Source organism: Streptomyces sp. NPDC048606, from assembly GCF_040650855.1.
GTDB lineage: Bacteria > Actinomycetota > Actinomycetes > Streptomycetales > Streptomycetaceae > Streptomyces.
The window spans coordinates 1-56,899 of the sequence record NZ_JBEZIB010000009.1; the positions used below are offsets into that span (position 1 = coordinate 1).

Annotated in this window: 46 protein-coding genes (1 of these 46 cut by a window edge); 19 read left to right on the top strand and 27 right to left on the bottom strand. The window is 72.9% G+C overall.

The window, feature by feature from the left end; translation table 11 throughout:
- On the top strand, positions 1 to 250 hold a 250-nt coding region (locus AB0D01_RS11820), incomplete at its 5' end, for a hypothetical protein (protein ID WP_363054971.1).
- Positions 251 to 428: 178 nt separating this feature from the next.
- Here AB0D01_RS11820 and AB0D01_RS11825 read toward each other — a convergent pair.
- Positions 429 to 1,436 carry a stage II sporulation protein M gene (locus AB0D01_RS11825; RefSeq protein ID WP_363054972.1) on the bottom strand — a complete coding sequence of 336 codons (1,008 nt, stop codon included), beginning with the start codon at positions 1,434 to 1,436 and terminating at the stop codon, positions 429 to 431.
- 124 nt (positions 1,437 to 1,560) lie between these two features.
- Between AB0D01_RS11825 and AB0D01_RS11830 the strand changes: the two genes are divergently transcribed.
- Complete coding sequence (locus AB0D01_RS11830; RefSeq protein ID WP_363054973.1) at positions 1,561 to 2,481, top strand: RDD family protein; 921 nt, start codon at positions 1,561 to 1,563, stop codon at positions 2,479 to 2,481.
- On the opposite strand, the gene AB0D01_RS11835 is transcribed toward AB0D01_RS11830, so the two are convergent.
- Positions 2,478 to 3,140, bottom strand: a complete 663-nt coding sequence (locus tag AB0D01_RS11835; RefSeq protein ID WP_363054974.1) for a hypothetical protein — start codon at positions 3,138 to 3,140, stop codon at positions 2,478 to 2,480. The genes AB0D01_RS11830 and AB0D01_RS11835 overlap by 4 nt on opposite strands.
- 92 nt (positions 3,141 to 3,232) lie before the next feature.
- Positions 3,233 to 4,669 (bottom strand): adenosylhomocysteinase, encoded by a 1,437-nt coding sequence (gene ahcY, locus AB0D01_RS11840; RefSeq protein ID WP_363054975.1) that lies wholly within the window; start codon positions 4,667 to 4,669, stop codon positions 3,233 to 3,235.
- A gap of 354 nt (positions 4,670 to 5,023) precedes the next feature.
- On the opposite strand from ahcY, the gene AB0D01_RS11845 reads away from it, so the two are divergent.
- Entirely contained in the window at positions 5,024 to 7,102 is a 2,079-nt protein-coding gene (locus AB0D01_RS11845) for a PTS fructose transporter subunit IIABC (protein WP_363054976.1), read from the top strand.
- Between the two features lie 184 nt (positions 7,103 to 7,286).
- Positions 7,287 to 8,123, top strand: coding sequence for a signal peptidase I (gene lepB / locus AB0D01_RS11850; RefSeq protein WP_363054977.1), 837 nt, complete (start codon positions 7,287 to 7,289; stop codon positions 8,121 to 8,123).
- A gap of 63 nt (positions 8,124 to 8,186) precedes the next feature.
- Here the strand turns inward: lepB and AB0D01_RS11855 are convergent, their stop codons facing one another.
- The 6 genes from AB0D01_RS11855 to AB0D01_RS11880 form a co-directional block, all read right to left on the bottom strand.
- Positions 8,187 to 9,131, bottom strand: coding sequence for a cation diffusion facilitator family transporter (locus AB0D01_RS11855; RefSeq protein ID WP_363054978.1), 945 nt, complete (start codon positions 9,129 to 9,131; stop codon positions 8,187 to 8,189).
- A gap of 73 nt (positions 9,132 to 9,204) precedes the next feature.
- Complete coding sequence (gene manA, locus AB0D01_RS11860) at positions 9,205 to 10,362, bottom strand: mannose-6-phosphate isomerase, class I (RefSeq protein WP_363054979.1); 1,158 nt, start codon at positions 10,360 to 10,362, stop codon at positions 9,205 to 9,207.
- A gap of 66 nt (positions 10,363 to 10,428) precedes the next feature.
- Entirely contained in the window at positions 10,429 to 11,562 is a 1,134-nt protein-coding gene (locus AB0D01_RS11865; protein ID WP_363054980.1) for an SIS domain-containing protein, read from the bottom strand.
- A gap of 85 nt (positions 11,563 to 11,647) precedes the next feature.
- Entirely contained in the window at positions 11,648 to 11,833 is a 186-nt protein-coding gene (locus tag AB0D01_RS11870) for a Trm112 family protein (RefSeq protein WP_363054981.1), read from the bottom strand.
- Between the two features lie 301 nt (positions 11,834 to 12,134).
- On the bottom strand, positions 12,135 to 13,505 hold the full coding sequence (locus AB0D01_RS11875) for a phosphomannomutase/phosphoglucomutase (protein ID WP_363054982.1): 1,371 nt from the start codon (positions 13,503 to 13,505) through the stop codon (positions 12,135 to 12,137).
- Between the two features lie 78 nt (positions 13,506 to 13,583).
- Entirely contained in the window at positions 13,584 to 14,033 is a 450-nt protein-coding gene (locus AB0D01_RS11880; RefSeq protein WP_363054983.1) for a DUF3499 domain-containing protein, read from the bottom strand.
- 243 nt (positions 14,034 to 14,276) lie between these two features.
- Between AB0D01_RS11880 and AB0D01_RS11885 the strand changes: the two genes are divergently transcribed.
- Positions 14,277 to 14,660, top strand: coding sequence for a metallopeptidase family protein (locus AB0D01_RS11885; protein ID WP_363055157.1), 384 nt, complete (start codon positions 14,277 to 14,279; stop codon positions 14,658 to 14,660).
- Between the two features lie 54 nt (positions 14,661 to 14,714).
- Here the strand turns inward: AB0D01_RS11885 and AB0D01_RS11890 are convergent, their stop codons facing one another.
- The 3 genes from AB0D01_RS11890 to AB0D01_RS11900 all read right to left on the bottom strand — a co-directional run bounded on the left by AB0D01_RS11890 (position 14,715) and on the right by AB0D01_RS11900 (position 20,447).
- A complete protein-coding gene (locus tag AB0D01_RS11890) occupies positions 14,715 to 16,226 on the bottom strand; it encodes a DUF5719 family protein (RefSeq protein ID WP_363054984.1) in 1,512 nt (503 codons plus the stop codon).
- Positions 16,223 to 19,789: a glycosyltransferase family 2 protein gene (locus AB0D01_RS11895; RefSeq protein ID WP_363054985.1), complete on the bottom strand. Its 3,567-nt coding sequence runs from the start codon at positions 19,787 to 19,789 to the stop codon at positions 16,223 to 16,225. Before AB0D01_RS11895 ends, AB0D01_RS11890 begins: the two co-directional genes overlap by 4 nt.
- A gap of 394 nt (positions 19,790 to 20,183) precedes the next feature.
- Entirely contained in the window at positions 20,184 to 20,447 is a 264-nt protein-coding gene (locus AB0D01_RS11900; RefSeq protein ID WP_003983763.1) for a WhiB family transcriptional regulator, read from the bottom strand.
- A 641-nt stretch (positions 20,448 to 21,088) separates the two neighbouring features.
- On the opposite strand from AB0D01_RS11900, the gene AB0D01_RS11905 reads away from it, so the two are divergent.
- Genes AB0D01_RS11905 through AB0D01_RS11915 form a run of 3 tightly spaced genes read left to right on the top strand, consistent with a single transcriptional unit; the run spans position 21,089 to position 23,915 of the window.
- Positions 21,089 to 21,616: a cysteine dioxygenase family protein gene (locus AB0D01_RS11905; RefSeq protein ID WP_363054986.1), complete on the top strand. Its 528-nt coding sequence runs from the start codon at positions 21,089 to 21,091 to the stop codon at positions 21,614 to 21,616.
- Between the two features lie 47 nt (positions 21,617 to 21,663).
- Positions 21,664 to 22,623 carry a 2-phospho-L-lactate transferase gene (gene cofD / locus AB0D01_RS11910; protein ID WP_363054987.1) on the top strand — a complete coding sequence of 320 codons (960 nt, stop codon included), beginning with the start codon at positions 21,664 to 21,666 and terminating at the stop codon, positions 22,621 to 22,623.
- A complete protein-coding gene (locus tag AB0D01_RS11915; RefSeq protein ID WP_363054988.1) occupies positions 22,620 to 23,915 on the top strand; it encodes a coenzyme F420-0:L-glutamate ligase in 1,296 nt (431 codons plus the stop codon). The genes cofD and AB0D01_RS11915 overlap by 4 nt, the downstream gene beginning before the upstream one ends.
- Before the next feature lie 45 nt (positions 23,916 to 23,960).
- Here the strand turns inward: AB0D01_RS11915 and AB0D01_RS11920 are convergent, their stop codons facing one another.
- The 3 genes from AB0D01_RS11920 to AB0D01_RS11930 all read right to left on the bottom strand — a co-directional run bounded on the left by AB0D01_RS11920 (position 23,961) and on the right by AB0D01_RS11930 (position 27,426).
- Positions 23,961 to 24,377: a helix-turn-helix transcriptional regulator gene (locus tag AB0D01_RS11920; RefSeq protein WP_363054989.1), complete on the bottom strand. Its 417-nt coding sequence runs from the start codon at positions 24,375 to 24,377 to the stop codon at positions 23,961 to 23,963.
- A 113-nt stretch (positions 24,378 to 24,490) separates the two neighbouring features.
- A complete protein-coding gene (locus AB0D01_RS11925) occupies positions 24,491 to 25,507 on the bottom strand; it encodes a DNA-3-methyladenine glycosylase 2 family protein (protein WP_363054990.1) in 1,017 nt (338 codons plus the stop codon).
- A 419-nt stretch (positions 25,508 to 25,926) separates the two neighbouring features.
- Positions 25,927 to 27,426 carry a peptidoglycan recognition protein gene (locus AB0D01_RS11930; RefSeq protein ID WP_363054991.1) on the bottom strand — a complete coding sequence of 500 codons (1,500 nt, stop codon included), beginning with the start codon at positions 27,424 to 27,426 and terminating at the stop codon, positions 25,927 to 25,929.
- 140 nt (positions 27,427 to 27,566) lie between these two features.
- On the opposite strand from AB0D01_RS11930, the gene AB0D01_RS11935 reads away from it, so the two are divergent.
- The 5 genes from AB0D01_RS11935 to AB0D01_RS11955 all read left to right on the top strand — a co-directional run bounded on the left by AB0D01_RS11935 (position 27,567) and on the right by AB0D01_RS11955 (position 35,407).
- Positions 27,567 to 28,316: a TIGR03089 family protein gene (locus tag AB0D01_RS11935; protein WP_363054992.1), complete on the top strand. Its 750-nt coding sequence runs from the start codon at positions 27,567 to 27,569 to the stop codon at positions 28,314 to 28,316.
- A gap of 246 nt (positions 28,317 to 28,562) precedes the next feature.
- On the top strand, positions 28,563 to 29,783 hold the full coding sequence (locus AB0D01_RS11940; protein WP_363054993.1) for an LCP family protein: 1,221 nt from the start codon (positions 28,563 to 28,565) through the stop codon (positions 29,781 to 29,783).
- A gap of 222 nt (positions 29,784 to 30,005) precedes the next feature.
- A complete protein-coding gene (locus AB0D01_RS11945) occupies positions 30,006 to 31,748 on the top strand; it encodes an LCP family protein (RefSeq protein WP_363054994.1) in 1,743 nt (580 codons plus the stop codon).
- Positions 31,749 to 32,033: 285 nt separating this feature from the next.
- Positions 32,034 to 33,620, top strand: a complete 1,587-nt coding sequence (locus tag AB0D01_RS11950; RefSeq protein ID WP_363055158.1) for an LCP family protein — start codon at positions 32,034 to 32,036, stop codon at positions 33,618 to 33,620.
- Between the two features lie 395 nt (positions 33,621 to 34,015).
- Positions 34,016 to 35,407: an LCP family protein gene (locus tag AB0D01_RS11955; RefSeq protein WP_363055159.1), complete on the top strand. Its 1,392-nt coding sequence runs from the start codon at positions 34,016 to 34,018 to the stop codon at positions 35,405 to 35,407.
- Between the two features lie 54 nt (positions 35,408 to 35,461).
- Here the strand turns inward: AB0D01_RS11955 and AB0D01_RS11960 are convergent, their stop codons facing one another.
- On the bottom strand, positions 35,462 to 36,955 hold the full coding sequence (locus AB0D01_RS11960) for a glycosyltransferase family 39 protein (protein ID WP_363054995.1): 1,494 nt from the start codon (positions 36,953 to 36,955) through the stop codon (positions 35,462 to 35,464).
- Positions 36,956 to 37,273: 318 nt separating this feature from the next.
- The gene (locus tag AB0D01_RS11965) at positions 37,274 to 37,810 is read right to left on the bottom strand and encodes an acyl-CoA thioesterase (RefSeq protein ID WP_363054996.1); all 537 of its coding nucleotides are present in this window, start codon (positions 37,808 to 37,810) and stop codon (positions 37,274 to 37,276) included.
- Between the two features lie 106 nt (positions 37,811 to 37,916).
- On the opposite strand from AB0D01_RS11965, the gene AB0D01_RS11970 reads away from it, so the two are divergent.
- Positions 37,917 to 39,302, top strand: coding sequence for an LCP family protein (locus tag AB0D01_RS11970; RefSeq protein ID WP_363054997.1), 1,386 nt, complete (start codon positions 37,917 to 37,919; stop codon positions 39,300 to 39,302).
- Between the two features lie 187 nt (positions 39,303 to 39,489).
- On the top strand, positions 39,490 to 40,704 hold the full coding sequence (locus AB0D01_RS11975; RefSeq protein WP_363054998.1) for an acyltransferase: 1,215 nt from the start codon (positions 39,490 to 39,492) through the stop codon (positions 40,702 to 40,704).
- A gap of 99 nt (positions 40,705 to 40,803) precedes the next feature.
- Here AB0D01_RS11975 and AB0D01_RS11980 read toward each other — a convergent pair whose 3' ends face one another.
- From AB0D01_RS11980 to AB0D01_RS11990, 3 genes are all read right to left on the bottom strand, one after another.
- On the bottom strand, positions 40,804 to 41,520 hold the full coding sequence (locus AB0D01_RS11980; RefSeq protein WP_363055160.1) for a polyprenol monophosphomannose synthase: 717 nt from the start codon (positions 41,518 to 41,520) through the stop codon (positions 40,804 to 40,806).
- Between the two features lie 113 nt (positions 41,521 to 41,633).
- Positions 41,634 to 42,716, bottom strand: coding sequence for an NDP-sugar synthase (locus AB0D01_RS11985; RefSeq protein ID WP_363054999.1), 1,083 nt, complete (start codon positions 42,714 to 42,716; stop codon positions 41,634 to 41,636).
- Between the two features lie 459 nt (positions 42,717 to 43,175).
- On the bottom strand, positions 43,176 to 44,333 hold the full coding sequence (locus AB0D01_RS11990) for an acyl-CoA dehydrogenase family protein (protein WP_363055000.1): 1,158 nt from the start codon (positions 44,331 to 44,333) through the stop codon (positions 43,176 to 43,178).
- A 184-nt stretch (positions 44,334 to 44,517) separates the two neighbouring features.
- Between AB0D01_RS11990 and AB0D01_RS11995 the strand changes: the two genes are divergently transcribed.
- Together AB0D01_RS11995 and AB0D01_RS12000 are read left to right on the top strand one after the other, a co-directional pair.
- Positions 44,518 to 45,861: a UDP-glucose/GDP-mannose dehydrogenase family protein gene (locus AB0D01_RS11995; protein WP_363055001.1), complete on the top strand. Its 1,344-nt coding sequence runs from the start codon at positions 44,518 to 44,520 to the stop codon at positions 45,859 to 45,861.
- Between the two features lie 169 nt (positions 45,862 to 46,030).
- Complete coding sequence (locus AB0D01_RS12000) at positions 46,031 to 47,329, top strand: glycosyltransferase family 87 protein (protein WP_363055002.1); 1,299 nt, start codon at positions 46,031 to 46,033, stop codon at positions 47,327 to 47,329.
- On the opposite strand, the gene AB0D01_RS12005 is transcribed toward AB0D01_RS12000, so the two are convergent.
- The 4 genes from AB0D01_RS12005 to AB0D01_RS12020 form a co-directional block, all read right to left on the bottom strand.
- Positions 47,326 to 48,381, bottom strand: coding sequence for a membrane dipeptidase (locus AB0D01_RS12005; RefSeq protein ID WP_363055003.1), 1,056 nt, complete (start codon positions 48,379 to 48,381; stop codon positions 47,326 to 47,328). The two genes, AB0D01_RS12000 and AB0D01_RS12005, sit on opposite strands and share 4 nt — an antisense overlap.
- Positions 48,382 to 48,602: 221 nt before the next feature.
- Positions 48,603 to 49,781: a dipeptidase gene (locus AB0D01_RS12010; RefSeq protein ID WP_363055004.1), complete on the bottom strand. Its 1,179-nt coding sequence runs from the start codon at positions 49,779 to 49,781 to the stop codon at positions 48,603 to 48,605.
- Positions 49,778 to 50,320, bottom strand: a complete 543-nt coding sequence (gene purE / locus AB0D01_RS12015) for a 5-(carboxyamino)imidazole ribonucleotide mutase (protein ID WP_363055005.1) — start codon at positions 50,318 to 50,320, stop codon at positions 49,778 to 49,780. The genes AB0D01_RS12010 and purE overlap by 4 nt, the downstream gene beginning before the upstream one ends.
- Positions 50,317 to 51,456 (bottom strand): 5-(carboxyamino)imidazole ribonucleotide synthase, encoded by a 1,140-nt coding sequence (locus AB0D01_RS12020; protein WP_363055006.1) that lies wholly within the window; start codon positions 51,454 to 51,456, stop codon positions 50,317 to 50,319. The genes purE and AB0D01_RS12020 overlap by 4 nt, the downstream gene beginning before the upstream one ends.
- A 201-nt stretch (positions 51,457 to 51,657) precedes the next feature.
- Here AB0D01_RS12020 and AB0D01_RS12025 point away from each other — a divergent pair, with 201 nt between their 5' ends.
- Positions 51,658 to 52,188: a GtrA family protein gene (locus AB0D01_RS12025; protein ID WP_363055007.1), complete on the top strand. Its 531-nt coding sequence runs from the start codon at positions 51,658 to 51,660 to the stop codon at positions 52,186 to 52,188.
- Positions 52,189 to 52,215: 27 nt separating this feature from the next.
- Here AB0D01_RS12025 and AB0D01_RS12030 read toward each other — a convergent pair whose 3' ends face one another.
- Together AB0D01_RS12030 and AB0D01_RS12035 are read right to left on the bottom strand one after the other, a co-directional pair.
- On the bottom strand, positions 52,216 to 53,481 hold the full coding sequence (locus tag AB0D01_RS12030; RefSeq protein ID WP_363055008.1) for an ATP-binding protein: 1,266 nt from the start codon (positions 53,479 to 53,481) through the stop codon (positions 52,216 to 52,218).
- 15 nt (positions 53,482 to 53,496) lie between these two features.
- On the bottom strand, positions 53,497 to 54,174 hold the full coding sequence (locus AB0D01_RS12035) for a response regulator transcription factor (RefSeq protein WP_363055009.1): 678 nt from the start codon (positions 54,172 to 54,174) through the stop codon (positions 53,497 to 53,499).
- A 472-nt stretch (positions 54,175 to 54,646) separates the two neighbouring features.
- Between AB0D01_RS12035 and AB0D01_RS12040 the strand changes: the two genes are divergently transcribed.
- Complete coding sequence (locus tag AB0D01_RS12040; RefSeq protein ID WP_363055010.1) at positions 54,647 to 56,164, top strand: oligopeptide:H+ symporter; 1,518 nt, start codon at positions 54,647 to 54,649, stop codon at positions 56,162 to 56,164.
- A 73-nt stretch (positions 56,165 to 56,237) separates the two neighbouring features.
- Here the strand turns inward: AB0D01_RS12040 and AB0D01_RS12045 are convergent, their stop codons facing one another.
- Positions 56,238 to 56,899: the 3' end of a hypothetical protein gene (locus tag AB0D01_RS12045; protein ID WP_363055011.1), read on the bottom strand. Its footprint extends 697 nt past the window's final position; the window shows 662 of its 1,359 coding nt (coding positions 698-1,359); its start codon lies beyond the right edge, outside the window; the stop codon is at positions 56,238 to 56,240.

Consider the following 56,899-nt stretch of genomic DNA (forward strand, 5'->3'; position numbering starts at 1 on the left):
TCAACTTCTGGCGTTGATTTTTGGCACGCTGTTGAGTTCTCAAGGAACGGACGCTTCCTTTGTACTCACCCTATCGGGCTTTCCTCCGGGCTTTCGTTCTGTGTTCTTGCGTTTCCGACTCTATCAGACTCTTTCGGGCCCGATTTCCTCGGTGCTTTCGAGGTTCTGCGCTTTCGCGCTTTCCCTTTCCGGCGGTTCCGACTCTATCAGAAGTTTTCCACCGGATTTCCCGGCTTCGTGTCCTGAATGAGGAGTCGAGTGTGCCCTCTCGGAATTCAATTCCTGGGGGCGAGATGAGACTTTAAACCATCGCTGCCGAACTTGTCCAGTTCGAGGCAACCGTTCGAATCTACCTCCCCGCTCCGACCGTGTCAACAGCCTTTGCGGGACGACGAGGAGACTAGCAGCTCAGCGGGCTCGTCCGCACATCACGCCGCGGTGGGCAGGGCCGCCGTCCGGTCCGCTTCCTCCACGTCGCCCACCTCGCCCGCGCGGGCGGCGCGGCCGCCGAGGACGTACACGTAGACGAGGAAGAGCGCCTCCGCCACGACGCCGATGGTGATGCGTGCCCAGGTGGGGAGGCCGGAGGGGGTGACGAAGCCTTCGATCAGGCCGGAGACGAACAGGACCAGGGCCAGGCCGATGGCCATGCCGAGGGCGGCGCGGCCTTGCTCTGCGAGGGCCGCGCGGCGGGTGCGGGGGCCCGGATCGATGACCGTCCACCCCAGGCGCAGGCCCGTGCCCGCCGCGACGAACACGGCGGTCAGTTCGAGCAGGCCGTGCGGGAGGATCAGGCCGAGGAAGACGTCGAGACGGCCGGCCGAGGCCATCAGGCCGATGCCGACGCCCAGGTTCGCCATGTTCAGGAAGAGGATCCACAGCACCGGCAGGCCCAGGAAGGCCCCCATGACCAGGCAGATCGCCGCGGCCTGCGCGTTGTTCGTCCAGACCTGGGCGGCGAACGAGGCCGCCGGATGGCTGGAGTAGTACGTCTCGTACTCACCCCCCGGCTCGGTCAGTGCCTTCAGCTGCTCGGGGGCGGCGATGGAGCCCTGCACCTCGGGGTGCGTGGCTATCCACCAGCCGATGAGCACGCCCAGGGCCGTGGACAGCAGGGCGGTGGGTATCCACCAGCGGCGGCTGCGGTAGACCGCCGCGGGGAAGCCGGCGGTGAAGAAGCGGGCCGCGTCGCGCCAGCTCGCCCGACGGGTGCCGGTGACGGTTGCCCTGGCGCGGGCGACGAGCTGCGTGAGGCGGCCCGTCAGCATCGGGTCGGGGTGGCTCGACTGGATCAGGGACAGATGGGTGGAGGTGCGCTGGTAGAGCGCGACGAGCTCGTCGGCCTCCGCCCCCGTGAGCCGTCGGCCGCGGCCGAGGAGCTGCTCCAGGCGCGCCCACTGCGCCTGGTGGGTCGCCACGAAGACGTCGAGATCCATCCGGCTACCGCTCCCCTGCCCCGGGCCGTACGGGAGGCCACCCGATTCGGCTTACTTCTCCTGTGGTCAGCTTGGCAGACTGGAACGCACAGGGGCGGGTCAGGTCGGTGAAAGGGTGCGTTCGGTGAGCGATCTGGTGACGGGCGACGCGGTCGTCCTGGGTCTGCGGCCTGCGAGGCTGCCGAGTCGGGCGCTGGCGATCCTGCTCGACCTCGTCGTGTACGTCGTCGGATACCTGCTCGTCGCCCTCGGCCTGGTCTTCGCGACCGCCTCGCTGGACCCGGCCGCGCGGGCGGCGGTGTCGGTGGCGACCTTCGTGCTCGTGCTCGTCGGGGTGCCGATCGCGGTGGAGACGCTGACGCACGGGCGCTCGCTGGGGAAGCTGGCCTGCGGACTGCGCGTGGTGCGGGAGGACGGCGGCCCGATCCGGTTCCGTCACGCGCTGGTGCGCGGGGCGCTGGGGGTCGTGGAGTTGCTCCTGACCTTCGGGGCCGTGGCCTGCATCGCCTCGCTGGTCTCGGAGCGGGGGCGGCGGCTCGGGGACGTGTTCGCGGGGACGCTGGTGATCCGGGAGCGGGTGCCGGGTGCGCGGGTGATGCCGGTGCCACCGCCGCCGCCGTGGCTCGCGGGACGGTTCGCGGGGTTGGACCTCTCGGCGGTGCCGGAGGGGCTGTGGCTGGCGGTACGCCAGTACCTGACGCGCATGGACCAGCTCGACCCGCACACGAGCGCGGTGATGGCGGCCCGGCTCGCCGACGACCTGGTGGCCCGGACCGGGGCGCCGGCGCCGGCCGGGGTGCCGGCCGCCGCGTTCCTGATGGCGGTGGTGCACGAACGGCAGTCCCGGGACGCCGCCCGTGCCTACGCGGCGATGGCGGCCGCGCCGGCGGCCCCGACCGTGCCGGTCCCCGCGGCGCCGGCCCCGATGCCATCGCCGTCGCCGATGCCGATGCCGATGCCCGCGGCGGCGCCGGTCGTTCCCGTGGCTCCCGTTGCTCCCGTCGCCGCTCCCGTGCGCGGGACCGGGTTCGCGCCGCCTTCCTAGAAGTCCCCGAAGTCCTCGGAGCCCTCGGGGCCCTCGGCCTCGTCGTCCGTGAAGGTGGACGGCGGGCTCTCCAGGTGTTCGAGTTCGATGCCGGGTGCCGAGAGGACCACGTCGCCGGCGATGTGCACGGTGTGGACCTCGCCCGTGTCGAGCGCGGTGACCCGGTACTCGTCCACCCCGAGCGGGCCACTGTCCGTGGCGTGCTCCGCGCGGGAGACCAGGGCCCAGGCCTGGTCGACCGTACGGGCGGCCAGCACCGGATCGGTCAGGGCGACGAGGCGCACGCGGGCCGCCGGGGCGCCCGGGGCCAGGCGCAGCAGGCGGGCCGTGGCGACGAGGAACGCCGGGGAGGTGCCGGTGAAGCCGGGGGCGCGGACGTTGCCCTCGGTGGCCTCGGCGCCGGAGGGGTCGGTGCGGACCCAGGTGACGCCGTCGATGGCGGCGCCGCGCACCTGCCAGCTGTGGGCGTTGACCTCCAGACGGATGGGTCGGCCGAGGGCGTCGACGGCGAGGTCGACCGAGCCCCGGTGTTCGCCGTCGGGAGTGGTCAGCTGGGAGACGTAGCGCCAGCCGGACGGGCCCGGGGCGCAGTGGAAGTGCTCCTCGCCGAGGGGGGCGTGGTCGTGCGGGTCGTGGAGCGAGTAGCGGCCGCGTGGCATGGGTGTGGTCCTTGCGTACGTACGGGGCAGGCCCCCGGCAGTGGTGCCGGGGGCCTGACTCGGTGCTGTGGATCCGCGGGTGCGCCGACGGATCAGTAGCGGTAGTGGTCCGGCTTGTACGGGCCCTCGACCTTGACGCCGATGTAGGCGGCCTGCTCGGGGCGCAGGGTGGTGAGCTTGACGCCGAGGGCGTCGAGGTGGAGGCGGGCGACCTTCTCGTCGAGGTGCTTGGGGAGCACGTAGACGTCGGTCGGGTACTCGGACGGCTTCGTGAAGAGCTCGATCTGGGCCAGGGTCTGGTCCGCGAAGGAGTTCGACATGACGAAGGACGGGTGGCCGGTCGCGTTGCCGAGGTTCAGCAGGCGGCCCTCGGACAGGACGATGAGGACCTTGCCGTCGGGGAACTTCCAGGTGTGGACCTGGGGCTTGACCTCGTCCTTGACGATGCCCTCGATCTTGGCGAGGCCGGCCATGTCGATCTCGTTGTCGAAGTGGCCGATGTTGCCCACGATGGCCTGGTGCTTCATCTTGGCCATGTCGGCGGCCATGATGATGTCCTTGTTGCCGGTGGTGGTGATGAAGATGTCGGCGGTCTCGACGACGTCGTCCAGGGTCGCGACCTGGTAGCCGTCCATGGCGGCCTGGAGGGCGCAGATCGGGTCGATCTCGGTGACGATGACGCGCGCGCCCTGGCCGCGGAGGGACTCGGCGCAGCCCTTGCCGACGTCGCCGTAGCCGAAGACGACCGCGACCTTGCCGCCGATGAGGACGTCGGTGGCGCGGTTGATGCCGTCGATGAGGGAGTGGCGGCAGCCGTACTTGTTGTCGAACTTCGACTTGGTGACGGCGTCGTTCACGTTGATGGCCGGGAAGAGCAGGGAGCCCTCGGACATCATCTCGTAGAGGCGGTGGACACCGGTGGTGGTCTCCTCCGTCACGCCGCGGATCTCGGAGGCGAGCTGCGTCCACTTCTGCGGGGACTCGCCGAGGGTGCGGTTGAGGAGCGTGAGGATGTGCGCGTATTCCTCGGAGTCCGCGGTGGACGGGTCCGGGGCGGAGCCGACCTTCTCGAACTCGACGCCCTTGTGGACGAGGAGGGTGGCGTCACCACCGTCGTCGAGGATCATGTTCGGGCCGCCGGTGGGGGTGTTCGGCCAGGTCAGCGCCTGCTCCGTGCACCACCAGTACTCCTCCAGCGTCTCGCCCTTCCAGGCGAAGACGGGTACGCCCTGCGGGTTCTCCGGGGTGCCGTTCGGGCCGACGGCGATGGCGGCGGCCGCGTGGTCCTGGGTGGAGAAGATGTTGCAGGAGGCCCAGCGGACGTCGGCGCCGAGGGCGACGAGGGTCTCGATGAGGACGGCGGTCTGCACGGTCATGTGCAGCGAGCCGGTGATGCGGGCGCCGGCCAGGGGCTGGGCCTCGGCGTACTCGCGACGGATCGACATCAGGCCGGGCATCTCGTGCTCGGCCAGGGTGATCTCCTTGCGGCCGAAGTCGGCGAGGGAGAGGTCTGCGACCTTGAAGTCCATGGGTGCTGCTCCTCATGGTTCGAGAGGGTGGGTACGGCTGAGCCGCGCGCCGTCGGGGACGGGTGCGCCCGAGCACAGTCCGTCGGGGGCCCTCTCTCCCCTCGGCCGGTCCGGAGGACCGCCCGATTGCCATCAGCAGCGACGCCTGACACTGATGACGAATCTACACCGATCGGCCCAGCGGGCCCCAGCGGACCGCCAAACACGTCGCGACTTCGAGCTCGGGCCCTCCGGCGGTCCGGTTCGGGGCCTTTCGGACTTTTGATCCGCCTCTTACCTGGGGCACGATTCCGTTGGGTCGGGCGTACGCGCGATCCGGCAGGACCCGATGACGCGGCGTGTGAGGAGATTCCAGTGACCAGTCCAGCCGGCCCTCCCGGAGACGGGGGCGCGAGCGGGCGCAGGCGCCCGAGGTTGCTCGCCGTCACGGCGTGCCCGACGGGCATCGCGCACACCTACATGGCCGCGGAGAAGCTCCAGCAGGCCGCCGCCGAGCTCGGTGTCGACATGAAGGTGGAGACCCAGGGCTCGATCGGGGCCGAGAACGTGCTCTCTGACAACGATGTCAGAGAGGCGGACGGCATCATCATCGCCGCCGACAAGGAGGTGGACCGGGAGCGGTTCGCGGGCAAGCGGGTCCTGGCGACCGGCGTCGCGGACGGCATCCACCGGCCGAAGGAACTGATCGAGGGGGTGCGGACGGCGCCGGTGCAGACCGGCGGCGCGCCGGCCGCCGGCGGCGGGGGCGGGGGCGGGGGCAAGGAGCGCAGCCTCGCGTACAAGGCGCTGATGAACGGCGTCTCGTACATGATCCCGTTCGTGGTGGTCGGCGGTCTGCTGATCGCCATCGCGCTGGCGCTGGGCGGTCACGCCACCGCGGAGGGGTACGCGACGACCCCCGGCACCTTCTGGGACCACCTCTTCCAGATCGGTGTCCTCGGCTTCACGCTGATGATCCCGATCCTGTCGGGCTACATCGCCTACGCGATCGGCGACCGACCGGCGCTGGTGCCCGGCATGATCGGCGGGTTCATCGCCAACACCGGCGCGCTCTACGACTCCAAGTCGGGCGCCGGTTTCATCGGGGCGATCGTGACGGGCTTCCTGGCCGGCTACCTGGTCCTGTGGATCAAGAAGGTCAAGGTCCCCAAGGTCGTCCAGCCCATCATGCCGATCATCGTGATCCCGATCGTGGCGACGACGGCGCTCGGCCTGTTCTTCATCTACGTCATCGGCAAGCCGATCTCGTGGATCTTCGAGAGCCTGACGGGTTGGTTGTCCGGGTTGACCGGCACCAGCGCGATCCTGCTCGGCGCGCTGCTGGGTCTGATGATCGCCTTCGACATGGGCGGTCCGGTCAACAAGACGGCCTTCCTCTTCGGTACGGGGCTCATCGCGTCCGGCAACTACGCGGTCATGGGCATGTGCGCGGCGGCCATCCCGGTCATGCCGCTCGGCCAGGGGCTGGCGACGGTGCTGCGGCGCGGGCTGTACTCGGAGCAGGAGCGCGACACGGGCATGGCGGCGCTGTTCATGGGCGTGTTCGGCATCTCCGAGGGGGCGATCCCCTTCGCGGCGGCGCGGCCGGCGATCGTCATCCCGGCGAACATGCTCGGCGGCGCGGTGGCCGGTGCGATCGCGGGCGTGGCCGGCGTCGGTGACCACGTGCCGCACGGCGGTCCGATCGTGGCCGCGCTGGGCGCCGTCAGCGGGGTCGGCTGGTTCCTGATCGCGATCGTGGCGGGCACCGTGGTGACCGCACTCACCACCAACGCGCTGATCGGGCTCAAGGAGCGCGGGGCGCGCGGCGGGGTGCCGGTGACGGCCGGGGTCGCGCCGGTGGCCGAGCCCGTCCCGGCGGGGGTCGGCGTGGGCGTCGGTGCCGGTGCCGGTGTGGGCGTCGGCGGTGTCGGGTCCGGTGCGGGCGCGGCGGCCGGGGCGGCCCCGGCGGCGCTCGCGACGGCGGAACCGGAGGCGGAGGTGCTGTCCGGGTACCTGACGGAGCGGACCGTCAGGACGGAGCTGGCGGCCGACTCCAAGGAGGCGGCCATCCGCGAAATGGCCGAGATGCTGGCCGGCACCGGCAACGTCCGGGACGTGGAGGAGCTCGTACGGGTCGCCCTGGCCCGCGAGGCGCAGGGGACGACGGGGCTCGGCGAGTCCATCGCCATCCCGCACGCCAAGACGGACGCCGTGACGAGGCCCACCGTGGGCTTCGCCCGGTCCGCCGAGGGCATCGAGTGGGGTTCGCTGGACGGGACGAAGGCCCGGCTGGTGTTCATGATCTCGGTACCGGAGGCGGCGGCCGGCGACGAGCACCTGAGGATCCTGGCCCTGCTGTCGCGCAAGCTGATGGACGCCGATTTCCGGTCCCGGCTGCAGAGCGCGCCCGACGGGCGGGCCGTCGTCGACGTGCTGCGGGAGATCCGCTAGCCGGGCCCCGCGCCCCTGCTCCGTCGGGTCCCGTACCGCACCGGTACGGGACCCGACGTCGTGCGCGCGGTGTCCGCGCAGTGTCCGAATCGGTATCTACGGACATGCCGCACCGGGGCCCCGACGGCATCGGCGGCGTCCGTGTCGACCTACGATGCAAGGCAGGTACATCGGAAGGGACGAAATGGAACACAGGCCAGGACGCAGGCGCGGGATCGCGGCGATCGTCCTGCTGGTGCTCGGAGCGGTCATCCTCGGGGGGGTGACGGTGGCGAAGGCGGTGGACCCGCCCGCACGGTACAAGGAGGGCAGGCAGGTCGGCTGGACCATGACCCCGACCTACACCAACGGGGAGACCATCTACCTGGAGCCGGTCGCCAAGGGCAAGGTGCGGCGCGGTGACGTCGTGCTCGCCTCCGTGCCGTGGTCCATGCAGAAGACCCAGATGAACCGGGTGGTGGCGGTCGGCGGCGACCGCATCCAGTACAAGCCGAGCAGCAAGGTGGCCGGGCAGTACCGGCTGGTGCTGAACGGGACCCCGCTGGACGAGCCGTACCTGGAGCAGTGGAAGTTCCCCTCGACGGTGGCCTTCAACGTGAAGGTGCCCAAGGGACACGTCTTCCTGATGGCCGACAACCGGCTGAACTCGGACGGCTCGCAGTTCGCGAACAACGGCCCGGTCCCGGAGAGCAGGATCGTCTCCAAGGTCGTGGCCTACCCGATGGCCAAGATGGCGGTGTGGGGTCAGCTGGCCGGTGTGCTGGTGATGCTGATCGGCGCCGGGCTGGCGTTCGTGGCGCGGCGGGCGCGGCGGCGCGCTCCGGCGGCGGCGTCCGTGTCGGCGTCGGCTCCGGCGTCGGCTCCGGGGTCCGTGTCGGTGCCGGCTCCGGCGGCTCCGGCGGGCGGTGCGACGGTTCCGGCCGCGACGCCTGCCGCGCCGACCGCGCAGAACCCTTCGGCGGCTCCGGCCGGCGCGAACGGCGCGGCCGGCGCCGGGGAGCCCGCGGACGTGCAGTCGTAGGAACGAGGAGCGGGACGTGACGAGGGCCCCGCGGCCGGTCGGCCGCGGGGCCCTCGTCGTGCGTCACAGGCTCTTGACGGCCGCGGCGCCGGCCGCGTCGGGGTTGTAGATGTCCGGCTCCAGGTAGATCACGCGGGCGATCGGCACGGCCTCGCGGATGCGGGCCTCGGCGGCGTTGATGGCGGCGGCCACCTCGGTGGCGGTGTCGTTGCCCTCCACCGCGATCTTGGCGGCGACCAGGAGCTCCTCGGGCCCGAGGTGCAGGGTGCGCATGTGGATCACGCGGGTGACGACGTCGCCGTCGACGACCGCGGCCTTGATCTTCTCGACCTCTTCGGTGCCGGCGGCCTCGCCGAGCAGCAGGGACTTGGTCTCCAGGGCGAGGACGACGGCGATGACGATGAGCAGGACGCCGATGCACAGGGTGCCGATGCCGTCCCAGACGCCGTTGCCGGTCAGCAGGGCGAGGCCCACGCCGCCGAGGGCGAGGACGAGGCCGACGAGCGCGCCGAGGTCCTCCAGCAGGACGACGGGCAGCTCGGGGGCCTTGGCCCGCTTGACGAACTGGCTCCAGCTCAGGGAGCCGCGGGTCTCGTTCGACTCCTTGATCGCGGTGCGGAACGAGAAGCTCTCGGCGATGATCGCGAAGACGAGCACGCCGACGGGCCAGTACCAGGCCTCGATCTCGTGGGGGTCGTGGATCTTCTCGTAGCCCTCGTAGATGGCGAACATGCCACCGACGGTGAAGAGCACGATGGAGACGAGGAAGGCGTAGATGTAGCGTTCCCGCCCGTACCCGAAGGGGTGTTGGGGGGTCGCCTCGCGCTGCGCCTTCTTGCCGCCGAGCAACAGCAGGCCCTGGTTGCCGGAGTCGGCGACCGAGTGGACGCTTTCCGCGAGCATCGAAGAGGAGCCGCTGAAGAGGAACGCCACGAATTTGGCTACAGCGATGGCGAGGTTGGCGGCGAGTGCCGCCACGATCGCCTTGGTACCGCCCGACGCGCTCATGGGTGCGAGATTCCCTTCCTGGCCACTGACTACGGCCGCACATTGTTGCAGGTACCCGTGCGGCCGGAGCCCGTCAGACGACGACGGTGGCCCGGAAGACGGTTCCGGTACCGGACAGTTCGACCTTTTCGCCCGCGGGGACGAAGACCGATTCACCGGGGGCGAGGGTGACCCCGTCCACCGCCGGGCCGCCCGCCGTGCAGAGCAGGATCTGCGGGGTGGCGTCGGGCAGGGTGCGCGGGGCGCCCCCCGCGGCGAGGACGAAGCGGGAGAGGCGGAACTCGTCGATGGGGGTCTCGTAGACCTCCTCGCCGTCGCCCTCGGGGCGCAGCAGACCGGGGGCGCTGGGCTCGAAGATGACGACCTTGAGCAGTTCGGGGACGTCGACGTGCTTGGGCGTGAGGCCGCAGCGCAGGACGTTGTCGGAGTTGGCCATGAGCTCGACGCCGAGGCCGTCGAGGTAGGCGTGCGGGACGCCGGCGCCGAGGAACATGGCCTCGCCGGGCTGGAGTCGTACGTGGTTGAGCAGCATCGCCGCGATGACGCCCGGGTCGCCGGGGTAGTCGTGGACGAGGCCGGCGTACGGGGCGTAGGGGCCGCCGAGGCGCTCGGCGGCGGCCGCCGCCTCGGTGACCGTACGGGCCATCTCCGCGCGGTCGGCGGTCAGTACGGCGGTGAGGACCTCGCGCAGGGCGGCTTCCTCGGGGTGGGCGCGCAGCAGGTCCACGTACGGCTTGAGGGAGTCGACGCCGAGCCCTTCGAGGAGGTCGGCCGCCTCGCGCGGCGGGCGGAAGCCGCACAGGCCGTCGAACGGGGTGAGGGCGCAGATCAGTTCGGGCTTGTGGTTGGCGTCCTTGTAGTTGCGGTGGCCCGCGTCGATCGGGACACCGCGCCGCTCCTCGTCCTCGAACCCGGCCCTGGCCTGGTCGAGGTCGGGGTGGACCTGGAGGGAGAGGGGGGCGCCGGCGGCGAGGAGCTTGAGGAGGAACGGCAGGCGGGGGCCGAACCGGGCGACGGCGGCGGCGCCGAGCTGCCCCTCGGGGTCGGCGGCGATGACGGCCGAGAGCGTCGTCTCGCCCTCGCCGCGGTCGAGGCGGGAGGGGGCGCCGGGGTGGGCCCCCATCCACATCTCGGCCTGGGGTTCACCGGTGGGCTCCACCCCGAGGAGGGTGGGGATCGCGGTGGTGGAACCCCACGCGTAGGGGCGGATCGTGTTCGTCAGGCGGTCCATCGTCGTCTTCCTGGATGTGGAGCGGTGCGGGTGGGGCGGGCACGGGTGTGTGCCGCGGCCGAGGCGTCAGCCGTGTCCCCGGGATGCCAGCGCCAGGTAGGCGGTGGCGAAGTCCGTGACGGCGAGGAGTTCGGCGAGCTGTTCCAGCTCCACGCCCTCCTCCGGTTCGAGTTCGCTGATGGCCGTGTCGTGGCTCAGGGCGAGTTCGCGGGCGGCGGGCGCCGCGGTGAGGCCGCCGGCGGGCCGGTCGCGCAGCAGGACGACGCGGGCGCGCAGGGCCTGCGGTTCCTCGACGCGGTCGCGGAAGAAGTCGTCGGGGTCGGCGCCGGCGGCGAAGGCTCCGGCGAGCAGGACGCCGTGCGCGGGCAGCGCCTCGGGGAGGTCGGCGGCGAGGGCGGGGCGGCCGGCGAGTTCGGCGAGGGTGGCGGCGAAGCGGCGGCCGGCGGCGCCGGCGGCGGTGCCCTCGCTCCAGATGAGCGGGAGGGAGTCGGCGAGTTCGGCCGCGAGGGTCTTGGCGGGGTTGGAGTAGGTGACGATGGCCGGGCCGCAGCGTTCGGCGGTGCGGTCGAGGCGGTCGGCGACCAGTTGGAGGGTGTCGGGGGCGGCGGTGACCAGCCCGACGCGGTCGAGGAGCAGCAGCAGCGGGGTGAGCAGCGCCCAGAGGGCGCCGGGGCCGGCCGCGGCGGACTCGTCGTACTCCTGGTACGGGGCCTTGGCCATCGGTACGAGGACCCCGTGGGCGCCGTCGACGGCCTCGCTCAGCGGGGAGCGTTCGGGGGCCACGGCGACGACGGTGCAGCCGCGCCGGTAGGCCTGCTCGGCGAGGACGGCGAGGCCGGGTTCGGTGCCGTCGGTGGTGGCGAGGAGCAGCAGGTCCACGGGGCCGGCCCAGCCGGGCAGCGTCCAGCGCAGGGCGCCGGCGGCGTGCGCGACGCCGGTGGGGTGCAGTCGGATGACGGGGGCCGAGGCGCCGGCGAGGGCGCCGAGGAGGTCGGCGACGCCGGTGGCGGCGGTGCCGGGGCCGGCGATCAGCACCGAGCGGGGGCGGCCGTCGGGGCGCAGGTCCGCGATGCCGGCCTCGGTCGCGTGTCGGGCGGCGGTGCGGACCCGGGCCCCGGCGTCGGCGGCGCCGCGGAGCAGTCCGCGGCGGTCGGCCCGGGCGAGATCGTCCGGTGCGTCGAGGAGTGACTCGTCGAGCATGGCGGCCTCCGGCGGTGTTGACGACGGCGTCTGCTGATGCGGTGCGGGTGCGTGGCGGCGGCGGGCGGGCCGGGCCGGAACGGGCTCAGGCGGGGCGGCGGGCCTCGTCCACGAGGAGGACCGGGATGCCGTCGCGGACCGGGTACGCGAGGCCGCAGTCCTGGCCGGTGCAGAGCAGCTCGGGCGCGGTCTCGTCCGCCGACCGGTCCCGGAGGGGGGCGTGGCAGGCGGGGCAGGCGAGGATCTCCAGCAGGCCGGCTTCGAGCGGCATGGTGCGGTTCCCTTCGGGATGCGGATTGGGCGAGGTCAGCGTACCGCCGAGTCACCTGCGGTGCGGCTTGAAGGGGGTCGGTCCGCGCCCGGCGGCCGGTCGGGGCGCGGGCGGGGCGTCGGGGGCGGTGCTGTCGGGGGCGTCGGGTGCGGCGGTGTCGGGTGCGGCGCTGTGCGGTGCCGTCGGGGGGCGTGTGCCCCGTGGCGCCGCGGCCGAACGCCGGCGGGCCCGAATTCGCGGCGGCCCGCCGCCTCCGGGGGAGGCGGCGGGCACCGTGGACGGCTGCGGCCGGGTGGGCCGGTCAGGCGCGGACGAGGGCGAGGACCTCGTCGCGGATCCGGGCCAGGGTGGCCTCGTCGCGGGCCTCGACGTTGAGGCGCAGGAGCGGCTCGGTGTTCGAGGGGCGGAGGTTGAACCACCAGTCGGCGGAGGAGACCGTGAGGCCGTCCAGCTCGTCGAAGGTGACCCCGTCCTGGGCGGCGTAGACGGCCTTGACCTCGGCCGTGCGGGCGGCCTGGTCGGCGACGGTGGAGTTGATCTCGCCGGAGCCGACGTAGCGGTCGTAGGAGGAGACCAGGTCGGACAGGGTGCCCTCCTGGCCGCCGAGGGCCGCGAGGACGTGGAGCGCGGCGAGCATGCCGGTGTCCGCGTTCCAGAAGTCCTTGAAGTAGTAGTGCGCCGAGTGCTCGCCGCCGAAGATGGCGCCGGTGGTGGCCATCTCCTGCTTGATGAACGAGTGGCCGACGCGGGTGCGGACGGGGGTGCCGCCGTTCTCCTTGACGACCTCCGGCACGGACCAGGAGGTGATCAGGTTGTGGATGACGGTGCCGGTGCCGCCGTTGCGGGCGAGCTCGCGGGCCGCGACCAGGGCGGTGATGGCGGACGGGGAGACGCCCTCGCCGCGCTCGTCGACGACGAAGCAGCGGTCGGCGTCGCCGTCGAAGGCGAGGCCGAGGTCGGCGCCCTCGGCGATCACGCGGGCCTGGAGGTCGACGATGTTCTTCGGGTCGAGGGGGTTGGCCTCGTGGTTCGGGAAGGTCCCGTCCAGCTCGAAGTACATGGGGACGAGGTCCAGCGGGAGGCCCTCGAAGACGGTGGGGACGGTGTGGCCGCCCATGCCGTTGCCCGCGTCGACGACGACCTTGAGCGGGCGGATGGCGGTGAGGTCGACCAGGCCCTTGAGGTGCTCGGCGTAGCCGACGAGGGTGTCCTGCTCGGTGACGGTGCCCGGGACGGTGCCGGCGGGGACCTCGGGGGCGCCCTCGTCGGTCCACTTCTCGGCGAGCTCGCGGATGGTGGCGAGGCCGGTGTCCTGGCCGACCGGGGCGGCGCCGGCGCGGCACAGCTTGATGCCGTTGTACTGGGCCGGGTTGTGGGAGGCCGTGAACATCGCGCCCGGCAGGTCCAGCTTGCCGGAGGCGTAGTACAGCTGGTCCGTGGAGCACAGCCCGATCAGGGTGACGTCGACGCCGCGGGCGGCGGCGCCGCGGGCGAAGGCGGCCGACAGGCCGGGCGAGGAGGGGCGCATGTCGTGACCGACGACGATCGCCGTGGCTCCGGTGACCTCCACGAACGCAGCACCGAACAGCTCGGCCAGGGGCTCGTCCCACTCGTCCGGTACGACGCCACGTACGTCGTAGGCCTTGACGATGTTCGAAAGATCTGCGGCCACTGCCTGCCCTCCTGAAGGTTCTGTGCGGTGGAGCAAACCTACCCTGTGCGGAGAGTGGCTTTTCAGACGATCCGAGTGTCAGGAGTCGGGCGAACGCAGGACGCGCAGGTGTCCGCGACGGGTCTCCCCCGTGGCGGGTCCCCCCGATCCGGCCCCTCCGGCCTCGGCGGCGCGCTCGGGCGGGCGGGCCGCCTCACGAACGGCGTTGGCCAAGGCTTCGAGGTCGTCTCCGCTGGGGCGCGAGGGCCCGGAGCCGTCCGACAGGCGGACGACGTCCCAGCCGCGCGGTGCGGTCAGACGCTCGGAGTGCTCGGCGCACAGGTCATAGCAGTGGGGTTCGGCGTAGGTGGCGAGCGGGCCGAGAACTGCGGTCGAGTCGGCGTAGACGTACGTCAGTGTGGCGACGGCAGGGCGGCCGCACGCGGTGCGCGAACAGCGACGTACAAGGCTCACGACGTTGGACGGTACCGCACTCTTGACCGGGCCGCGACGACTCGACCGCCGCTCACTCCCCCGTGTCGTGCTCACCGGGGGTGACGAAAGGGGCCTCCGCGTGCGCGATGGCGCCCGATCCCGGCCGGATCGCCGCGCGGTCCACATCGGCGCGACACCAGCTCGTGACCGGATCGAGGCCCTGCCGGTATCCGGGGTGAGGGCTACCCTGCGGGGGTGACGGACAGCCAGATTCCTCCCCGCCCCGTGCCCCCCGGCGGGAGCGGCCCGAGCCCCCACGAGCCCAGGCCCCGGCGCCGCGACCGGCACGGCCGGGGGATGCGCGGGCCGCTGGCCCCGCCCCAGGTGCCGCTGTCGGCGAGCCGGGCGGAGGTCTTCGGCGACCTCGTACGGGATTCCGTCGAGCGGCTGGAGCGGCGCTGGACGCAGCTGGCCGAGGTGGAGTTCGTGGTGGCGGACGTCCCCGGTCCGCCGGGCGGCCCGGACGGCGGCTGGAACGACGAGGCGGTCCCGCTGGGCGGGCTGGTGGAGGCCCAGGGCGGACGTCCGGCCCGGATCGTGGTGTTCCGGCGGCCGGTGGAGATCCGGGCGAAGTCGCGCGACGACCGGGCGCTGCTGGTGCACGAGATCGTGGTGGAGCAGGTGGCGGAGCTGCTCGGGCTCTCCCCCGAGACGGTGGACCCGCGCTACGGGCAGGACTGAGCCCGCCCCCGCCCGGGGCCTCGCGGGGCCGGGCGGGGTCGGGGTCGGGGTCGGTCAGCGGATCAGGATCGACGGGTCCTCGACGGCCCGGGGGACGGACACCGTCGAGCGGTCGTCGGTGAAGGTCTGCACCGTGAACATCGGGATCCCGTCGCGCGGCAGCGTCAGGGTGCGCGCCGCGTGGACGGGGCCGCCCGAGAGGGTCTCCAGCGTCAGCGCGTAGGCGCCCTTGCCGCCGGCGGGCGCGGGCGGCGCGCCGATCGCGAGGGTGGTGCCCGCCTTGACGGTGACCTCCTTGACGACGCCCTCGCCGCCATCGGTGCCCGCGGTGGCGGTGATCCGCACGGTGGCGTCGGCCCCCGCCGCGTTCGTGAGGGCGAGGGTGTTCGTGGCCTTGTCCCCCGTGCGGTTGTCTGCGACGGTCGCGCGGGCCCCCACCGGGGCGCTCGCGGGGATGAAGCCCAGTTCCTGCTTGGCGCCGGTGCCCCGGACCACGCGCAGCGCCGCGACGACCGGTACGGCCTTCCTCGGGTCGACGGGGGTCAGCAGCAGGGAGCCGGCCTCGCCGCGGGTGAGGGCGCCCAGGTCGACGTCGGAGGTCATGCCGGCCTTGAGGTGCAGCTGTTCGTTGCCGGCGGGGCTGATGGAGCCGGTCGGGCCGGACAGGGCGAGGGCGAGGTCGGCGTCGTCCTCGCCGGGGGCGAAGGCGACGAGCCGTACGGAGGTGGCGTCGGCGGGGATGCCGGGCAGCACCAGGGAGCCGGCCGGTCCCTCGGAGGCCGGCAGCCAGTCGGCGCCGACCCCGTCCTCGGCGATCTGCGCGGAGACCCCGACCCGGCCCGAGCCCGTCGTCACGTGCGCGGTGACGTTCGGGAGGGGGGCCTCGGGGGCGAGGGAGGACAGCAGCACCTTGGTGGTGGAGCGGGGTTCGACGGCGATGACGGCGTCGGCGGTGCCCGGCTTGGCCTTGAGCAGGCCGTCCGGTCCGTAGAGCTTGATGTCGACCTCGGCGACGGTGTCGTCGGGGTTGGTGAGGTGCAGGTAGTCCTGGCGGCCCCTGGCGGTGCTGACGCCGGGGAACCAGAAGTCGGTGGCGGGGACCGAGCAGGCGACGCCGAGCAGGCCGCGGGCCTGTCCGACGGAGACCTCGGTGGTCTGTTGGGCGGTCCAGCCGGGGGCCAGGACCCCTTCGGCGGCGCCGGTCAGCGCGGGGGCCTCGGCTCCGGAGGCGGTGGCGGCGACGGGCCGGCCGGGTTCCTTCGGCTCCAGGACCGTCTTGCCCTCCTTCGTCGCGAGGCGGGCCGAGGGCCTGGCGTCCTTGTCGCCGCCCCGGCCGTCGCCGGTGGCCTTGCCGGGGGTGAGGGAGGTGTAGGTGGTCTCGGCGATGTCCGAGGTGCTGGGCGAGGGGCACACCAGCACGGATCGTTCCACCGGCATCCGGGCGGCGCCGGCGGCCCGGCCGGCGTCGGCGGGGCCGGCGGTGGGCGCGGTGAGGAAGGCCAGGCCGCAGGCGGCGGCGAGGGCGACCGTCACCGCCACCGGGGTCAGGGGGGCGCGCTGCTTCACTGCCGGTTGCTCCCGTCCGGACGCGGGTCGTGCTGTCCGTAGGCGTCGTACCCCGGTTCGGGGGAGCCGTAGGGCTCGTGGGGCGGCTGTCGGGGGTGCGGGGGACCGATCGGCGCGTGCGGGTCCGGGTGCGCGTACGGCTCCTCGTGGGAGCGGTGGTCCTGGTAGGCGTACGTCTCCTCCCCGTAGACCTGTTGTCCGGGGATCCGCGCGTACGGGTCCACGAGGGAGGCGGACGCCGGTTCGGGCGCGGGGCGCCGGGGGGCGCCGGGGCGGCGGGCGCGGCGGCCCCGGCCGGCCCCGCCGCCCGCGTCGGCGCCGTCCGCGTCGGTGTCCTCCTCGGGGAGGTCGTCGTCGAGCCGGCGGCGGCGCCCGGGCAGGGCCATGACCAGGAGCAGGAGACAGAGGGCGCCCTGGGTCCAGTGCCAGGCGTCGCGCAGGGGCGCGTCCCGGTGGACGAGGTCGAGTCGGCCGCCCTCGGCGGGCAGGGCGAAGCCCTGGGCCCAGCCGTCGAGGGTCCGGGGGGCGAGGGGCCTGCCGTCGAGGGTGGCGTGCCAGCCCGGGTCGGCGCGGTCGGCGACGCGCAGGGTGCGTCCCTCCTCGCCGGGCGGGATCTTGGTGTGGGCCTCGACGGGGCCGGCGTCGACGGCGATGGGTTCTCGGCCGGGCCGGTCGGGGACGATGGCGACGCGGGCGGGCAGCCGCTGGACCTCCCAGACGGCGGTGCCGTCGTCCTGGTGGCGCTGCTTGAGGCCGGGGGTGCCGTCGAGGGTCCGGCGCATCCGGGGGGAACCGCCGGGCGGGATCATCACGTAGCGGACGGCGAAGGCGCCGAGTTGTTCGGACTGGTTGGCGCCGGAGCCGGAGACCAGGCTGGAGACGGCCTTGGCCAGGCGGGGGTCGGCGCCGGCGTCGGCGAGGAGTTCGGCGTCGCCGAGGCGGACGCCGGGACCGCGGACCAGGGTGTAGGAGACGGTGTCGGGCGAGGCGCCGCCGAGGACGAGGGTCCGGGTGCGGTTGCTGTCCTCGGACTGGGCGGCGACGAAGGCGGGGACCTGGACCGGGTCGCGGCGGTGCAGCGGGCCGTCGGCGCCGGCGAGGACCCAGGCCGCGGCGGCGAACAGCGGGCCGACGGTGGCGGCGAGGGCGACGAGGACGGCCAGCGGTTGGCGCCAGCCGAAGCTGCGGGCGGCGACGCGGTGGCGGGCGCCGTCGGCTCCGAGGACGACGGCGGCGATGAGCCCGAGCCCGTACAGGAGGGTGGCGGGGCCGGCCCAGCCGTCGCGGTTCAGGAGGACGGCGAGGAAGAGTCCGGCGAGGGCCGCGGTCCAGGCGGCGGCGATGGCGGGGCGGCGGTCGGCGCGCAGCAGGGCGGCGAGGGCCGCGGGGAGCAGGCCGAGGAGGAGGACGCCGCCTCCGGTGCCGGGGCCGCCGGGGCTCGCGCCGAGCAGGTCGAGGGCGTCGGCGGAGCGTGCGCCGAAGGGCAGGCCGGCCTCGCGCAGGAAGCGGGCGGGGTGCGCGAGCAGGGTCAGGGACCAGGGCGCGAGGACTAGGAGGGGGACGAGGAGGGCGGCCAGGAGGCGGGGGGCGTACGTCTTCGCGCGGGCGCGGCGCACGAGGAGCGCGGCGGGCGCGAGGAGGACCGCGAGGGGCCACGCGACGGGGGTGAAGGCGGTGGCCAGGGCGAGCAGGAGGGCGAACGTCCACACCGGGCGCCAGGCTCCGTGCCGTTCGGCCCCTTCGGAGCCGTCGGGGCCGTCCGCGGCGGCGGGGCCGAAGGCGGTGACGGCGCAGCGGGCGAGGAGGGGCAGGAGCACGGCGAGGACGGCGGTGCCCAGGCGGCCGCCGGCGAGGGCTCCGGTGACGGCCGGCAGGAAGGCGTAGGCGACGGCGGCCCAGGCGCGCAGGAGTCGGGAGGTGACGAGGGGCCGGGAGGCGACGTAGGCGGTGAGGCCGGCGAGCGGGACCGATCCGACGAGGAGCAGGGTGAGCGCGGCGTGGGTGGAGCCGAACAGGGGTGCGGCGAGGGCTCCGAGGACGGCGAGGTAGGGCGGCGCTCCGGCGGTGGTGCCGATGCCGGCCGGCTGCCAGTCGCCGGTGTAGCCGCGCCAGAGGTCGAGGCCGCCGGGCGGGGCGGGGAGCAGGGCGCCGCCCATGAGGGTGCCGCCGCCGATGAGGGCGCGGCAGGCGGCGAGGGAGAGGAGGAGCAGGGCCGCGAAGAGGACGGGGGCGGGCCTGCGGGTGATCCGGGTGAGACGGCCGGTGGGCGCGGCGTCCGGGTGGTCGACGTCCTCGCCGCCGGGTCCGGTGCCGGATCCGATGCCGCCGCCGTGCCGGCCGGTGGGGGCGGGGTCGGCGTCGCGGTCGGAGCCGAGGTGTCCGGCGAGTTGTTCGACGCCGGCGCGCAGGCCGGCGCCCGGCGGGGGGAAGAGGTGGCGCAGGGCGCCGGGGGGGACCGGTGGTCGGCGCCGGCGTCTGCGGGCGGCGAGGATCCGGCCGGGGCGCAGCAGGGTGGACAGGAGTCCGGTGAACTCGTCGACGGCCTGGCCGGGTGCCTTGCCGACGAGGTGGCCGAGGGTGCGCAGGACGGTGGCGACGATCAGGCGCAGCAGTGCCCACGGCAGGGCGCGGCCGGAGGAGTTGGCGAGGACGGTGTGGACGGCGCCGGCCTTGTCGACGCGGTGGGGGCTGACGGCGGAGCGGCCGGCGCAGTCGACGGTGCGGCGTTCGCGGGCGGCGGCCTCGGCGTGGCGCAGGACGGCGTCGGGGGCGACGAGGACCTCGTGGCCGGCGGACTGGGCCCGCCAGCACAGGTCGACGTCGTCGCGCATGAGGGGCAGTCGGCGGTCGAAGCCGCCGAGGGCGTCGTAGACGTCGCGGCGCACGAGCATGCCGGCGGTGGAGACGGACAGGACGCGGCGCACCTGGTCGTGTTGGCCCTGGTCCTGTTCGCGGCGGTCGAGTCCGGTCCAGCGGCGGCCGTCGCGGGTGAGGGTGACGCCGACTTCGAGGAGTTGCCTGGGGTCGTACCAGCCGCGCAGTTTGGGGCCGATGACGGCGGCTTCGGGGTTCTCGTCGGCGACGCGCAGGAGTTCGGTGAGGGCGTCGGTCTCGGGGGCGCTGTCGTCGTGGAGCAGCCAGAGCCACTGGACCGGTTCGCCGTGCGGGAGTTCGGGGAGGTCGTAGGAGTCATCGCGCCAGGTGCGGCTGACGGGGTCCCAGCCGCTGGGGCGCTTGAGGTAGGGGAGGTCCTCGGGCGTCAGGGTGCCCGCGGCGCGGGCGGCTTCGTCGACGGCGGCGCCGAATCCGGTGCGGCGGGCGAGGTGCAGGACGGCGTCCTCGCCGAGGGCTTCGGTGAGCAGGCGCGCGGACTCGTCGGAGCTTCCGGTGTCGGCGGCGACGTGTTGTTGCGCGGGGCGTTCCTGGGCGAGGAGGCCGGCGAGGGTCCGGGGCAGCCAGCGGGCTCCGTCGTGGGCGACGAGGACAGCAGTGACGACGTGCCGGGGGAACTCGGGGGTGGCGGCCGCCCGGTGGGAGGCCGTCGAGTTGCTGTGCAGGGACATCGCGGTACGGGCCCTCCGGCCGGGGATCCGGGGGTGGTGTGCCCTCGGAGGCTGCTGGACAGCGCCCCACACTAACGGCTGGGGAGACCCGTGTTCGCCCCCCGTGGCGAAGGTACGCGGAAGGGGTGGGGGCGCACGCGGAGCACGGAGGAGGGCGAGGTCGCGGGCGGGCGGGGCGGGGGGCCGGACGGGAGGCGGAACGGGGCGGAACGCGACGGTCCGCCTCCTGCGGGGAAGGTGCGGGAGGCGGACCGTTTGTTCTGCCGGACGAGGCCGGAGTTCCTGCGGGTGGTGCGGGTGTTACGGGTGGTGCGGGTCCCGCGCGTGGATATGTGAGGGGGCGTCCGGTGCGCGGCCGGCGCGTGGACCTCTCGGGCCGTGCGCGGTGGCCGGTTCAGACCGCGGCCTTTTTCAGCCGGCGGCGTTCGCGCTCGGACAGACCGCCCCAGATGCCGAACCGTTCGTCGTTGGCGAGGGCGTATTCGAGGCATTCGGAGCGGACTTCACAGGCCAGGCAGACCTTCTTGGCCTCCCGGGTGGAGCCGCCCTTCTCGGGGAAGAAGGACTCGGGGTCGGTCTGGGCGCAAAGAGCGCGCTCCTGCCATCCGAGCTCTTCGTCCGCCTCCTCGACCAGCAGTTCCTGAAACAGCTCGGTCATGTGCGCCCCTCGCTCTGTCTGTGCGTCCCCGTGGCCGCCGTCGCCGGTCACCCGGTAACGACACGAGTGAAATTACAAGTGTGTGGCTTCTGCCCAGTCAAGCCGAGATCTGCTATTGGGCGCCTTATTCACTCTGCGGAACCAAGCCTATGCAGTAAGTGTTCATATCGCCAAAAATCGTGACACAAGCAGCAGCCGCCCCTCGGGGGTCGTCCTCTCTCATGGGCGACGCGCCCCTCCGGGACGGGGTTGCGATTCGGCCGAAGATGCGGCTTGGATCACATTCCGATCACGAAGGGCGCCGGCTGGTTTGAGGGCGTTTCCCGTGGGGTTGGAGCGGCACATCCCCTGGCACGGACTGCACAAACCTTTCTCCGGGCACAGTAACCGGATGAGGTGAAACTTTTCCCGCAATCCGGACATTGGGTTGACAGTCAGACCCTTTCCCCGGTCTCCTTGTCTGCATGTCAGCGCCCGCAGCCGCCACCCGGACCCCCATTCGTGGGTTCCTGTGCGCTGCCCAGGTTCGCTGTTGCTGTTGTAGCTGTTGATGCCTCCGGAGCCCTGGGCTCCGTCGAGCTCCGGCCACTCCCCCACAGCAACCGCCCCGCACGCCTGACACCCGTCGAGGACACCCCACGATGAACAGCGCCTCCGCAGCCACCACCCTCCCCGCTCCGGTCGAGAGCGACCTCCAGATCGCCGGCGACATCCTCGCCGTCCAGCACCTCCTCCAGCCCGCCCGCGAGCACCCGACCACCGTCGCCGAGTTCGTCGGTCTCGCCCGCTCCGTCGCCGAGGACCGCACGAGCTGGGAACACCTGGTCCGCTACGACGCCACCACCCGCTGGTACCACCGCCTGCGCACCGGCCCCGGCTACGAGGTCTGGCTGCTCAGCTGGGTCCCCGGCCAGGGCAGCGGCGCCCACGACCACGGCGCCTCCTCCGGTGTCCTGACCGTCCTCGACGGCGAACTCACCGAGCACAGCGCGCGCGGCACCCTCGCGCTGGGCCCCGGCTCCCAGCGCGTCTTCGGCCCCGGCTACGCCCACGAGGTCGTCAACGACACCCTCGACGGGGCCGTCAGCCTGCACGTCTACTTCCCCGGCCTCACCGAGATGCCGATGCACAGCTGCTCCCCGGCCCGCGGGGAACGCGTACCGGCCTGAGGCCGACCGCCCCGGAGTCGACGGGTCGCGGCTGACAGACTGTCCGCATGCGCATTGTTGTTCTGGCCGGCGGCATCGGCGGCGCCCGCTTCCTCCGCGGACTGAAGGTCACCGTTCCCGACGCGGACATCACGGTCATCGGCAACACCGGTGACGACATCCACCTGTTCGGGCTGAAGGTGTGCCCCGATCTGGACACGGTGATGTACACCCTCGGCGGTGGCATCAACGAGGACCAGGGCTGGGGCCGCACCGACGAGTCCTTCACCGTCAAGGAGGAGCTCGCCGCGTACGGGGTCGGACCCTCCTGGTTCGGCCTCGGCGACCGCGACTTCGCCACCCACATCGTCCGTACGCAGATGATCGGCGCGGGCTACCCCCTCAGCGCCGTCACCGAGGCCCTCTGCGACCGCTGGCGGCCCGGCGTCCGGCTGCTGCCGATGTCCGACGACCGGGTCGAGACGCACGTCGCGATCACCGACCCCGACACCGGCGAACGCCGCGTCGTCCACTTCCAGGAGTACTGGGTCCGCCTGCGCGCCTCGCTCGACGCCGAGGCCGTCGTACCCGTCGGCGCCGAACGGGCCAAGCCCGCGCCCGGCGTGCTGGAGGCCATCGCCGCCGCCGACGTCATCCTCTTCCCGCCGTCCAACCCCGTCGTGTCCGTCGGCACCATCCTCGCCGTGCCCGGCGTCCGCGAGGCCGTCGCGGCCGCCGCGGCGCCCGTCGTCGGACTCTCCCCCATCGTCGGGGGCGCCCCCGTGCGCGGGATGGCCGACAAGGTCCTCGCCGCCGTCGGCGTGGAGGCCACCGCGACCGCCGTCGCCCTGCACTACGGCGCCGACCTGCTCGACGGCTGGCTCGTCGACACCGCCGACGCGGACGCCGTCACCGCCGTCGAGGCCGGCGGCATCGCCTGCCGCGCCGTACCGCTGATGATGACCGACCTCGACGCCACCGCCGCGATGGCGCGCGCCGCCCTGGACCTCGCGGAGTCGACCCGGTGAGCGAGCCCTCGTACCGGGTGAGCGCCGTCGCCGGCATCCCCGAGGTCCGGCCCGGTGACGACCTGGCGGCGCTGATCGCCGCCGCCGCCCCGGACCTGCGCGACGGCGACGTCCTGCTGGTCACCTCGAAGATCGTCTCGAAGGCCGAGGGGCGGATCGTCCGCGCCGACTCCCGCGAGGAGGCCATCGACGCCGAGACCGTACGCGTCGTCGCCCGCCGGGGCCCGCTGCGCATCGTCGAGAACCGGCAGGGCCTCGTCATGGCCGCCGCCGGCGTCGACGCCTCGAACACCGAGGCCGGGACCGTCCTGCTGCTGCCCGAGGACCCCGACGCCTCCGCCGCCGCGATCCGGGCCGGGCTGCGCGACCGGCTCTCCGCGGACGTCGGCGTCATCGTCACCGACACCTTCGGACGGCCCTGGCGCTCCGGGCTGACCGACGTGGCCATCGGCGCCGCCGGCGTCCGGGTCCTGGACGACCTGCGCGGCGGCACCGACACCCACGGCAACCCGCTGAGCGCCACCGTCGTCGCCACGGCCGACGAACTCGCCGCCGCCGGCGACCTCGTCAAGGGCAAGGCGAACGGCCTGCCGGTGGCCCTCGTCCGCGGCCTGGGGCACCTCGTCGGCGACGGCTCCACCGCCCGCGACCTGGTGCGCGACCCCGCCGACGACATGTTCCGCCTCGGCACCTCCGAGGCGGTCCGCGAGGCCGTCACCCAGCGGCGCACCGTACGGACCTTCACCGACGACCCGGTGGACCCCGGCGCCGTGCGGCGGGCGGTGGCGGCGGCGGTGACGGCCCCCGCCCCGCACCACACCACCCCGTGGCGGTTCGTGCTGATCGAGTCGGCCCCGGCCCGCCTGGAGCTGCTCGACGCGATGCGGGACGCCTGGATCGCCGACCTGCGCCGCGACGGGAAGTCCGAGGAGTCCATCGCCCGGCGGGTGCGGCGCGGGGACGTCCTGCGCGACGCCCCCTACCTGGTGGTGCCGTGCATGGTGACCGACGGGGCGCACCACTACGGGCACGCCCGGCGGGACGCGGCCGAGCGGGAGATGTTCGTGGTCGCCACCGGCGCCGGCGTGCAGAACTTCCTGGTCGCCCTGGCCGCGGAGCGGCTGGGCTCGGCATGGGTGTCCTCGACGATGTTCTGCCGGGACGTGGTGCGCAAGGTGCTCGCGCTGCCGGAGGACTGGGACCCGATGGGGGCCGTCGCCGTCGGTCGGGCCGCCGCCGCCGCGGCGGAGCGGCCCGCGCGCGACGCCGACGCGTTCATCGAGGTCCGGTAGCCGGGCCGGCGGGCGGCCCCGCGGGGCTCCCCGGCGGCCCGGGCGTCACGCGCGCCCGGGCCCGGGGCCGCCGTTCCTGATCGGGCGCGTGTGGATCTTGGCGAGGCAGGCGGGGACGTCGGCGCCCTCGTCGTGCGGGCGGGCCCGGTAGGCGCTCGGGCTCTCGCCGACCAGCTCGGTGAAGCGCGAGCTGAACGAGCCCAGGGACGTACAGCCCACCGCGAAGCAGACGTCGGTCACCGACAGGTCGCCCCGCCGCAGCAGCGCCTTGGCGCGCTCGATGCGCCGGGTCATCAGGTAGCTGTACGGGCTCTCCCCGAAGGCGGCGCGGAAGCTGCGGGAGAAGTGGCCCGCCGACATGAGGGCCTCGCCGGCCAGCGCGGTGACGTCGAGGGGCTCGGCGTAGTCGCGGTCCATCCGGTCGCGGGCCCGGCGCAGTCGGGCGAGGTCCTCCAGGTTCACCCGGACACCATCGCACAACGCCGGCCGCGCGGAGCCGGCCTTCGCGACCTTCCCGCGTCGGGGCCTTCGCGGGTCGCAGCCGGTCGGAGCCGGTCAGAGCCGGTCAGAGCCGGTCAGAGCCTTCCGATGTCGCCGCGCGGCATGCGCGGGACGCGGCGGGGCGGGGTGGGGCCGGTCAGGAGGATCAGGCGGGTCGCGCGGTGGCGTTGGCCCGCGTAGGGGGCGAGGAGTTCCAGCATCCCGGCGTCGTCGGTGTCGCGCTCGCCGGCGAGGGCGTAGCCGACGATGCGCGGGAGGTGGAGGTCTCCGGTGGTGACGGCGTCGGGGGCGCCGTTGCTGCGCTGGAGGGTCTCGGCGGAGGTCCACGGACCGATGCCGGGCACGGCCTCCAGCCGGGCGGCGGCCGGGCCGGGCTCCATCGCCGCGGCCTCCTCCAGGCGGGGGGCGACGCGGGCGGCGCGGACGATGGTCGCGGACCGTTTCGCGTCCACGCCGGCCGTGTGCCAGTCCCAGGAGGGGATCAGCGCCCAGGTGCGGGCGGTGGGCATGACGCGGAGGTCCTGGGGGCCCGGGGCGGGCTCCCCGTACCGGTGCACCAGGCGGCGCCAGGCGCGGTAGGCCTCGTCGCTGGTGACCTTCTGCTCCAGCACGGTCGGGATCAGCGATTCCAGGACCAGTCCCGTGCGGGTCAGGCGCAGGCCGGGGTGGCGGCGGTGGCCGGCGTGCACGAGGCGGTGGCGGGGGACGAAGGCGGTGGGGTCGTCGGCGGCGCCGAGGAGTTCGGGGAGCCGGTCGAGCACCCAGTCGGCGCCCTCGCCCCAGGCCTCGGCCTCCACCCGGCCGGCGGACGCGACGACGGCGACCCGGAGGGTGGCGGGGCCGGCGGGGGTGCGGGTGGCCCGCCAGACGGAGCCGTCGGGGGTGGTGCGGAAGGTGGGGTCGGCGGGGCCGCGGCGCAGGGGGCCGAGGACGAGGCCGAGGTCGAGCGGGCCGGGCGGTTCCCAGGTGCGGGCCGTGGCCCCGGCCCCGGCGGGGCGGCCCGAACCGGCGGGCACGGCGCTGCGTCCGCCCCGTACGGCGGTACGGGTGAGGGGGGCGGGGCGGGGGCGGGGATCGAAGCGGCCGGCCATCCTCCGAGCGTAGCCCCGCACGGGGGCGGGACGGCGCGGTACGGGGGCGGGGCGGCCCGCGCGGCCCCGGTGCGAGGCGGGGCGGGGCGTGCAGGGCACGTATCGCCCCGTGATGGCTGCGGGACGCGCCGGGGCGGCGGGGCCCGCCCCGGCCCGACCGGGTGTGGGGCCCGTATCGTCCCGTGGCCGCTGAGCGGTACGGACTCCCGGAGCCCGCGCCCCCACCCGGATCGGGGGCGGGGCGGCGGGACCCGCACGGCCCGTGGGCCCGGTGCGGGGCGCCGGCGCGCACGGCCCATACCGGGGCCGTGGTCGCGGGGTGGCGCGGGCGAGCCCGTACCGCCCCGCGGTCGCGGGGCGTGCCGGCGCCCCGCGGTCCCGCCCGGGGCGGGCGGGGGCGGGGCGGGGCGGGAGCGGGGTCAGCGGCCCTGGAGCTTGGCCGAGGAGGTGCGGGTCGGGGGCAGCTGGTCGTAGAGGCGGCGGCCGGGGCACTCGGTGGCGAAGCCGTCGCGGTGGCCCGCGATGACGTTCATCTTCACGCTGCTGCCCTTGGCGTACTTGTTGCCGCCGCCCGACTTCAGGGTCGTCTTGGCGCGCGGGTCCCGTCCGAAGAGGCCGAGCTTCCACGCGGTGAGCGAGGCCACCGCGTCGACGGCGGCCTTCGGGGGCGCCGTGGAGGCGTAGGAGCCGATGACGGCGACGCCCATGCTGTCCGTGTTGAAGCCCATGGTGTGGGCGCCGAGGACCGCCTTGGCGACGCCGCCCGCGCGTCCCTCGTAGACGGTGCCGCAGCGGTCGACGGCGAAGTTGTAGCCGATGTCGCGCCAGCCCTCGCTGACCACGTGGTAGCGGTAGAGGCTGCGCAGCACCGCCGGGGCGTCCTTGCAGGCGTAGTTGTTGCCGGAGGCGGTGTGGTGGACGAAGGCCGCCTTGACGGTGCTCGTGTAGACGAAGCCCTCCTCGCGCAGGTTCTCGTCGGCGCCCCAGCCCCGCCGGGTGACGATGCGCGGGCGCGGGCCGATGAAGGGGGCCGCGGCCGCTTCGAGGGCGCCGTCGCTCGCGAGGACGGCGTCGGCGGTGGAGTCGGCCTTGTCGAGGGCGGGGATCTCCACGGCGCCGAGCCGGGCGTGCGGGACGTTGGCGGCGGAGGACTCCGCGCCCGGCATCGTCATGGCGGGCAGCGCGGCCGCCGCGTCGCCCTTGTCGTCGCCGGGGCGGGAGGCCCGTCCCGCGTTTTTCGCGTCGGGCACGGCCTTCGCGTCGGGCACGGCCTGCCCGGCGGGCGCGGGGCGGGCGGCGGGCGTCGCCGGGGCCGGCACCCCCACGGGCCGCTCCGCGCCCGGGTCGACCAGCTCGATCCGCATCCCGGACGGCAGCGTCGACGCGGCGCGGGTGCTCGCGCCGCCGCTCTCCGCCTGGACCCGTACCTCGATGCCGTCGGAGGGGCCCACCCACAGCGGGGCGGTGCTGCCTCGGACGCGGCCCGAGCCGCGTTCGACCGCGTCGGGGTCGGCGGCGTGTTCGCCGTTGTGGGTCTCGACGTCCTGCCAGTCGCTCCAGTCGGAGGTCCCCGCGTGGCGGGTGCGGACCTGGACCCGGCCCACGAGCCGCGTGGCCGCGTCGTCCCACACGACGCCGACCAGCGAGAACGTCGTGACCTCGTGCGCGGTCAGCCCGCGGGTCTCGGGCAGGTCGGGCGGGGTGCTCATGCCGGGGACACCGGGGATCCGTCCGGTGGACGGTCCCAGCGGGACCAGGGGCAGGGATTGGGTGGACCCTCCGGGGGTCACGGGGGCGACCGCTGCGGGGGCTGTCCGGGACGAAGGCGCGTCGGCCTGGGCGGAGGAGGGGAGCGCGAGTGGCAGGGCCAGTGCGGCCGCCGTCGCGACGCCGATCGAGGAAGCAAGGAATCCACGCATGGAAGCGATGCTGAACACACCCACCACGAAGCGCCATCGGAGAACTGACGATCCGTCCGACAATCCGCGCGCACCGCTTCCCCTGGACGGACGATCCGGTGCCCTCCGTACGAGGGACGGGCCCGCGTACGCTGGGCCCGGTGAACGCCACTGACCGCACCCCTGCCGACCTGCTGCGATCCGCGCTCGCCGCCGATCCGGGCCGCCCCCTCGTCACCTTCTACGACGACGCCACGGGCGAGCGCGTCGAATTGTCCGTCGCCACCTTCGCCAATTGGGTGGCCAAGACCGCCAACCTGCTCCAGGGCGACCTGGGCGCGCAGCCGGGCGACCGGCTCGCGCTCCTGCTCCCCGCGCACTGGCAGAGCGCCGTGTGGTTGCTCGCCTGCTCCTCCGTCGGGGTGGTCGCCGAGGTGGGCGCGGATCCCGCCGGCGCCGACCTGGTGGTGAGCGGGCCCGACACCCTGGAGGAGGCCCGCGCCTGCTCCGGCGAGCGGGTCGCGCTCGCGCTGCGCCCCCTGGGCGGCCGCTTCCCGCAGCCGCCCGCCGGTTTCGCCGACTACGCGGTGGAGGTGCCGGGGCAGGGCGACCGCTTCGCGCCCTTCGCCCCGGTGGACGCCGCGGGCCCGGGCCTCGTCGTCGGGGGCGAGGAGCTCTCGCAGGCGGAGGTCGTGGCGCGCGCCGCCGAGGACGCCGCCAAGGCCGGCACCGCCGGGGCCCGCGTGCTGTCGGGGCTGGGCTACGACGGCTGGGAGGGGCTGTCGGCCGGTCTCTACGGGGCCCTGGCCACGGGCGGCTCCGTGGTGCTGTGCCGCAACCTGGACCGGTTGGCTCCGCAGGCGCTGGCGCAGCGGGTCGAGAGCGAGCGGGTCACCCACACCGCCGCCTGAGGCACCCGGCCCGGCGCCTGAGGCACCCGGCCCGTCGGCGGGCCCGCCGGCGGCCCGTGCCGAACGGCTCGCGCCGGCGGCCCCATCCGGGCGGTCCGGCGAACATCGCACGATTTGTCACCCACATGGCCCTTTACGAGGCCCTGCCCCCGGGCCGTCTCCGTCACCCGGGGGCAGGATCGGCTCACGGTCGTACTCACCCGTACGGCTGACATCCGGTTTCGGCGTGGGGACGGAGCGCTAGTGATGGACAGCGCGGGCATACCGGGCACCGGGGCGGTCGGGGGAGCATCGAAGCCCCCGCCGCCGCGACGGAGCCGACTGCTGCGCCGGCTCGGAATCGGAATCGTCCTCCTGGTCCTCCTCGGGACCGCGGCGGGCTGGTGGCTGTACGCGAAGCTCGACGGGAACATCCACGTCGACACCTCCGCCGAGGCCGAGCTGCGCCGCTACGAGCGCGAGCGCCCGGCGAGCGTCGCGGTCGGCTCGCAGAACATCCTGCTGATCGGCACCGACTCCCGTTCGGGCCGGGCCAACTCGGGCTACGGGCAGGACCGGGGCACCCAGCGCTCGGACACCACGATCCTGCTGCACCTGCCCGCGGACCGGCGCAGCGCCACGGCCGTGTCGATCCCCCGGGACCTGATGACGCGGATCCCGTCCTGCGGCGGCGCGGACGGCTCGCGCACCCCCGAGCGGTTCGCGCAGTTCAACTGGGCCTTCGAGTGGGGCGGGGCGGCCTGCACGATCCGTACGGTGGAGCGGCTGACCGGGATCCGGATCGATCACCACATGGTCGTGGACTTCGGCGGGTTCAAGAGGATGGTCGACGCGGTCGGCGGCGTGGAGGTCTGTCTGCGGGAGCCGATCGACGACACGGCGGCCAAGCTGCGGCTGCCGGCCGGTCGGCAGACCCTGCGGGGCGAACAGGCGCTCGGTTTCGTCCGGGCCCGTCACAGCCTGGGCAACGGCAGCGACACCGAACGGATGCAGCGCCAGCAGGAGTTCCTCGGCTCGCTGGTGAAGAAGGTGCAGGGCAACGGCGTCCTGCTGAACCCGACGCGGCTGTACCCGCTGCTGGACGCGGCCACCTCCTCGGTGACCACGGACGCGGGGCTGGCGTCGCTGCGCGGCCTGTACGAACTCGTGCGGGGCGTCCGGGACATACCGACCGAGCAGGTCAAGTTCCTTACGGTGCCCCGCCGCCCGTACGCCCCCGACCCGAACCGGGACGAGCTGCTGGAACCGGACGCGACCCGGCTGTTCCGGCAGCTGCGGGCGGACCGGCCGTTGACGATCACCCCGCCCTCCCCGACGCCCACGACGGGGGCCCGCGAGGGGGCCGGTCCGCAGGTCGGTCCGGGGGCCGTCTCGTGGCTGACGCGGTCGGAAAGCGGAACCTCGGACGCACCCGTTCCGGCCCCCACGTTCACCGGAACGACGGCCGGTACGGCCGATTGCCGGTAAAGCAATCCAAAAGCCGGAGGTCCAACCGATCCGCTTGGGGGGTTTGGGGCGTTATGAGGGCAGTGGATTTCGTCACCGGCATGGTTTGCAGCTGACCTGGGCGGATAAGGTGAGCGATCCGGTGCACCGGAAGCGAAGAGACCGTGCACCAGCAGCCGGATCGTTGACCGCGCGCCTGGGGGGAGGCGCGTCGTGAGGCACCGACGGAGGATTCGAGCAACCGTGGATGCGCAAAGCCGTGGGCGGGCGGACGAGATCGACCCCGCTGACCAGTGGGTTCTCAATCCCCGCACTGGCAACTACGAACTGCGACTGGGCCATTCCGCTGCGCAGCAGCGTTCCGTCGCCGCCCCCCGCAGAACCCGCAGGTCCCCCGCCGCGCCCCCGGCGCCCAAGCCCGCGTCGCCGGGCGTACCCAAGCCGCGCCGCGGCGACGGCCCGCCGCCCGGCGGCCGTCGGGGCGGCCGCTCGCGCAAGGCGACCGGCGGCGGTCCGGAGCGGCGCCGCAGGGCGTTGATGGTCACGGGCGGAACCCTCGCCTTCCTGTTGGTGGGCGGCGCGTTGGGCTCGTACCTCTACTACGAGCACCTGAACGGGAACCTCAAGGTCATCGACACCGGCCAGTCGGGCAGCTTCAAGAAGGACCAGCCGATCAACATCCTGGTCATCGGCACCGACAAGCGCAGCGGCGAGGGCAACGAGGGCTACGGGGACGCCGAGAGCGTCGGCCACGCCGACACCACGATCCTCTTCCACGTCGCCAAGGACCGCAGCAACGCCACCGCGTTGTCCATCCCCCGCGACCTGATCACCGACATCCCGGACTGCCCCACGAAGCAGTCGGGCGGCTCGGTGAAGCAGATCCCCGGCACCAAGGCGACCCGCTTCAACAACAGCCTGGGCCAGGAGGGTCGCGACCCGGGCTGCACGATGCGTACGGTCAAGGCGCTCACGGGCGTCGAGGTCGACAACTTCATGATGGTCGACTTCAACGCGGTGAAGAACCTGAGCACGGCCGTGGGCGGGGTGCCCGTCTGCGTGGAGAAGGACGTCAACGACCGGGACTCCAAGCTGAACCTGAAGGCGGGCGAACACCGGCTCCAGGGGGAACAGGCCCTGGCCTTCGTCCGCACCCGGCACGCCTTCGGCAACGAGAGCGACCTGGACCGCATCAAGACGCAGCAGCAGTTCCTGGGTTCGATGATGCGCGAGATGAAGTCCAAGGAGACGCTGACCAGCCCGAAGAAGTTCTTCTCGCTGGCGGAGGCGGCCACGAAGTCGCTGACGGTGGACCAGGGACTGGGCTCCATCGCCAAACTCACCGATCTCGCCGGTGAACTGAAGGACATCAACCTGAAGAACGTCACCTTCACGACGCTTCCGGTGCTCGACAACCCGAACGAGCCCTCCAGCCGCAAGGCGACCGTGGTCCTCAACCCGGCCCAGGCCGACCCGCTGCTGAAGATGATCCGCGAGGACGTCTCGCTCACCGAGGTCGAGAAGAAGGAGCACGCCGCGAAGGAGGCGGCCGAGGCCGACGCGAAGAGCCGGCAGGACGCGCTGCTCCAGGGCAACCGCGCGCCCGCCGCCGACGTCCGAGTGGATGTGTACAACGGCGGAGGGCCGCCCGGAGCGGCGTCCACGACCCTGACCTGGTTGCAGAACTCCAAGGGCGTCCTGAAGGCGACCAACCACGGCAACGCCTCCGCGCGCCTGGCCGCCACCCAACTGGAATACGCTCCCAACCAGGCCGACCAGGCCCGGGCCCTGGCGGACATGATGGGGCTGTCCGCGGCGGCGTTGAAGGTGGGGACGGTGGACGCGGGGCCGAGGACCCCGATGAAGCTGACCCTGGGCTCCGACTTCAAGGAGCCCGGAGCCGCGCTCGGCGCTCCGGAGCAGCCGCAGCAGGCGCCCGAGGGGCTGCAGCGGGTCGAGGCGGACAAGGCGATCTGCGCCAGGTGACCGGACGACGGTTACGGCGCGGTGCGTCGATCGACCGCCGGTGACGGGCGGTAGCCGGAGGGCCCGGCACAATACCGACCAGTAGAGATCTTGAGGGGGGTACGCGTGAAGCACAGCGGCGTGCGTGGGGAGGGTACGCCCGACCAGGCCGGCGGCGGCATATCCGACGACGGCGAGGAGGGCGCCGAGAGCGCGTCCGGCACGGTGCCCCGGCCCCGGAAGGGATCGGACGGGTCCCGTCCGGCCGCCGGCGGGGCGATACCCGTCCGGCGCAGACGTCGGCGGGTGCTGTTCTGGGTGTCGTCCGTGACCGCGTTCCTGATCCTGGGGACCTCGGCGGCCGGCTACCTCTACTACCGCCACCTCGACGGCAACATCCGCAGCGGTCAGCGCCTCAGCGGGGACAGCGGTGTGGAGAAGTCCCACGCCAACGCCAAGGGCCAGCGCCCGCTGAACATCCTGTTGCTCGGCTCCGACAGCCGCAACAAGCCGGAGAACCTGGAGCTGGGCGGCAGCCACGACAGCGTCGGGGCCCCGCCGCTCGCGGACGTGCAGATGCTGCTGCACGTGTCGGCCGACCGGGAGAACGCCTCCGTGGTGAGCATCCCGCGTGACACCCGGGTGGAGATACCCGAGTGCACGGACCCGAAGACGGGTCAGAAGTACAAGAAGTCCACCGCGATGATCAACGAGTCCCTGGGACGCGGCGGCCCCGGCTGCACCCTCGCCACCTGGGAGAAGCTGGCCAACGTCTACATCGACCACTGGATGATGATCGACTTCACCGGTGTGGTGCAGATGGCCGACGCGATCGGCGGCGTCCCCGTCTGCGTCAAGGACAACGTGTGGGACCGGCCGCTGGCCACCTCCGGCGGCGGCTCCGGCCTCAAGCTCACAGCGGGCACCACCAAGATCAAGGGCGAGCAGGCGCTCCAGTGGCTGCGCACGCGGCACGCCTTCAGCAGCGACCTGGGCCGGGCGCAGGCCCAGCACATGTACATGAACTCGATGATGCGCGAGCTCAAGGGCCAGAACGCCTTCACCGACGTCGGCCGGATCACGGCCCTGGCCGAGGCGGGCACCAAGGCGCTGGAGGTCTCCGAGGAGATCGGGTCGGTCAAGAAGCTGTTCAACCTGGCGATGCAGCTGAAGGACGTGCCCACCAACCGCATCACGATGACGACGATGCCGACCTTCCCCGACCCGCGGGACAGCAACCGGCTGATACCGAACGCGGCGGACGCCGACAAGCTGTGGACGATGGTCCGCAAGGACGTGCCCTTCGACAAGAACGGCGCCCCGCAGACCCCGGAGAGCTCCGCGCCGGCCCAGCCGGGCGCCGGCGCGAGCCCGCAGCCGAGCGGCTCCGCCTCCGCGCAGCCGGGCGCCGCGTCCTCCGCCCCGACGCAGCCCTCGCCGCCGGCGCAGCCGGAGCAGCAGCCGTCCAAGGCACCCGTCACCACCCCCGACAGGATCCCGGTGAGCGTGGTCAACGGCACCGCGTCCGGTATGCCGCTGGTGCCCCGGCGGGCCAACACCATCGCCGAGGCCCTGGTCGCCAAGGGGTTCACCGCCGCCCGGGCGGACAGCGCCCTGACCCCGGAGAAGAGCACCGTGGTGCGCTACCCGACGGCCGACCTGGCCGACGAGGCGCAGAGCGTCGCGGCGGCCCTGGGCATCCCGTCCTCCGCCGTGCAGCCCGCGGCCGGCATCCAGGGCGTCACGCTGGTGGTCGGCGCCGACTGGCGCGACGGGACCGCCTACCCGCACCCGGAGCCGCCGCAGGCCGGCGCGGTGCCGGACACGGCGGACGCGCTCAACGGCTCGGACAGCGGGGCGTGCATGGAGGTCTACAAGCCCTACCGCTGGTAGCGGTGGCGGCGACGAGGTGAGGGGGAGCGCCCCGCGCGGTCACGCGGACGGCGCTCCTCGTCCGGCACCGCACCGGCACGGTCGCCGAGACCGCGGTGCCGGGCGGGCATGCCGTCCGGCACGGTCGGGTATCGGTGGGACGTTACCGCGTACGGGGGAAACGGGTGCGCGGCGGACGAGCGGTACGGACAGAGGTTGATCGTATGGGCCTACTGTTCAGACGAATCTGAAGAATCTGCCGCATTCCCTGACCGGTACCCGTGCTGTCCCCCGCGGAGGTGTCCCCCGTGCCCCAGCCGCACCGTCCCGTCCGAACCGCCGGTCCGCCCCGCCCGCCGCGTGCGCGCGGCGCCGGCGGCCAGGCCCGGCGCCGGCGCGACCGGCCGCGGTGGGGGGTGCGGATCGCCGCCGGGCTGTCGTTGATCGTGCTGGGCTCCGGGGCGGTCGGACACGCCGTGATGACCGGCCTGGACACCGGCATCCAACGGGTCGACCCCTTCAAGGACATGAAGAACCGCCCCCAGGCCGGCAACGGCCAGAACTTCCTGCTCGTCGGCACCGACGGCCGCGACAAGATCACCCCGGAGGAGAAGCGCGAGTACCGGCTCGGCGGCGCGCCCTGCCACTGCACCGACACGATCATGCTGGTGCACCTGTCCGCCGACAAGGAACGGGCCAGCGTCATCAGCCTGCCCCGCGACAGCTACGCCGAGGTCCCCGCCCACCGGGACCTCGTCACCGGCAAGGCCCACAAGGCCCACCCCGTGAAGCTGAACGCCGCCTACGCCGAGGGCGGGCCGAACCTCACCGTGCGCACCGTCGAGAACATGACCCGCGTGAAGATCGACCACTACCTGGAGGTCGACTTCACCAGCTTCATGAAGACCGTCGACGCCATGGGCGGCGTCGACATCTGCACCGCCAAGACCATGCGCGACAGCCACACCGGACTCGACCTGCTGCCCGGCACCCACCGCCTGACCGGCGGCCAGGCCCTCCAGTACGTCCGCTCCCGGTACATCGACGGCGCCTCCGACCTGGGCCGGATGCAGCGTCAGCAGCGGTTCGTCGCCGCCCTGATCAAACAGGCCACCGGCGGCGGCGTCCTGCTCAACCCGGTCAAGTTCAAGCAGGTCAGCTCCACCCTCCTGGGGTCGGTGCGCGCCGACAGGGACTTCGGCTCGGAGCAGATGCTCGCCCTGGGACAGGCCATGCGGGACTTCACGCCCTCCTCCTCGGAGTTCGCCTCGGTCCCCGTCGGGGACCCCTCCTACCCCGTCAAGGGCATCGGGTCGACCGTCAAGTGGGACGAGGCGAAGGCCGCCAAGCTCTTCGAGGCCCTGCGCCAGGACCGTCCGCTCGCCCCGGCCCGGCCCGGCCGACCGGCGAGCCGGCCCGCCGCCGTCCCCGTCGACGTCCCGCCGCAGCAGGTCCGCGTCCAGGTGGAGAACGGCACCCGCATCGACGGCCTCGGCGGCCGGGTGGACGCCGCGCTGCGCGCGACCGGCTTCGACACCACCCGGGCCCCCGGCAACGGCGCCAGCCGCGAGGTGCGGCGCACGGTGATCGCGTACGACCCCCGCTGGGACCGCTCGGCCCGTACGGTGTCGGCGGCGCTGCCCGGGGCGGAGCTGCGCGCGGTCCCCAAGCAGGGCCGGACGGTCCTGGTCATCGCGGGCGCCGACTACCGCAAGGTGGTGGCGGTGCGGGCGGAGGACCCCTACCAGGGCGCCGTCGGCGTGGTCACCGGCGACCAGGTGGTGTGCGGCGAGCCGCCGTCCTCCTGAGGCCGGGTCGTCGCCCTCCCGGACCGGCCGTCCCGCGGGGCGGCCGGCGCCGGCTCAGCGGACCCGTTCCAGCAGGCTGACGCGCAGGCCGCGCACGGGCGTGGTCGAGGCCACCCGGTAGTGGTCCCCGAGCGCCCGCGCCTGCTCCGCCGGGAGCTTGCCGAAGGCGTCCGTGCCGGGGGCGTTGCGGACGACCAGCCAGATCCTGCGGGTGTCGCCGAGGCACCGCTCGGGCCGGCCGCACTCCACCGGGAAGAGGTCGTCGCTCGCGACGGCCGACTTCTCGACGAAGACGTCGCGGAGCGCGACCCGCGCCGGCAGGTGGTACTCGATCTGGAAGTCCGTCATGTACACCCGCTCCGCGTCGCCGCGCAGCGGGACGAAGCCGTCGCCGGCGCGGTAGCCCTTGGCGATGACCGCCGCCGCGGCCCGACCGTCCGCGGACTCCTTCGCCCGCTCGGTGCGCAGTTGGCGCTGGTCGGGCAGCCCGAGCAGGATCAGGGCGGCCAGTCCCGCGGCCCCGACCGCGCGCGGCTTCAGCGCGGCCAGGCCGGCGGCGGCCAGGACGGTCCAGGCGGGCAGGGTGAAGAGCACGTAGCGGTCGATGAAGTACGAAGTGCTGCCCTGCGAGACCACGTAGACGGCCAGGATCGGCAGGGCGCCCAGGAGCAGCAGTTCGACGGCCGGCCGCCGCCCGCGGCTCCAGGCCAGCGGCAGCAGCGCCGTCGCGGCCACGGCCAGCGCGACCAGCGGGGAGCCGAACAGGTTGTCCCACAGGCCGGCGATGTCGCGCAGGTGCGGGGTACGGATCCAGCTGATCTGGCGGCCGACCTGACTGCGCCCCAGCAGCACCAGCGGGATCACCGGCACCAGGCCGAGGCCGGCGGCGAGCGCGAAGCCCACCACGGTCCGCCCGCGCCGGCTCGCCCGCGGGCGCAGCAGCACGATCAGCGCGTGCGGCAGCAGGAACAGCAGGGAGACCATGTGCAGCAGACCGGCGACGGTCACCAGCGCCCCGTACGCGGCCCAGCGCCCGGGGCCGGGCCGCTCCAGCGCCCGCAGCAGCAGCCACGTCGCGGCGGCCACCGCGAGCACGACGAAGGCGTACGAGCGGGCCTCGGTGCCGTAGCGGGTCACCGCGGGCAGCAGGGCGAACAGCAGCCCGGCGAAGACCGCGGTGCGGCGGTCGAAGAGGGTGCGGGCGATGAGCACGACGAAGGCGGCGGAACCCGCCATGGCCAGCGCGGACGGCAGCCGCAGCATCGCGGCGGAGTCCCCGACGACCGAGACCCAGCCGTGCAGCAGGAGGTAGTAGAGGCCGGAGACGGCGTCGACGTTGCCGAGCATGCCCACCAGTTCGCCGGTGGTGCGCGAGGCGGCGTTCCAGCTGGCGAGCTCGTCGCGCCACAACTGCGGGGTGCCGGCGCGGAAGGTGGTGACCGCCAGGGTCAGCAGCGCCGCCCACAGCCAGTCGGGACCGGGCACCCGGCGGCGCGTCCGCCCGCGGGCGGACAGGGCGGCGGGCGGGGTCTGCGTGGCAGTGGGCATCAGGGATCTCCGCGGCCGACCCGATGGGCGGACCGGTCGTGGCCGGTGGTGGGCGCGCCGTCGCTCGCGCGGAGCCGGACGTCGGCGGACCAGTGTACGGGGACCCGATAAGACGGCGGTATGACCGCGGTACGGACGGGGGTGGCGACGCGGCGCCGCCGGGCCCCGGAAGCGGGTGCCGACGCGGTGCGGCCGAGCCCCGGAAGCGGGTGCCGACGCGGTGCGGCCGAGCCCCGGGAGCGGTGCCGCCGGGTCCGCGAGCGGGTGGCGACGCGGTGCGGCCGGGCCCGGGAGCGGTGCGGCCGGGCCCCGGGGCGGTCAGTCGTCGAGGCCCTCGGCGGCGCGGCGCGCGCGCAGTTCGGTGATGGCCTGGCGGCGGGCGAGGCGGTGGGTGCGCCGGATCTGGGCCTCCTGGTAGCGCCGCTCGTCCTGCTCGGTCTCGGGGATCACCGGCGGGACCTGGCGGGGCTTGCCCTCGGAGTCCACGGCGGTGAAGACGAGGTAGGCGCTGCCGACCTGGGTGGCGGGCGTGGACTCGTTCCACCGCTCCGCGAGGACCCGTACGCCGATCTCCATCGAGGAGCGGCCGGTCCAGTTGCACTGCGCCCGGACGTGGACGAGGTCGCCGACGCGGACCGGGGCCAGGAAGGCCATCTCGTCCATGGAGGCGGTCACGGCCGGCCCGCCCGAGTGGCGTCCGGCGACGGCACCGGCGGCGTCGTCCACCAGCTTCATGATCACACCGCCGTGCACCGTGCCGAGGAGGTTGGTGTCGTTCGCGGTCATGATGTGGCTGAGGGTGGTCCGGGACGCCGAGATCGGCTTCCCGGGCGGTGCGGCCGGTGTTTCTGTCATACCGCCACCTTAAGTGCGTCCCGCGGGCATCAGCTCTGCAACAGCCCCGGTACGAACCCCGGCCCGGGGTGTCCTGCGACACTCCCCGCCAGGCATCCTTGTGCGCATGAGTGACTGGGACGGGTGGAACGGCGAGCGCGACGCGCGCGGCCGCCGCGATGACGGGTACGGACGCGGCGGCGGACAGGCGCAGCCGGAGGGGCCGCAGCGGATGCGGCACGTCCAGCGGCAGCCGCAGGCGCAGCCCCCGCGCCCGCCCCGGCCCCCGCAGCAGGCTCCGCGCCGGCCGGCCGGTCCCCCGGTCCCGCAGCAGGCGCCGCCGGGTGGCCGTCCCGGGTACGGGGTGCCCCCGCAGCAGACGCAGGGGCCGGACGCGCACGGGTCCTCGTACGACAGCGGCTACAACACCGGCCAGGTCTACGGGACCCCCTCGGGCCCCGGCGGACCGGGCCGCGGCGGACGACCGGGCGGTCCCGGCGGATCGGGCCGACCGGGCGGACCGGCCGGGCCTCCCCCGGACTGGCGCAAGCGGATCAAGGTCGGTTCGATCGTGCTGGTCTCCGTGTTGTTCGTCACCACGGTCGGCACCTACTTCTGGGCCGACTCCAAGGTGCGCCGCGAGGTCGACCTGTCCAAGGTGATCGAGCGCCCCAAGGAAGGCGACTGCACGACCTACCTGATCGTGGGCTCCGACAGCCGCGAGGGCATGTCCGACGAGGAGAAGAAGAAGCTCCACACGGGCTCCGCCGAGGGCAAGCGCACCGACTCGATGATGATCCTCGCCAAGTGCTCCAGCGGGAACACCATGATCTCGCTGCCCCGCGACTCGGACGTGGAGATCCCCTCCTTCGTCGGCTCCAAGTCCGGCAAGAAGTTCCCCGCCCAGGGGCGCCGGGTCAAGCTGAACGCCGCGTACGCGGAGGACGGTCCGGAGCTGCTGGTGCGCACGGTCGAGTACAACACCGGCCTGCGCATCGACCACTACGCCGAGATCGGTTTCGCCGGCTTCGCGAACATCGTGGACGCCTTGGGCGGCGTGGAGCTGGACATCGAGCAGGGCTTCAAGGACGAGAAGTCGGGCGCGGACTTCAAGGCGGGCCGGCAGACCCTCAACGGCGAGCAGTCGCTGGCCTTCGTCCGCACCCGCTACGCCTTCGCGGAGTCGGACCTCCAGCGGACGAAGAACCAGCAGAAGTTCCTCGCGGCCCTGGCGAGCCAGGCCGCGACGCCGGGCACCGTCCTCAACCCCTTCTCCCTGTACCCGTTGCTGGGCGCCGGCCTGGACACGCTGATCGTGGACGGGGACATGGGGCTGTGGGACCTGGGGCAGATGTTCTTCGCGATGAAGGGCGTCAACAGCGGTGACGGGGTGTCGATGAACATGCCGATTTCCGGCCAGCGCGGCGGAAACCTCGTGTGGGACAAGGCGAAGGTCCAGGAGCTGGTCAAGCAGATCCAGAAGGACGAGAAGGTGACCGTCAGGGGTCAGTGAGGGGGCGTGCGGGGGGTGTCCACCGGTCACACGTACGGGTAGGCTCGGGCGGGCGCTGTGGACAGTCCGAGGGTTTTCTCGTAAGACTGTGGCGGCCCGTCCGCCGGGGGGAACGTACGGCCGGGCCCTTTCCCGGCGCGGCCGTCGCACATGCGGGCACGCGTCCGTCCTGCCCGTGGAGCCTCCCATGTCCCTTCATCCGTCCCCGCACGTCCTCGACGACCGGCGGGAGGACGGCGAGCGACCACACGAGACCCCCCTCGGCCGTCCCGTCGCCGGCGGGGCCTCCGTGCCCGGACAGGCCCGCTCCTCGACGCCCCCCGCCCGTCCCCGGCTGCGGATCCTGGACGGACTGCGGATCCTGGCGGCGGTGTTGGTGCTCGTGCACCACTACACCCGCCAGGAGGTGTGGGGGCGCGACGAGTTCGGCTGGCTGACCGTGGTGGGCCGCTACAGCTGGCTCGGCGTGGAGCTGTTCTTCATGATCAGCGGCTTCGTGATCTGCATGTCCGCGTGGGGGCGTCCGCTCGGCAGCTACCTGCGCAGCCGCGTGATCCGCCTGGCGCCGGCCTACTGGTTCTGCGTCCTGGTCACCATGGGCGTGCTGCTGGCCGTGGGCAAGCCCTTCGGGGGCGCGGGCCCGGGGCTGAGCCAGATCCTGACCAACCTGACGATGGTGCAGACCCCGCTGGGCTCCGCCCCGCTGGACCCCTCGTACTGGACCCTCTGGTCCGAGGTGCGCTTCTACCTGATCTTCGCGGTGGTCGCCTGGACCGGGCTGACGTACCGCAAGGTGCTGAACTTCTGCTGGATCTGGACCGTCCTGTCCCTGCTGGCGCCCGGTTCGGGCCTGCCGATCCTGCACGTCCTGGCGAACCCGGACTACTCGCCCCTGTTCATCTCCGGCATCTGCTTCTACCTGATCCGCCGCGAGGGGCCGCGCGCCGGCGAGCCGTGGGTGCTGCTGGCCTTCTCCTGGCTGCTGATGCAGCGCTGGCTGAACGACATCGTGCGCTGGAACACGGTCAAGGGCGACCGGCTCTCCTGGGAGATGTGCCTGCTCATCGTGACCCTGGCCTACGTGGTCATGGCCGCGGTGGCCCTCGGATGGCTGGACCGCGTCGACTGGCGCTGGCTTTCGGTCGCGGGCGCCATGTCCTACCCCCTCTACCTGCTGCACCAGCAGATCGGGGTGACCCTGCTCGCGAAGTGGCACAAGGACGTCGAGCCGTGGACGCTGATGCTGTCGGCGATGGCCGTGATGGTGCTGGCGTCCTGGCTGATCCAACGGTTCGTGGAACGGCCGCTCTCCGGACGCCTGAAGCGGTTCCTGGAGAGCCGTCCGCCGCGCGGGCGGGACGGGGAGCGGCCCGCCCGGAAGGCCGCGCAGGGCGCTCCGTAGGGGCGGGCACGGGGCCGTCGGCACGAGAAGGGTCGGTACAAGAAGGAAGGGGCACCCCCGAGGGGGTGCCCCTTCCTCATGCGCGGGTGTGCGCGTGGGTCACTTGCCGGCGCGGGCGCGCAGCTTCCACGGCATCGCGATGGACTCCAGCTGGACGGCCAGGTTCATCTTGGACTCGCCGACGGTGCGGTCCTCGAAGTGGATCGGGACCTCCATCACCTGGAAGCCGCGGCGCAGGGCCTTGTACTTCATCTCCACCTGGAAGCTGTAGCCGGCGCTGCCGATCGACGCGAGGTCGATGGCCTTCAGCGCGGGGGCGCTCCACAGGTTGAAGCCGCCCGTGATGTCGCGGACGCGGGTGCCGAGGATGGTGCTCGCGTACGCGTTGGCCCAGCGGGAGAGCAGCTTGCGGTGCGCGCCCCAGGCGTCGGAGAGGGTGCCGCCCGGCACGTAGCGGCTGCCGACGACGAGACCGGCGCCGGTGGAGCGGGCGACGCCCAGCATCTCGGCGATCTTGCCGGCCGGGTGGGAGCCGTCCGCGTCCATCTGGAGCACGTACTCGGCGCCGTCCTCGACGGCCTTGGCCATGCCGGCGGCGTAGGCGCGGCCGAGGCCGTCCTTCGCGGTGCGGTGCAGGACCGACATGCGGGGCTTGCCGTCCTCGGTGAGGAAGCCCTCCGCCAGCTCGTCGGCGATCTTGCCGGTGCCGTCGGGAGAGGAGTCGTCCACGATCAGCAGGCGCAGGCCCGGCTGGTCGAGGCCCATGAGCAGCTCCACCATGCCGGGGAGGTTGCCCGCCTCGTTGTAGGTGGGCATGACCACGGTGAGCGGCGTGTGCGCCCAGGTGTCGGGGAGCTTGGTGGTCGCGACGTCGGTCGCGCGGGAAGTCTGCTGCTCGCCTATCACAGGTTGTGCCTCACTGAAGTTGGTCACCGGTCGGAGGAGAAGCGGACGGCGGCGTCGGGCAGTTCAGCCTCGCACCACACCCGCACCCCTGCGCGAAGTTCGTTGTCAGCCCCTACGACGGCACCGTCACCGACGACCGCGCCGTTCACCACCGTGCGCGAGCCCACCGAGGCGCCGGCGCCGATGAGGCTGGCGCTCACCACCGTGTCCGGGCCGAGGATCGCACCGTCCAGCACGATCGAGCCCTGGACGACCGCACCCGATTCGATCCGGGCGCCGGCACCCACCACGGTACCGCCCGAGAGCTTGGCTCCGTCGGCGACCTGGGCACCCGGGAGGACGAGGGCCTCGCCGCGGGGGCCGGGGACGGCCGGGGAGGAGACGACGCCGCGGACGAGGTCGGCCGAGGCCTGCACGAAGGACTCGGGCTTGCCGAGGTCCAGCCAGTAGGTGTCCTCGGTGACGCCGTGCAGCTTGGCGCCGGAGTCGAGGAGGCCGGGGAAGGTCTCGCGCTCGACGGATACCGGTCGCCCGGCCGGGATGGAGTCGATGACGCTGCGTCGGAAGACGTAGCAGCCGGCGTTGATCTGGTCGGTGATGATCTCTTCGGGGGTCTGCGGCTTCTCGGTGAAGGCCAGCACCCGTCCCTCGGAGTCGGTGGGGACCAGACCGAAGGCGCGGGGGTCCTCGACGCGCACGAGGTGCAGGGAGACGTCGGCGTCGGCGTCCTGGTGCGACTGGACCAGGCCCGCGATGTCGAGGCCGGTCAGGATGTCGCCGTTGAAGACGAGGACCGGGGAGTCCGGGCCGCCGGTCAGGCGCTGGGCGGCGTTGCGGATGGCACCGCCGGTGCCCAGCGGCTCGTCCTCGACGACGTATTCGAGAGTGATGCCGAAGTCGGATCCGTCGCCGAAGTAGGGCTCGAAGACCTCGGCGAGGTAGCAGGTGGCCATCACGATGTGCGTGACACCGGCGGCGGCGGCCCTGGCTATCTGGTGGGCGAGGAACGGGACACCCGCGGCCGGAACCATCGGCTTGGGGGTGTTCACCGTCACGGGGCGCAGTCGCGTCCCCTGCCCGCCGACCAGCAGGATCGCTTCCGTCATTTTGTTCTCTCCCCAACCGGTTCAGGCGTACGAAGCATCAAAGTTAGCCCATCCGGGGAAGTACCAAGGCCGGAGGCGGCCCGGGCGGGGCGCCGGCGGCAACGTTCCGGTTACGGCGGGTTCCGCACCATGACGGCGCGCCGGGGCCCGTACGCCCCGCGTCGTCCTCTTTGGACGCGCGGGATTCGGCCGTCGGAGCGGAAGACGCACTGATCAGCGGCGGACCTTCCGCTCACCGCCCGTGGCCGGCGGGGGCGGGCGGCCCGCCCGTGCGGGCGGGCGCGGGGCGGCGCGGCGGCCGTCGTGGCGGGGCCGGTGGGGGCGCCGCGTGCGCCCGCTGGATCGGAATCGTTACAAACGCTGCGTGAGCGGCGGGCCCGTGCGGGCGCCCGGTCCCGGGCATGGCGCAGCGGCCCCCGACGTGGTGCCGGGGGCCGTGGGCCGGATGCGCTCGGGGCGTTACGGCAGGTTGCGCGCCATGACGATGCGCTGGACCTGGTTGGTGCCCTCGTAGATCTGCGTGATCTTCGCGTCGCGCATCATGCGCTCGACCGGGTAGTCGCGGGTGTAGCCGTAGCCGCCGAGGAGCTGGACGGCGTCGGTGGTGACCTCCATGGCGACGTCGGAGGCGAAGCACTTGGCCGCGGCGCCGAAGAAGGTGAGGTCGCCGTCGACGCGCTCGGACTTGGCGGCGGCGGAGTACGTCAGCTGGCGGGCGGCCTCGATCTTCATGGCCATGTCCGCGAGCATGAACTGCACGCCCTGGAAGTCGCCGATCGGCTTGCCGAACTGCTTGCGCTCCTGGACGTAGCCCTTGGCGTAGTCGAGGGCGCCCTGGGCGATGCCGAGGGCCTGCGCGGCGATGGTGATGCGGGTGTGGTCGAGGGTCTTCATCGCGGTGGCGAAGCCGGTGCCCTCGGCGCCGATCATGCGGTCGGCGGGGATGCGCACGTTGTCGAGGTAGACCTCGCGCGTCGGGGAGCCCTTGATGCCGAGCTTCTTCTCGGGGGCGCCGAAGGAGACGCCCTCGTCGCCCTTCTCCACGACGAAGGCGCTGATGCCCTTGGAGCGCTTCTCCGGGTCGGTGACGGCCATGACCGTGTAGTACTCGGAGACGCCCGCGTTGGTGATCCAGCGCTTGACGCCGTTGAGCACCCAGAAGTCGCCGTCGCGCACGGCGCGGGTCTTCATGCCGGCGGCGTCGGAGCCCGCGTCGGGCTCGGACAGGGCGTACGAGAACATCGCGTCGCCCTTGGCCAGCGGGCCGAGGTACTTGGCCTTGAGCTCCTCGGATCCGGAGAGGATCACCGGGAGGGAGCCGAGCTTGTTCACGGCCGGGATAAGAGAGGAGGAGGCGCACACGCGGGCCACCTCCTCGATCACGATCACGGTGGCGAGGGCGTCGGCCCCGGCACCGCCGTAGGTCTCCGGGACGTGGACGGCGTGCAGGTCGCTTGCGACCAGGGCGTCGAGGGCCTCCTGCGGGAAGCGGGACTCCTCGTCGACCGCGGCGGCGAACGGCAGGATCTTCGCCTCGGCGAGCGAGCGGACGGACTCGCGGAGCATGTCGTGCTCCTCGGCCGGGCGGTACAGGTCGAAGTCGGCAGAACCCGCCAAGACTCTCACTCCCCATGTGTGATGCGTGATGCTAACTACCGTTAAGTAACCGAAATCTTAGTGTCCGGCGCCCCGCCGGCGATATGTACCGCGCACGTGAGCTGCGTGACAGCGGAGAGCGTCCCCCACGGGGGGCGGCACTATGCTCGGGTGCCGCAAACGGCCCCGCACCTCTGGAGCACCCATGGCCCCCCTCAAGATCACCGTGATCGGCACCGGCTACCTCGGCGCGACGCACGCCGCCGCGATGGCCGAGCTGGGCTTCGAGGTGTTGGGCCTGGACGTGGTGCCGGAGAAGATCGAGATGCTGGCCCGGGGCCGGGTCCCCATGTACGAGCCCGGACTGGAGGAACTCCTCGCCGCGCACGTCGCCGGCCTGCCGGGCTCCACCGGGCGGCTGCGCTTCACCACCTCCTGGGAGGAGGTGGGCGCCTTCGGCGACGTCCACTTCGTCTGCGTGAACACCCCGCAGAAGCACGGCGAGTACGCCTGTGACATGTCGTACGTCGACTCGGCGATGGAGTCCCTGGCCCCGCACCTGACCCGGCCGGTGCTCGTGGTCGGCAAGTCGACCGTGCCCGTGGGCTCCGCCGAGCGGCTCGCGGCCCGGCTCGCCGAGCTGGCGCCGGCCGGCGAGGACGTGGAGCTGGCCTGGAACCCCGAGTTCCTGCGCGAGGGATTCGCCGTCCGGGACACGCTGCACCCCGACCGGATCGTCATCGGCGTCCGGGGCGAGCGCGCGGAGAAGGTGCTGCGCGAGGTGTACGAGACCCCGATGTCCGAAGGCAGCCCTCTGGTGGTCACCGACTTCCCGACGGCGGAGCTGGTGAAGACCGCCGCGAACTCCTTCCTCGCCACGAAGATCTCCTTCATCAACGCCATGGCGGAGGTCTGCGAGGCGGCCGGCGGCGACGTGGCCAAGCTGGCCGAGGCCATCGGCCACGACGACCGGATCGGCGCGAAGTTCCTGCGCGCCGGCATCGGCTTCGGCGGCGGCTGCCTGCCCAAGGACATCCGCGCCTTCATGGCCCGCGCCGGCGAACTGGGCGCCGACCAGGCCCTGACCTTCCTGCGCGAGGTCGACTCCATCAACATGCGCCGGCGCGGCCACATGGTGGAGCTGGCCCGCGAGGCCGTCGGCGGGTCCTTCCTCGGCAAGCGCGTCGCCGTGCTCGGGGCCACCTTCAAGCCGGACTCCGACGACGTCCGCGACTCCCCCGCCCTCAACGTCGCCGGGCAGATCCACCTCCAGGGCGGACAGGTCACCGTCTACGACCCCAAGGGCATGGACAACGCCCGCCGCGTCTTCCCGACCCTCGGCTACGCCGACTCCGCGCTGGAGGCCGCGCGCGGAGCCGAGGTCGTCCTGCACCTGACGGAGTGGAGCGAGTTCCGCGAGCTCGACCCCGTCGTCCTCGGCGAGGCCGTCACCGACCGGCTCGTCCTGGACGGGCGCAACGCGCTGGACGCGGCCCGGTGGCGGGCGGCCGGCTGGACCTACCGCGCGATGGGGCGACCGCGCGCGTAGGAACACGTGCGGGAAGGGGTGCGGCGGCGGGGCGGCGAGGCGGCCCCGTACCGGCTTTTCCCTTGGGGGAGTTCGGGTGCGACGGCCCGACCAGGGCGTATACCGATACCCAGTTTTGAACGACCTCAGTCAAAGAAGTGGAATAAATGACTGGGTAGACTTCGGGCCGATGACCACGACCAGCAGCCTCCCGACCAACCCCACCGCATCTGCGACGGCGGCGCCCGCCACGCGTGACCGGCGGGGATCCTTCGAAGCAGCCATGCGCGGACGCGGGGCCCTGTGGGGCATCGCGGGCTTCTGGCTGGCCTCCCGGGCAGCGATGCTCTGGATGCTCGTCAACGACTTCTTCAGCTCGAACGTCGTCCGCGTGGAGGTCACCGCGACCTACCACAACTGGTACAACGTCCTCGTCACGGGGACGCTGCCGCAGAACGACATCATGTGGCAGTACCCCCCGGCGGCCGCGGCGATCTTCCTCTCGCCCGACCTGCTCCCCTTCCTCAGCTACTTCCAGGCCTTCGTCGCGCTGACCGTCCTGTGCGACGGCCTGCTGCTGCTCGGCCTGATACGCGTGGCCCGCCGCAACGACGGCAGCATGGCCGGCGCGGTGCTGTGGCTCGTCACGCTGCCGATGATGATGGCCACCCCGTTCGCCCGCTACGACATCCAGGTCACGCTGCTCGCCGTCGGCTCGCTGCTGTTCCTGCGCTACCGGCCCCTGGTCGGCGGTGCCATCGCCGGCATCGGCGCCATGGTCAAGGTGTGGCCGCTGCTCACGCTGCTCGGCACCCCGCGCGGCAAGTCCACGCGTCAGGCCTTCGTCTCCGCGGTCGTCTCCGCCCTCGCGCTGCTCGGCGTCTTCGCGCTGCTGTTCCGCGACACCTTCGGCTTCCTCGGCAACCAGGGCGACCGCGGCGTGCAGGTCGAGTCCCTCGGCGGCAGCGCGCTGATGGCCGCCCGCCTCGTCGACCTGTGGCCCGGCAAGATCAACTTCCAGTACGGCGCCTTCGAGTACGTCGGCCCGTACGTGTCGAGCATCGCGCGGGCCTCGCTCGGCCTGACCGTGATCGGCTTCCTGCTGCTCCTGCTGTGGCGCGTCAAGGCCAACCGCTGGTCGAACGCGACGCCCTTCGACGCCGCGCTCTGCGCCATCCTGGTCTTCACCGTCACCAGCCGGGTCATCAGCCCGCAGTACATGATCTGGCTGCTCGGCCTCGCCGCCGTCTGCCTGACCTCCCGGCACACCACCCAGCGTCCGATCGCCTGGCTGCTGGTCGTCGCCAACGCCCTGACCACCCTGATCTTCCCGATCTGGTACGGCTCGGACATCCTGGAGAACACCACGCTCGGCACCATCCTGCTGTGCGCGCGCAACGGTCTCCTGCTGTACGCCACCGTGTGGTCCGGCATCCGCCTGTGGAAGGCCACCGTCCTGCCGAAGCACGCACTGGCCGGACGGGCCTAAGAGGATCTTCGGTGCTGCGCGGCGCGGGCCGTGAACTCCGCGTCGCGCAGCACCCGCTGGGCGTTGCCCCAGGTGAGCAGGGCCAGGTCGGCCTCCGACCAGCCCCGCTCCAGTAGTTCCGCGATCAGCCTCGGGTAGCCCGAGGGATCGGTCAGACCGGCCGGCCGGGCCGTGCCCGGCTCCGCGCCGAAGGCGGCGCCCAGGCCCACCCCCTGCGCACCCGCGAGCGCCCGTACGTGCTCCACGTGGTCCGCGACCGCGTGCAGGGAATCCCCGGTGCGCGCGGTGTCGAAGGTGACCATCACCAGGCCGTTCGCCGCGCGCAGCGCGAGCATCACCTCGTCCGTGACGTTGCCCGGATGCGGGTTGAGCGCGGCGGCCCCCGCGTTCGAGACGATCACCGGGGCCTTGGAGGCCGCGGCGAGCTGGCAGGCCGCCACGGGCGGGCAGCCCGTCAGGTCCAGCACCATCGCCAGCCGGTTCGCCTCCCGCACCACCTCGTGGCCGAAGGCCGTCAGCCCCTCCTGCGCCCAGGGCGCCCCCGCCGGCGCGAGCAGGCGCACGCCGAGGGAGTGGAAGGCGCGCAGCGCGCCCAGCGAGCCGGTGAGGGTGCGGCCGGAGACCGGGCCGAGGAAGGAGGCGATGCGTCCGCGGTTGCGGGCGTCGGCCATGTCGTCGGGGGTCAGCGCGAGGCACAGCCGGTCGGGGTAGCGGCGCATCAGGGCGAGTGCCACGTCGATCTGTTCGAGGGTCTCCGACACGACCGGGTCGCCGACGGCCGCCTCGTGGGGCGTCAGCAGCGTCCAGAACTGGGCGCCCACGCCGCCGGAGCGCAGCCTCGGGATGTCGGTGTCGACGCCGCCGTCGGGGGTGTCGATGTCGTGGTACGGGCTGTGGCGCAGGGTCCAGACGAGGGTGTTGCACCCGTCGGCGACGGGGTGTGCGGCGAGCAGGGCGGCGGCGCGGTCGAGGGCACCGGCCGGGGAGGTCGCGGCGGGGAGGTCCTCGGCGCCGACGCCGAGGGTCTGCGGTTCATCCTGCAGGTCGGCCATGGCGTTCGCTCCGGGGTCTCGGAGTCGGCAGGGAGAGTGGTGCCCACCGTGACACGTGAGGCGTGGGGGGTGCCCGACGGGTGTGGCAATCGGGTGGTCCGCCCGCTCGGGGCCGTTTCCCCTCCCCCGCGCCGCGCTCTCCCCGCGCCGACCGCCGGGCCTTCCCCGCGTCGGAACGCGGGAAGGGCCCGGCGGGAAGGCCCGGCCGGGGACGGGTACGGCTACAGGTGGGCGTCCGACGGGGGCCGGGTCGCCGCCAGGTCGGCCGCCACCGCTTCCGCGTCGCGCAGCGCCCGTACGGGGTTCGCCCAGGTCAGCTTCGCCAGGTCCGCGCGGGACCAGCCGCGGTCCAGCAGCTCCGCCACCAGGTTCGGGTAGCCCGCCACGTCGTCCAGGCCCGCCGGGGTGAAGGCCGTGCCGTCGTAGTCGCCGCCGATGCCGACGTGGTCGACGCCGGCGACCTCGCGCATGTGGTCCAGGTGGTCGGCGACGGTGGCGGCGGTGGCCACCGGGCGCGGACGCCCCGCCTCGAAGGCCCGGTGCAGGGCCATCGCCTCCGGCGTGGTGTCGAGGTGGTGGAAGCCGTGCGCGCGCAGGTTCTCGTCGGCGGCCAGGGTCCACTCGACCGCCGCCGGCAGGATGAACTTCGGCACGAACGTGGCCATGGCCACGCCGCCGTTGGCCGGCAGCAGCTCCAGCACGTCGTCGGGGACGTTGCGCGGGTGGTCGCAGATCGCCCGCGCCGACGAGTGCGAGAAGATCACCGGCGCGGCCGAGACGGCGATCGCGTCGCGCATCGTCGTGTCGGCGACGTGCGAGAGGTCGACGAGCATGCCGACACGGTTCATCTCGCGGACGACCTCGCGGCCGAAGTCGCTCAGCCCGCCGTGGCGCGGCTCGTCGGTCGCCGAGTCCGCCCAGTCGATGGTGTCGTTGTGGGTCAGCGTCATGTACCGCACGCCGAGCCGGTGCAGGGCGCGCAGCGTGGCGAGGGAGTTGTTGATGGAGTGCCCGCCCTCGGCGCCCATCAGCGAGGCAATCCGGCCGTCGGCGCGGGCCGCCTCCATGTCGTCCGCCGTCAGCGCCCGTACGAGGTCGCCGGGGTAACGGTCGATCAGGCGGGCGACGACGTCGATCTGCTCCAGCGTGGCGCTGACCGCCTGGTCGCCCGCGTAGTCGGAGCGCACGTACACCGACCAGAACTGGGCGCCGACGCCCCCGGCACGCAGCCGGGGGATGTCGGTGTGCAGGTGGTCGCTCTGGTCGGCGGCGATGTCGCGCCGGTCGAGGTCGTAGCGGACCTGTTCGCGCAGCGCCCACGGCAGGTCGTTGTGGCCGTCCACGACCGGGTGCTCGGCCAGCAGCTCACGCGCCTGGCGCAGGCGCTGCGCGGCGCTCACTTGCCGAACCCGAAGGAGTCCGCGCCCGCGACCTTCGTCCGCAGCCGCTTGCCCTTCTCGGTGGCCTGGTCGTTCAGTTCCTGCTGGAAGTCCCGCATCCGGGCCAGCAGCTCCGTGTCGTGCGCGGCCAGCATCCGTACGGCCAGCAGGCCGGCGTTGCGCGCGCCGGCCACGGACACGGTGGCGACGGGCACCCCGGCGGGCATCTGCACGATCGACAGCAGGGAGTCCATGCCGTCGAGGTACTTCAGCGGCACGGGGACGCCGATGACGGGCAGCGGGGTGACCGAGGCCAGCATCCCGGGCAGGTGGGCGGCTCCGCCCGCGCCCGCGATGATCGCCTTCAGGCCGCGGTCCGCCGCCCGCTCCCCGTACTCGACCATCTCGCGCGGCATCCGGTGGGCGGAGACCACGTCGACCTCGTAGGGGATCTCGAACTCGTCGAGCGCCTGGGCGGCGGCCTCCATGACGGGCCAGTCGGAGTCGGAACCCATGACGATGCCGACGACGGGGCCCGTGCCCGCGGGGGTGGTGCTCATTCGGTGATCGTTCCTCTGAGGTAGCCGGCTGCGTGACGTGCGCGCTCCAACACGTCGTCCAGATCGTCGCCGTAGGTGTTGACGTGGCCGACCTTGCGGCCGTGCTTCACGTCCTTGCCGTACATGTGGATCTTCAGCTGCGGGTCGTGGGCCATGCAGTGCAGGTACGCCGCGTACATGTCGGGGTAGTCACCGCCGAGCACGTTGGCCATGACCGTCCAGCGGGCCCGGGGGCGCGGGTCGCCCAGGGGGAGGTCCAGGACCGCGCGGACGTGGTTGGTGAACTGGGAGGTGATGGCACCGTCCTGCGTCCAGTGCCCGCTGTTGTGCGGGCGCATGGCCAGTTCGTTGACGAGGATGCGGCCGTCGGCCGTCTCGAACAGCTCCACGGCCAGGTGGCCGGTCACGTCGAGCTCCTTGGCGATGCGCAGGGCGAGCGCCTGCGCCTCGCCGGCGAGGGCCTCGGACAGGTCGGGGGCGGGGGCGATCACCGTGTCGCAGACGCCGTCCACCTGGATGGACTCGACGACGGGGTAGGCCACCGCCTGACCGTGCGGGGAGCGGACGATGTTCGCCGCGAGCTCGCGGACGAACTCGACCTTCTCCTCCGCGAGGACCGGCACGCCCGCCTTGAACGGGGCGTGCGCGTCCTCGGGCGTGCGCACGAACCACACGCCCTTGCCGTCGTAGCCGCCGCGCACCGTCTTGAGGATGACGGGGAACCCGCCCACCTCGGCGGCGAAGGCCTCGACGTCCGCCGGATCGGCGACGATCCGGTGGCGGGGGCTGGGCGCGCCGATCTCGTCGAGCTTGGCGCGCATCACCCCCTTGTCCTGGGCGTGCACCAACGCGTCGGGCCCCGGGCGGACGGGGATGCCGTCCGCTTCCAGGGCCCGAAGGTGTTCGGTGGGCACGTGCTCGTGGTCGAAGGTGATCACGTCACATCCGCGCGCGAACGCGCGCAGCGTCTCCAGGTCGCGGTAGTCGCCGATGACGACATCGCTCACGACCTGGGCCGCCGAATCCTGTGGTGTGTCACTGAGGATCTTGAATCTGATACCGAGGGGGATACCCGCCTCGTGGGTCATGCGGGCGAGCTGTCCGCCGCCGACCATGCCGACTACCGGGAACGTCACGCCTCCAGGGTATCCGTCGGTATTCCGCCATCCGGACGTGGCCTGGCGCGTACCCGTGTGCCGTGCGTCGCACGGGGCGCGAAGGCACGTACGGCGCCCCGGGGCGACACTTAACATGGACGGGTTGACGCATTCGAGTGACGCCCGCGCATCGGCCGTGACGCCGTGGGTGACGACGACCGACAGGGACTGAACCATCACATGAGCACGCCGAAAGCTGTACCGCTGTCCGAGCGTTTTCGCGGTCTCGCCCGCGAAGCCATCAAGTTCGGCGCAGTCGGTGGACTGGGCGTCCTGGTCAACTTCGGCGTGTTCAACCTGCTCCGGAGCACGACGGACCTTCAGATCGTGCGCGCGAACGTCATAGCCATCGTGGTGGCCATCATCACGAACTACATCGGCTTCCGGTACTTCACCTACCGCGACCGCGACCTCGGCAGCCGTCGCCGCGAGATGGTGCTCTTCGTCCTCTTCAGCGCCATCGGCATGGTCATCGAGAGCGGCGTGCTCTACGTGGCGACGTACGGCTTCGGCTGGGACAGCTCGCTGCAGAACAACATCTTCAAGTTCCTCGGCATGGGCGTGGCGACCGTCTTCCGCTTCTGGTCCTACCGCACCTGGGTCTTCAAGGCCCTGCCCACGCCGGCGGCCCCCTCGCTGGTGGTCGAGCAGCGCGACGGCGCGCAGGACCTGCCCGCCGCGCCCCGCACCCCCGAGCCCGCGGCCCAGTAACACCCCGCCGGAGCCGTCCGGTCGGGGTCAGCGGACGGTCTCCTCCGGTTCCGGCGGCTGCGGCGCCGTACGGCTGAGGAACAGCGCGAACACCGGCGGTCGGGCCTGGAGCAGCTCCAGGCGACCGCCGTCGGCCTCCGCGAGGTCGCGGGCCACGGCCAGGCCGATGCCGGTGGAGTTGCGGCCGCTGATGGCCCGCTCGAAGATCCGGTTGCCGAGGTCGGGCGGGACGCCGGGGCCCTCGTCCGTGACCTCCAGCACGGCCTGGTTGCCGATCACCCGGGTGCGCAGCGCGACGGTCCCGCCGCCGTGCATCAGCGCGTTCTCCACGAGGGTCGCCAGGACCTGCGAGACCGCCCCGGGGGTGCCGACCGCCCGCACCCCCGTCTTCCCGGAGCTCACGATGGCCCGCCCGGCGCTGCGGTAGGCCGGCCGCCACTCCTCCACCTGCTGCTTGACGACCTCGTCGAGGTCGAAGGGGACCGCCGAGCCGGTGCGCGGGTCGCGGGAGTTCGTCAGCAGCCGCTGGACCACGTCCGTGAGCCGCTCCACCTGGGTGAGGGCGATGGTCGCCTCCTCCCGTACGGTCTCCAGGTCATCGGTGACCGTGATCTCCTCCAGCCGCATCGACAGGGCCGTCAGCGGGGTCCGCAACTGGTGCGAGGCGTCCGCGGCCAGGCGCCGCTCGGCGGTCAACATCCGCCCGATCCGCTCCGCGCTGGAGTCCAGCACGTCCGCGACCCGGTCCAGTTCCGGCACCCCGTAGCGCTTGTGCCGCGGGCGCGGGTCGCCCGAGCCGAGCCGTTCGGCGGTCTCCGCGAGGTCGGTGAGCGGGGAGGCCAGCCGGTTGGCCTGGCGTACGGCGAGCAGGACGGCCGCGACGACGGCCAGCAGCGCCACCGCCCCGACCACGGCGAGGGTGCGCCCGACCTCGCGGGTGACGGTCGAGCGGGACTCCTCGACCACGACGAACTCGCCCTGTTCCCCGCGCGCCGTACCCCGGATGACGCTGCCGTCGACCCGGTCGCCGACCTCGACGATCGGGTGGCCGGGGACGATGATGCGGGCGTAGGTGCCGAGGTCCAGCTGTTCGGCGAGGGCCCCGGCCTCGATCGGTTTGTGTTCGAGGGCGTCCGCCTCGACGATCCCGAGGAGCCGCAGCGCCTCGGAGCCGATGCGGTCCTGGGCGCTGCTGGTGATGGTCCGGGTCTCCACGATGACCAGGGAGACCCCGAACACGGCGATCACGACGAGCACCACGGCGAGCGTGGAGTTGATCAGGCGGCGGCGCATGGCTCGGGGGGTGTCTCAGCTCTTCTCGAAGCGGAAGCCGACGCCGCGGACCGTGGCGATGTAGCGGGGGTTCGCGGCGTCGTCCCCGAGCTTCTTGCGCAGCCAGGAGATGTGCATGTCGAGGGTCTTGGTGGAGGACCACCAGGTGGTGTCCCAGACCTCGCGCATCAGCTGGTCGCGGGTGACGACGCGGCCGGCGTCACGGACCAGGACGCGCAGGAGGTCGAACTCCTTGGCGGTGAGCTGGAGCTCCTCCTCCCCCATCCACGCGCGGTGCGACTCGACGTCGATGCGCACGCCGTGGGTGGCGGGGGCCTGGGCGCTGTCGGAGGCGCCGCGCCGCAGGAGGGCCCGTACGCGGGCCAGCAGCTCGGCGAGCCGGAAGGGCTTGGTCACGTAGTCGTCGGCGCCGGCGTCCAGGCCGACCACCGTGTCGACCTCGTCGGCCCGGGCGGTGAGGACCAGGATCGGGAAGCCGTGGCCCTCGGCGCGCAGTCGCCGGGCCACCTCCAGGCCGTCCATGCCGGGCAGCCCCAGGTCCAGGACGACGAGGTCGACGCCGCCCTGGAGTCCCGCGTCCAGGGCGGTGGGGCCGTCCTCCCGGACCTCGACCTCGTAACCCTCCCGGCGCAGGGCGCGGGCCAGGGGTTCCGAGATGGATGCGTCGTCCTCGGCGAGCAGTACACGCGTCATGTGGGTGATGGTAGTCCGCGACGGCCTGAAGGAGACCCTTGCCCGCAGACCCCTCTCGAACTGGGGTTATGAGTAGACGACCGCCTTCGAATATGGCGAATCGGTTCCCGGCGGACCTGTGATCCATCTCTCAAGTCCTTCCATATGCCGCACTGTCGTGTCGTATGGTGGCGAGACGCCTGATGCACTACTCAGGGGATCTTTGTGCCGAAAAGCGAGCAAGGAACCTCAAATTCTGCTCTGGTCGGTTTCAGCCGGCCCAGATGACAGTGAATGACCTATGGGCCGGGCCCGGCGCGCGAGGAGGCGCGCAGGGCGTGGATCCCGGTTACGGCCGACCCTTCTACCCCGACAACCCGGGGAACGAGGCCCCAGGGCGTGGGGCGGGTCATCCGTCGCCGGTGCCGGCCACCCCCCACCGGGCGCTGAACAGCTCACGAAGCCGAGCGTCCCGAGCAAGCAAGGATCGACCATGGCTTCCAGCCTGACGAAGGACTCGGCGTCCCCGGCGCCCGAGAAGACCTTCTTCGGCCACCCCCGTGGCCTGGCCACTCTGTTCATGACCGAGATGTGGGAGCGCTTCTCCTACTACGGCATGCGCGCCCTTCTCGTCTACTACCTGGTCTCGGGCGGCGCGGACGCCGCCACGGGCAGCCAGGGTGGCGGTCTGGCGATGACAGCGGCCACCACCACGGCCATCTACTCCGTGTACGTCTCCATGGTCTACCTCATGGCCATGCCGGGCGGATGGTTCGGTGACCGCGTCTGGGGCGCCCGCAAGACGGTCGCCATCGCCGGTTTCGTGATCATGGCTGGTCACCTGTCGCTGGCCATTCCCGGCCAGGCGATGTTCTTCGTCGGTCTGATCCTCGTCGCGGCCGGTTCCGGTCTGCTGAAGGCCAACATCTCCACGATGGTCGGCCACCTCTACGACGGTCCCGAGGACCCGCGCCGTGACGGTGGCTTCACCCTCTTCTACATCGGCATCAACCTCGGTGCCTTCGTCGCTCCCTTCGTCGTCGGCACGATCGGCAAGGAGCACAACTGGCACCTGGGCTTCGCCCTCGCCGCCGCGGGCATGGGCCTGGGTCTGCTCCAGTTCCTGCTGGGCACCAAGCACCTGAGCCCCAAGAGCAGCCAGGTCCCGAACCCGCTGTCGCCCGAGGAGCGCAAGGCCGTCCTGACCAAGGTCGCCCTCGTCGCCCTGGTCATCGCCGTCTTCTACGGCGCGGTCGTCGCCCTCGGCATGTACACCCTGAACTGGGCGCTGGTCCCGCTGACGCTGGCCGGTCTGATCATCCCGATCGCGGTGCTGACGCGCATCAAGCGCGACAAGGACCTCTCGGCCCCCGAGCAGTCCCGCATGACCGCGTACATCTGGTTCTTCATCGCCGCCGCCGTCTTCTGGATGATCTACGACCAGGGTGGCTCCACGCTGTCCCTGTTCGCCGACTCCAAGACCTCCGACACCGTCTTCGGCTTCGCCTTCTCGGCGACCTGGTACCAGTCGCTGAACCCGCTGTTCGTGATGGCCCTGGCCCCGGTCTTCGCCTGGCTGTGGCTGTGGCTGGCCCGCAAGAACCAGGAGCCGAACACCATCGTGAAGTTCGCGATGGGTCTGGTGCTGGTCGGTGCCTCGTTCTTCGTCTTCATCGTTCCGATGGGCATGGCCGGCGGTGACACCAAGGTCTCCCCGATGTGGCTCGTCTCGATCTACATGATCCAGACCATCGGTGAGCTGTGCCTCTCCCCGGTCGGCCTCTCCGTCACCACGAAGATGGCCCCGCAGAAGTACGCCTCCCAGATGATGGGCGTCTGGTTCCTGGCGGTCACCGCAGGTGACTGCACGACCGGTCTGCTCTCCCTGGCCGGCGTCGACCTCAACGGAACGTGGGTGATCGCCTTCGAGGCGGCCGCCGCGGTCCTGGCCGGCTTCGCGGTCTTCTCGTACCGCAAGAAGGTCCAGTCCCTCATGGGCAGCGTCCACTGACGCACCCCGCGCGCGTGGTGAACGGCCCGGCACACCGGAAGGTGTGCCGGGCCGTTCCCGTGTCGCTACGCGGTCACCGGCGGGCGCCGCGCAGGCGGCGCCAGGGGGTGAAGGCGAAGACCGCGCCGCCCAGCAGGATCACCGTGCCGGCGACCAGGGCCAGGGCCCTGATGCCGCCCTCGTCCTCGGCGCCCGTCTCGGCGAGGCCGCCCGAGGCGGAGCCCGAGGAGCCGACGGCTCCGGCGGTGGTGGAGCCCGATCCGCCCGGCTGGGCGGTGGTGTCCAGCTCCAGGGAGACCCCGCTGCCGGCGGCCTTGCAGGGCACGACGATGGGGGCGGAGCCGGGGGCCATGGTGACGTCGATCGTCAGCTGGTCGGGGCTCAGCGTGACCTTGCCGCTCTTGCCGGGCTTGTAGGTGCCGGTCATGTCGTTGAGGCTGACCGGCGCCTTGTCCGCGATGGGCTCCGCGTTCGCCGGGCCGGAGACCTTCACGGAGCCGCTGTCCGCGCCACCGAGCTTGATCTCCATCGACGGCTTGAGCGCCCCCGCGGGCAGGGCCATGGGGGCCGCCATGGCTCCCTTGGCGGTCTTCACGGTGAGGTCGTAGCCGCCCCCGCCGTTCTTCCTCGCGTTGATCGTGACCGGCGTCTTGATGCCGCCGGGGACCACGGCGCCGCAGTCGTACGTGACCTCGACCGCCTTGCCCGGGAAGTCGGTCTGGCCACCGCCGCCGC

What these genes read in the sequence shown, in the direction of transcription:
- AB0D01_RS11930 (WP_363054991.1), bottom strand. Translation starts at nt 27,426, where the DNA reads ATGCGTGGATTCCTTGCTTCCTCGATCGGCGTCGCGACGGCGGCCGCA.
- purE (WP_363055005.1), bottom strand. Translation starts at nt 50,320, where the DNA reads ATGAGCACCACCCCCGCGGGCACGGGCCCCGTCGTCGGCATCGTCATG.
- AB0D01_RS11975 (WP_363054998.1), top strand. Translation starts at nt 39,490, where the DNA reads ATGTCCCTTCATCCGTCCCCGCACGTCCTCGACGACCGGCGGGAGGAC.
- AB0D01_RS11960 (WP_363054995.1), bottom strand. Translation starts at nt 36,955, where the DNA reads ATGCCCACTGCCACGCAGACCCCGCCCGCCGCCCTGTCCGCCCGCGGG.
- cofD (WP_363054987.1), top strand. Translation starts at nt 21,664, where the DNA reads ATGCGCATTGTTGTTCTGGCCGGCGGCATCGGCGGCGCCCGCTTCCTC.
- AB0D01_RS12030 (WP_363055008.1), bottom strand. Translation starts at nt 53,481, where the DNA reads ATGCGCCGCCGCCTGATCAACTCCACGCTCGCCGTGGTGCTCGTCGTG.
- AB0D01_RS11895 (WP_363054985.1), bottom strand. Translation starts at nt 19,789, where the DNA reads ATGTCCCTGCACAGCAACTCGACGGCCTCCCACCGGGCGGCCGCCACC.
- AB0D01_RS12040 (WP_363055010.1), top strand. Translation starts at nt 54,647, where the DNA reads ATGGCTTCCAGCCTGACGAAGGACTCGGCGTCCCCGGCGCCCGAGAAG.
- AB0D01_RS11870 (WP_363054981.1), bottom strand. Translation starts at nt 11,833, where the DNA reads ATGCCGCTCGAAGCCGGCCTGCTGGAGATCCTCGCCTGCCCCGCCTGC.
- AB0D01_RS11985 (WP_363054999.1), bottom strand. Translation starts at nt 42,716, where the DNA reads ATGACGGAAGCGATCCTGCTGGTCGGCGGGCAGGGGACGCGACTGCGC.
- manA (WP_363054979.1), bottom strand. Translation starts at nt 10,362, where the DNA reads ATGGACCGCCTGACGAACACGATCCGCCCCTACGCGTGGGGTTCCACC.
- AB0D01_RS12035 (WP_363055009.1), bottom strand. Translation starts at nt 54,174, where the DNA reads ATGACGCGTGTACTGCTCGCCGAGGACGACGCATCCATCTCGGAACCC.
- AB0D01_RS11965 (WP_363054996.1), bottom strand. Translation starts at nt 37,810, where the DNA reads ATGACAGAAACACCGGCCGCACCGCCCGGGAAGCCGATCTCGGCGTCC.
- AB0D01_RS11905 (WP_363054986.1), top strand. Translation starts at nt 21,089, where the DNA reads ATGAACAGCGCCTCCGCAGCCACCACCCTCCCCGCTCCGGTCGAGAGC.
- AB0D01_RS11970 (WP_363054997.1), top strand. Translation starts at nt 37,917, where the DNA reads ATGAGTGACTGGGACGGGTGGAACGGCGAGCGCGACGCGCGCGGCCGC.
- AB0D01_RS12005 (WP_363055003.1), bottom strand. Translation starts at nt 48,381, where the DNA reads ATGGCCGACCTGCAGGATGAACCGCAGACCCTCGGCGTCGGCGCCGAG.
- AB0D01_RS11925 (WP_363054990.1), bottom strand. Translation starts at nt 25,507, where the DNA reads ATGGCCGGCCGCTTCGATCCCCGCCCCCGCCCCGCCCCCCTCACCCGT.
- AB0D01_RS11885 (WP_363055157.1), top strand. Translation starts at nt 14,277, where the DNA reads ATGCGCGGGCCGCTGGCCCCGCCCCAGGTGCCGCTGTCGGCGAGCCGG.
- AB0D01_RS11865 (WP_363054980.1), bottom strand. Translation starts at nt 11,562, where the DNA reads ATGCTCGACGAGTCACTCCTCGACGCACCGGACGATCTCGCCCGGGCC.
- AB0D01_RS11900 (WP_003983763.1), bottom strand. Translation starts at nt 20,447, where the DNA reads ATGACCGAGCTGTTTCAGGAACTGCTGGTCGAGGAGGCGGACGAAGAG.
- AB0D01_RS11980 (WP_363055160.1), bottom strand. Translation starts at nt 41,520, where the DNA reads ATGCCCACCTACAACGAGGCGGGCAACCTCCCCGGCATGGTGGAGCTG.
- ahcY (WP_363054975.1), bottom strand. Translation starts at nt 4,669, where the DNA reads ATGGACTTCAAGGTCGCAGACCTCTCCCTCGCCGACTTCGGCCGCAAG.
- AB0D01_RS11940 (WP_363054993.1), top strand. Translation starts at nt 28,563, where the DNA reads ATGGACAGCGCGGGCATACCGGGCACCGGGGCGGTCGGGGGAGCATCG.
- AB0D01_RS11995 (WP_363055001.1), top strand. Translation starts at nt 44,518, where the DNA reads ATGGCCCCCCTCAAGATCACCGTGATCGGCACCGGCTACCTCGGCGCG.
- AB0D01_RS12000 (WP_363055002.1), top strand. Translation starts at nt 46,031, where the DNA reads ATGACCACGACCAGCAGCCTCCCGACCAACCCCACCGCATCTGCGACG.
- AB0D01_RS11835 (WP_363054974.1), bottom strand. Translation starts at nt 3,140, where the DNA reads ATGCCACGCGGCCGCTACTCGCTCCACGACCCGCACGACCACGCCCCC.
- AB0D01_RS11855 (WP_363054978.1), bottom strand. Translation starts at nt 9,131, where the DNA reads ATGAGCGCGTCGGGCGGTACCAAGGCGATCGTGGCGGCACTCGCCGCC.
- lepB (WP_363054977.1), top strand. Translation starts at nt 7,287, where the DNA reads ATGGAACACAGGCCAGGACGCAGGCGCGGGATCGCGGCGATCGTCCTG.
- AB0D01_RS11825 (WP_363054972.1), bottom strand. Translation starts at nt 1,436, where the DNA reads ATGGATCTCGACGTCTTCGTGGCGACCCACCAGGCGCAGTGGGCGCGC.
- AB0D01_RS12025 (WP_363055007.1), top strand. Translation starts at nt 51,658, where the DNA reads ATGAGCACGCCGAAAGCTGTACCGCTGTCCGAGCGTTTTCGCGGTCTC.